General features: G+C 52.1%; 28 protein-coding genes and 3 pseudogenes. 16 read left to right on the top strand and 15 right to left on the bottom strand.

Annotated features, from left to right (window positions below; all coding sequences use genetic code 11):
* Positions 1–106: 106 nt before the first annotated feature.
* Positions 107–2545: a DNA translocase FtsK gene (locus DFR77_RS08125; RefSeq protein WP_003692956.1), complete on the bottom strand. Its 2439-nt coding sequence runs from the start codon at positions 2543–2545 to the stop codon at positions 107–109.
* Between the two features lie 221 nt (positions 2546–2766).
* On the opposite strand from DFR77_RS08125, the gene DFR77_RS08120 reads away from it, so the two are divergent.
* Positions 2767–3978: a uracil-xanthine permease family protein gene (locus tag DFR77_RS08120; protein ID WP_003688961.1), complete on the top strand. Its 1212-nt coding sequence runs from the start codon at positions 2767–2769 to the stop codon at positions 3976–3978.
* Positions 3979–4024: 46 nt separating this feature from the next.
* Here DFR77_RS08120 and DFR77_RS08115 read toward each other — a convergent pair whose 3' ends face one another.
* On the bottom strand, positions 4025–4507 hold the full coding sequence (locus tag DFR77_RS08115; protein WP_003691328.1) for a DUF4189 domain-containing protein: 483 nt from the start codon (positions 4505–4507) through the stop codon (positions 4025–4027).
* Between the two features lie 583 nt (positions 4508–5090).
* On the opposite strand from DFR77_RS08115, the gene pssA reads away from it, so the two are divergent.
* Together pssA and DFR77_RS08100 are read left to right on the top strand one after the other, a co-directional pair.
* Positions 5091–5837 (top strand): CDP-diacylglycerol--serine O-phosphatidyltransferase, encoded by a 747-nt coding sequence (pssA, locus tag DFR77_RS08105; RefSeq protein WP_113852091.1) that lies wholly within the window; start codon positions 5091–5093, stop codon positions 5835–5837.
* Complete coding sequence (locus tag DFR77_RS08100; protein ID WP_003691331.1) at positions 5838–6644, top strand: sulfite exporter TauE/SafE family protein; 807 nt, start codon at positions 5838–5840, stop codon at positions 6642–6644.
* 622 nt (positions 6645–7266) lie between these two features.
* On the opposite strand, the gene rplI is transcribed toward DFR77_RS08100, so the two are convergent.
* From rplI to trxB, 5 genes are all read right to left on the bottom strand, one after another.
* Positions 7267–7719: a 50S ribosomal protein L9 gene (gene rplI, locus DFR77_RS08090; protein ID WP_002232586.1), complete on the bottom strand. Its 453-nt coding sequence runs from the start codon at positions 7717–7719 to the stop codon at positions 7267–7269.
* Positions 7720–7735: 16 nt separating this feature from the next.
* Positions 7736–7966, bottom strand: coding sequence for a 30S ribosomal protein S18 (gene rpsR, locus DFR77_RS08085; protein WP_002213306.1), 231 nt, complete (start codon positions 7964–7966; stop codon positions 7736–7738).
* A gap of 6 nt (positions 7967–7972) precedes the next feature.
* The gene (gene priB, locus DFR77_RS08080; protein WP_003691332.1) at positions 7973–8275 is read right to left on the bottom strand and encodes a primosomal replication protein N; all 303 of its coding nucleotides are present in this window, start codon (positions 8273–8275) and stop codon (positions 7973–7975) included.
* Positions 8276–8644: a 30S ribosomal protein S6 gene (gene rpsF, locus DFR77_RS08075; RefSeq protein WP_003688967.1), complete on the bottom strand. Its 369-nt coding sequence runs from the start codon at positions 8642–8644 to the stop codon at positions 8276–8278.
* A gap of 155 nt (positions 8645–8799) precedes the next feature.
* The gene (trxB, locus tag DFR77_RS08070; protein WP_003688968.1) at positions 8800–9750 is read right to left on the bottom strand and encodes a thioredoxin-disulfide reductase; all 951 of its coding nucleotides are present in this window, start codon (positions 9748–9750) and stop codon (positions 8800–8802) included.
* Positions 9751–9888: 138 nt separating this feature from the next.
* On the opposite strand from trxB, the gene DFR77_RS08065 reads away from it, so the two are divergent.
* From DFR77_RS08065 to cah, 6 genes and pseudogenes are all read left to right on the top strand, one after another.
* Positions 9889–12066, top strand: a complete 2178-nt coding sequence (locus DFR77_RS08065) for a heavy metal translocating P-type ATPase (RefSeq protein WP_010360104.1) — start codon at positions 9889–9891, stop codon at positions 12064–12066.
* A 54-nt stretch (positions 12067–12120) separates the two neighbouring features.
* On the top strand, positions 12121–14007 hold the full coding sequence (gene uvrC, locus DFR77_RS08060) for an excinuclease ABC subunit UvrC (RefSeq protein ID WP_113852090.1): 1887 nt from the start codon (positions 12121–12123) through the stop codon (positions 14005–14007).
* A gap of 116 nt (positions 14008–14123) precedes the next feature.
* Positions 14124–15529, top strand: a pseudogene (locus tag DFR77_RS08055) (tetratricopeptide repeat protein).
* A gap of 121 nt (positions 15530–15650) precedes the next feature.
* The gene (trmB, locus tag DFR77_RS08050) at positions 15651–16367 is read left to right on the top strand and encodes a tRNA (guanosine(46)-N7)-methyltransferase TrmB (protein WP_003697184.1); all 717 of its coding nucleotides are present in this window, start codon (positions 15651–15653) and stop codon (positions 16365–16367) included.
* Positions 16368–16690: 323 nt separating this feature from the next.
* A complete protein-coding gene (locus tag DFR77_RS08040) occupies positions 16691–17038 on the top strand; it encodes a hypothetical protein (RefSeq protein WP_010357745.1) in 348 nt (115 codons plus the stop codon).
* A 408-nt stretch (positions 17039–17446) separates the two neighbouring features.
* Positions 17447–18205: a carbonic anhydrase gene (gene cah / locus DFR77_RS08035; RefSeq protein WP_003688976.1), complete on the top strand. Its 759-nt coding sequence runs from the start codon at positions 17447–17449 to the stop codon at positions 18203–18205.
* A gap of 177 nt (positions 18206–18382) precedes the next feature.
* Here the strand turns inward: cah and uvrB are convergent, their stop codons facing one another.
* From uvrB to DFR77_RS08020, 3 genes are all read right to left on the bottom strand, one after another.
* Positions 18383–20410 (bottom strand): excinuclease ABC subunit UvrB, encoded by a 2028-nt coding sequence (gene uvrB, locus DFR77_RS08030; protein WP_003688978.1) that lies wholly within the window; start codon positions 20408–20410, stop codon positions 18383–18385.
* Between the two features lie 329 nt (positions 20411–20739).
* Complete coding sequence (locus tag DFR77_RS08025) at positions 20740–22215, bottom strand: S41 family peptidase (RefSeq protein WP_003691337.1); 1476 nt, start codon at positions 22213–22215, stop codon at positions 20740–20742.
* A gap of 126 nt (positions 22216–22341) precedes the next feature.
* Positions 22342–24138: a peptidoglycan DD-metalloendopeptidase family protein gene (locus tag DFR77_RS08020; protein WP_113852089.1), complete on the bottom strand. Its 1797-nt coding sequence runs from the start codon at positions 24136–24138 to the stop codon at positions 22342–22344.
* Between the two features lie 326 nt (positions 24139–24464).
* On the opposite strand from DFR77_RS08020, the gene DFR77_RS08010 reads away from it, so the two are divergent.
* Genes DFR77_RS08010 through ruvX form a run of 3 tightly spaced genes read left to right on the top strand, consistent with a single transcriptional unit; the run spans position 24465 to position 26023 of the window.
* Positions 24465–25025 carry a CreA family protein gene (locus DFR77_RS08010; RefSeq protein WP_003692938.1) on the top strand — a complete coding sequence of 187 codons (561 nt, stop codon included), beginning with the start codon at positions 24465–24467 and terminating at the stop codon, positions 25023–25025.
* Between the two features lies 1 nt (position 25026).
* Positions 25027–25575 carry a YqgE/AlgH family protein gene (locus tag DFR77_RS08005; protein ID WP_003688988.1) on the top strand — a complete coding sequence of 183 codons (549 nt, stop codon included), beginning with the start codon at positions 25027–25029 and terminating at the stop codon, positions 25573–25575.
* On the top strand, positions 25568–26023 hold the full coding sequence (ruvX, locus tag DFR77_RS08000; protein ID WP_003688990.1) for a Holliday junction resolvase RuvX: 456 nt from the start codon (positions 25568–25570) through the stop codon (positions 26021–26023). The genes DFR77_RS08005 and ruvX overlap by 8 nt, the downstream gene beginning before the upstream one ends.
* Positions 26024–26032: 9 nt before the next feature.
* Here the strand turns inward: ruvX and DFR77_RS07995 are convergent, their stop codons facing one another.
* The gene (locus DFR77_RS07995) at positions 26033–26689 is read right to left on the bottom strand and encodes a fumarylacetoacetate hydrolase family protein (RefSeq protein WP_003688991.1); all 657 of its coding nucleotides are present in this window, start codon (positions 26687–26689) and stop codon (positions 26033–26035) included.
* 62 nt (positions 26690–26751) lie between these two features.
* Positions 26752–28464, bottom strand: coding sequence for a proline--tRNA ligase (locus DFR77_RS07990; protein ID WP_003688993.1), 1713 nt, complete (start codon positions 28462–28464; stop codon positions 26752–26754).
* Positions 28465–29162: 698 nt separating this feature from the next.
* On the opposite strand from DFR77_RS07990, the gene aceE reads away from it, so the two are divergent.
* The 4 genes from aceE (at position 29163) to lpdA (ending at position 35875) form a co-directional block, all read left to right on the top strand.
* On the top strand, positions 29163–31826 hold the full coding sequence (gene aceE, locus DFR77_RS07980) for a pyruvate dehydrogenase (acetyl-transferring), homodimeric type (protein WP_003691347.1): 2664 nt from the start codon (positions 29163–29165) through the stop codon (positions 31824–31826).
* A gap of 149 nt (positions 31827–31975) precedes the next feature.
* Positions 31976–33538 (top strand): dihydrolipoyllysine-residue acetyltransferase, encoded by a 1563-nt coding sequence (aceF, locus tag DFR77_RS07975; protein WP_003700027.1) that lies wholly within the window; start codon positions 31976–31978, stop codon positions 33536–33538.
* A 100-nt stretch (positions 33539–33638) separates the two neighbouring features.
* Positions 33639–34073, top strand: a complete 435-nt coding sequence (locus tag DFR77_RS07970) for a hypothetical protein (protein ID WP_029670159.1) — start codon at positions 33639–33641, stop codon at positions 34071–34073.
* Between the two features lie 17 nt (positions 34074–34090).
* Entirely contained in the window at positions 34091–35875 is a 1785-nt protein-coding gene (lpdA, locus tag DFR77_RS07965; RefSeq protein WP_003688996.1) for a dihydrolipoyl dehydrogenase, read from the top strand.
* A gap of 423 nt (positions 35876–36298) precedes the next feature.
* Here the strand turns inward: lpdA and DFR77_RS07955 are convergent, their stop codons facing one another.
* From DFR77_RS07955 to DFR77_RS07945, 3 genes and pseudogenes are all read right to left on the bottom strand, one after another.
* Positions 36299–37849 (bottom strand): YdgA family protein, encoded by a 1551-nt coding sequence (locus DFR77_RS07955; RefSeq protein ID WP_017146769.1) that lies wholly within the window; start codon positions 37847–37849, stop codon positions 36299–36301.
* Between the two features lie 124 nt (positions 37850–37973).
* Positions 37974–40218, bottom strand: a pseudogene (locus DFR77_RS07950) (TonB-dependent receptor).
* A 174-nt stretch (positions 40219–40392) separates the two neighbouring features.
* Positions 40393–40469: pseudogene (locus DFR77_RS07945) on the bottom strand (IS1595 family transposase); the annotation flags it as partial.

Below are 40469 nucleotides of genomic sequence, written 5' to 3'. Positions count from 1 at the left end.
AAACCTGTGTTTGGGTTTCGGATGTCGAAGGAAGGGCTTTTTTGCAAAGGCCTCATGCCGTCTGAAACGCCAATTCCGCCGTTCAGACGGCATTTTGCGATACGGGCTATAAATGGTCCTTGTGCGCCAAAATTTTACGGCTGCCGTTGAAGTCGGAGGGAGAAACGATACCCGCATTTTCCAGTGCCTCCATCAGGTTTGCCGCGCGGTTATAGCCGATACGCAACTGCCGCTGCAAAGACGAAATGGAGGTTTTTTTGCTTTCCAAAACATAGGCGACTGCCTGATCGAATAATTCGTCGCTGTCTGCATTCGGATTAACGATATTGGCAGTTTCCAGCGCGGCTTCGCCGCTGAGCAGACCTTCAATATAGTCGGCTGGGGCTTGCGATTTGACGTAGTTGACGACTTGATGCACTTCGCCGTCTGAAACAAACGTGCCTTGCAGGCGGGTCGGTTCGGCACTGCCCGGTTGCAGGAACAGCGAATCGCCATATTTGAGCAGTTCGTCCGCGCCCATTTGGTCGAGGATGGTACGGCTGTCGATTTTGCTTTGCACGGTAAACGCCATACGCGTCGGGATGTTGGCTTTAATCAGACCGGTTACGACATCGACGCTTGGGCGTTGGGTGGCGACAATCATGTGTATGCCGGCGGCGCGCGCTTTTTGGGCGAGGCGGGCGATTTGCTGCTCGACAGCTTTGCGTTCGGTCATCATCAGGTCGGCAAGTTCGTCGATAACGACCACGATCATCGGCAGTTTTTCCAGTGGCTCAGGTTCGTCGAGGTTCAGGCTGAACGGATTGAGCAGCGGCTTGCCTGCCGCTTTGGCTTGTTCGACTTTTTGGTTGAAGCCTTCCAGATTGCGTACACCGGCGTGGGAGAGCAGGCGGTAGCGTTTTTCCATTTCGGCGACGCACCAGTTCAACGCCTGCCCTGCTTCGCGCATATCGGTAACGACGGGACAGAGTAGGTGCGGAATGCCGTCGTAAATGCTCAACTCGAGCATTTTCGGGTCTATCATAATGAAGCGGACTTCTTCGGGCGTAGCTTTGAAAAGCATAGACATAATCATGCCGTTCACGCCGACGGATTTGCCCGAACCGGTCATGCCCGCGACCAAAAGGTGCGGCATTTTCGCCAAGTCGCCGACGACGGGCGTACCGGCGATGTCTTTGCCCAGCGCGACGGTCAGCTTGGATTTGGCTTCGGCAAACACGGGCGAGGACAAGATTTCGCTCAACATCACGTCTTGGCGTTTGTCGTTGGGCAACTCGATGCCCATCGTGTTTTTGCCCGCAATGGTTTCGACGATACGCACGGATTGCAGCGACATAGAGCGTGCCAAATCTTTCGACAGGGCAACAATTTGGCTGCCTTTGACACCTTGCGCGGGTTCGATTTCGTAGCGCGTGATGACAGGGCCGGATGTCGCGGATACGACTTGTACGCCGATGCCGAATTCTGCCAGTTTGGATTCGATTAGTTCGGCAGTGCGCTCCAATTCGGCGGGATTGATGCTGACCGGCTCGCTGTCGGGAATCCGCAATAGGTTCAATGTAGGCTTGTGGTATTCGCCGTTCTGCTGTACTTCATTGTCTTCAAACAGCGAAGGTTGGATTTTAGGCGGCGGCGCAACGGAAACCGCGACGGATTTGCGGTTGCTGCTGCTGCCTTCGGGCAAGGCAACGGGTTTGGCAGTGATGTTTTTGGCTTCTTTCACCATGCGCCGTGTATTTTGGGTATCGACACCGTCTGTTTTGGTATTCGGCCGGCGTTTTCTCAAAGCCATGACCTTGCCGGATAAGGCACTCAGGCGGTTTTGAACCGCCCTGCCCGCACCGTTCAAAAATTCCAGCCATGAAATCTGCACCAGCAGGGACAACGACAACAGCAGAACAACCAGGATAATCAGCAGGCTGCCCGATTTCCCCAACAGCCACGCAAACACTGCGCCGACACGTATGCCGACCATACCGCCTGCTCCGACAGGCAGGGAGTCGGCATATTTTCCGCCCAGCACAAAATACTCCAAGACGGGGCTGAAGACCGTCAGGACAAACAGCGCGGCGGCAGCGATTTTGTGGTTGTATGCCTCGTTTTCCGTCTGTTTTGCGTGCAGACGGAAATTTTTATACAGCACGACGCAGGCAGCCGCTATCCACCACCAGAACGACCAGCCGAAAAGATAATAGCCGACATCGGCAACATACGCGCCGAACAGTCCGCCCCAATTGGCGGCATCTTCCACAACCGGTGAACTGTGCGACCAAGACGGATCGCCCATATCGAAACTGATCAGGGAAATCGCCAAATACAGGGTTGCCGCCAAACCCATCAGCCACAGCGCGTCGGCAATCAGGTTGACGACATGTTCGGGACGCGCCTTTTTGGTTTCGGTTTTCTGCAGCTCTTTGACCGCCTTGAGCCGCTCGGAAACTTTATTGCCCCGCGCGCCGTTGTCGGCTTTCTTGTTGCGTGCGGACGTTGGGGACGGGCTTCCCGCCCTGCCTTTTGCTGTTTTTTTATGGGATTTTTCTGTCATGCCGTATTACCGGAAAATGCCGTCTGAAATAAGGGTTCGGGACGGCTTGCGGATTGAATATGGAAAGTGTCGGATTATACTCCATTTCTCCTGCTTTCATCCTGCAACAGACAGACGTTGCCTTTCAGACGGCATATCTTTGCCCGACGTATGTATTTTTACGCAGCCCCTCGGCAAACCAGTATAATCCGTGCCGTTTGAACCGATTGAAAGAAGATGGTATGAACCAACTGAAACTTGCCGTTTCCGGCGCGCAGATTTTATTTGTGGCATTCGGCGCAATGGTGCTGGTTCCCCTGCTGACCGGTCTGAATCCGGCTCTTGCGCTTTTGGGCGCAGGCTTGGGAACGCTGCTGTTCCAAATCACAACCAAACGCAAAGTACCGATTTTTCTCGGTTCTTCGTTTGCCTTTATCGCGCCGATTATCTACTCCGTCGGCGAATGGGGGCTGCCTTCCACCATGTTCGGGCTGTTTGCCGCCGGCTTTATGTATTTTGTGTTTGCCGCGCTGATCCGTTGGCGCGGACTGGCGGCGGTACACAAACTGCTGCCGCCGGTCGTCACCGGCCCTGTCATCATGGTCATCGGTCTGTCTGTTGCCGTGGCGGCAAGCAGCATGGCAATGGGTCAGGCTGACGGCAAACAGGTCATCGACTATACCGATTCGCTGATTCTTTCCGGCTTTACCTTTGCCGTTACCGCCATCGTATCGGTTTTCGGCAGCAGGATGATGAAGCTGATTCCCATCTTGATCGGTGTCGCTTCGGGTTATGTTTTGGCACTGCTGATGGGACTGGTGGACACGACAAGCATTGCACACGCGCCCTGGTTCGCCGTTCCCCATTTTGAAACGCCTCAGGTCAACTGGCAGGCGGCACTGTTTATGCTGCCCGTTGCCGTCGCCCCCGCCATCGAACACATCGGCGGCATCATGGCAATCGGCAATGTAACGGGAAAAGACTACACAAAAGACCCGGGCTTGGACAAAACCCTTGCGGGCGACGGCTTGGGCGTGTGCGTTGCGGGTCTGATCGGCGGCCCGCCGGTTACAACCTACGGCGAAGTAACGGGTGCGGTGATGATTACCAAAAACAGCAACCCCGTCATCATGACTTGGGCGGCGGTTTTTGCCGTCTGCATGGCGTTTTTCGGCAAATTCAATGCGTTTTTGGCTTCCATTCCGATGCCCGTGATGGGCGGCATTATGCTGCTGCTGTTCGGCACGATTGCTTCTTTAGGCATCAAAACCCTGATTGATGCCAAAGTCGATTTGATGCTGCCGAAAAACCTGGTCATCGTCAGCTCGGTACTGACCACGGGCATCGGCGGTATGACACTCAAATTGGGCAGCTTCAGCTTTGTCGGCGTGGGCTTGTGCGCCGTACTCGCCATTGTGTTGAACAGCCTGCTGCCCGATCCGAAAGAATCCTGACCGTCGATATGGAAATGCCGTCCGAACATCCTTCAGACGGCATTTTTTATTTCAGGTGTTGGATTAAGGAGCGAACAGCCCCGCCGTAATAAGAAGATGACGTGCAATACACTGTTTCCAAGCCGCATTGTCCCTGTGCGCCGTATTTTTTTATGCACTGGTTGAGTGCGACCTGATGAACGCTCGTAAAACGCGGAGAAGTAATCACGACGGCGTTTTCAACGCGCATCGCGCCCAAGGCTTTCGGGTATGCCAGCGAGACACAGGTATTGTTCAGCGACACGACCGACCGGCATCCGGTCGGCTCGTCTTCGGCAATGCCCGCAAGCGTGTCCTGACCTTTGCAAAAGGCTTCCAACTCGGCAAACGCTTCGCTTTTCGCCGAATCTTCTTTTGTGGTTTTAACCTGCAAAACATCGTTTGCATCCTGCGGATTCTGCCAAACGGCGAGATAGCCGTAAGTATCGGCAGCCTGTGCCGCCGCAGTCATCAGGCATAGTGCCGATACTGCCAGTATCTTTTTCATCATGATAAATTCCCGACGATTCCTCCAAATTCTGTTGCATTATAAACAAAAAACAAGATAAGTCCCGCCTTATCGGCCTATCCCTCCCTGCAGATTTCACTGCCGGGTTGTAGCAAACCGGTTTCGGCAGCGCAAATCCTCATATTGCCGCCTTAGCGGCAAGCCGTTGTTTTCAGACGGCATTGCGGGCAACCTTTGCGGCGGGCGAAAAACCTTGTCCTATAATTTATCCCGCTTCAAAATCAGCATACGGTCGGAAATGCAAAAAATATCTTTCAATTTGTTGAAACCTACAAACTCCCTGAAAATAGGGAAATACCGCCCCGGTTTGAACGGCGCGCCGCATATTCCGATGCCTTCCCTCCGATACCTTCCGGCAAGCGCAGAAATGCCCGGCAACAATATCCATCCGGCAAAATCCGAAACAACACACCCGGTGGCAGGCAGAGTCAAACCGCCCCGCAAAGCATCCGCCATCAGAAAAACAAACCGCCTCCGAGGGCTTCATCCTAAAGGGCGTATTGTTCGATAATGGTTTGGGTTATAATCCCCTATCGATTCTCCACGTCCGTGAGACACTTCAGCTATGGAAACCCCGACCAACACCCCGCAACGCTCCCTGCGTCAAAACAGTATCTACCTGCTGCCCAATTCCTTTACCATCGCCGCGCTGTTTTCCGCGTTTTACGCCATTACCCAATCCATGCACGGACGTTATGAAACCGCCGCCATCGCGGTATTCATCTCTATGCTGCTGGACGGTATGGACGGGCGCGTGGCGCGGCTGACCAACAGCCAAAGCGCGTTCGGGGAGCAGCTCGACAGCCTTGCCGACATGGTCAGCTTCGGCGTTGCCCCCGCGCTTATTGCCTACAAATGGCAGCTTTGGCAGTTCGGCAAAATCGGTTATTCCGTCGCCTTCATCTACTGCGCCTGCGCCGCCCTACGCCTCGCGCTGTTCAACACGCTCATCGGCAAGGTGGACAAACGCTGGTTTATCGGCGTACCCAGTCCGACTGCCGCCGCGCTGATTGTCGGGCTGATTTGGGTCAACCACAGCGTCGAAAAATTCCCCGCCGTCCACTGGTGGGCATTAGGCATCACACTGTTTGCCGGCCTGTCGATGATTGTCCAACTCCCTTTTTGGAGTTTTAAAGAAATCAACATCCGCAGACAAGTCCCCTTTGTCGGAATGCTGCTTGCCGTCTTACTGCTGCTTCTGGTCACTTGGGAACCGTCGCTCGTCCTTTTCCTGTTCTTTCTCGGATACAGCCTGTCCGGCTACATTATGGCGGCACGCCGATTTTGGAAAAAATACAGAAAGGCGGATTAAATGTGGCATTGGGACATTATCTTAATCCTGCTTGCCGTAGGCAGTGCGGCAGGTTTTATTGCCGGCCTGTTCGGTGTAGGCGGCGGTACGCTGATTGTCCCTGTCGTTTTATGGGTGCTTGATTTGCAGGGTTTGGCACAACATCCTTACGCGCAACACCTCGCCGTCGGCACATCCTTCGCCGTCATGGTCTTCACCGCCTTTTCCAGTATGTTGGGGCAGCACAAAAAACAGACGGTCGACTGGAAAACCATATTTGCGATGATGCCGGGTATGATATTCGGCGTATTCGCTGGCGCACTCTCCGCAAAATATATCCCCGCGTTCGGGCTTCAAATTTTCTTCATCCTGTTTTTAACCGCCGTCGCATTCAAAACACTGCATACCGGTCGTCAGACGGCATCCCGCCCGCTGCCCGGGCTGCCCGGACTGACTGCGGTTTCCACACTGTTCGGCGCAATGTCGAGCTGGGTCGGCATAGGCGGCGGTTCACTTTCCGTCCCCTTCTTAATCCACTGCGGCTTCCCCGCCCATAAAGCCATCGGCACATCATCCGGCCTTGCCTGGCCGATTGCACTCTCCGGCGCAATATCGTATCTGGTCAACGGTCTGAATATTGCAGGATTGCCCGAAGGGTCGCTGGGCTTCCTTTACCTGCCCGCCGTCGCCGTCCTCAGCGCGGCAACTATTGCCTTTGCCCCGCTCGGTGTCAAAACCGCCCACAAACTTTCTTCTGCCAAACTCAAAGAATCCTTCGGCATTATGTTGCTTTTGATTGCCGGAAAAATGCTGTACAACCTGCTTTAAAAACCTTCTTACCGTTTGCACAAGCAATTAGTCAGGACAAAGCTGCCCTACCTCCCGTTCCGACAAGGGGATAGGCAGTCTGAGCGTGCGCCCGACTTATTGCCTTTCACCACCCAATCGACACCTACCTGCGGATTCCATTGCCTTTTTCCAAACTGCCGATTTCCCTGCCTTCACGCCCGAAGGCATCGGCGCATCGCCTGCCGTGCCGACTCCATGCGATGCGACTGCCTCCCAAACGGTATTTCCGCCATAATGACCGGCATACAAGCCGCAACCTTTGCAATCATATAAGTTATTAAATTTTTTAGAATGTATTTTGACAATCTATTTCAACTATTTACAAGAGAAAAGACAATTATTTTTTCGGTTGGGAAGAGACCTATCCTATTGAATATATTGAAACCAGGTACGCTTATCAACACTATATTAAAACACAGCCAATATTTTTTGGCGCATTTTATGCATCAAATTTCGTTAACAAACCATTTCTGCAAAGACCTCAGGCAAATAAAAAACAACCGTCCCGATTTTTGCAGAATATACGGAAAACAAAACAAATGCCGTCTGAAACCACATTCTGATAATCGGCAGGGTTTCAGACGGCATCTGATAATTTCAATTACTCGGCTGCGGCAATGACGGCAACAGTAATTTTAGCAACGGCATCAGTGTGTAAAGCCACTTCCACTTCGTACTCTCCAACGGCTTTCAGAGGACCGTTCGGCAGACGTACATTTGCTTTCACGGCTTCGATGCCGGCAGCAACGATTGCGGCAGCAATGTCGGCATTGGTAACGGAACCGAACAGGCGGCCGTCCACACCGGCTTTCTGTGCAACGGTAACGGTTTGACCGTCCAGTTTTTCCTGACGGGCTCGGGCATCTGCCAAAATTTCGGCCTGTTTGGCTTCCAATTCGGCGCGGCGTGCTTCAAACTCTTTCATGTTTGCTTCAGTAGCACGTTTTGCCTTACCAGCAGGAATCAAGAAGTTGCGGGCATAACCGTTTTTTACGGTAACGATGTCGCCCAAATTACCCAAACCGCCGATTTTTTCTAACAGAATAATTTGCATGATTTAAACTCCAAAATTATTTGTGTTGGTCGGTATAAGGCAGGAGTGCCAAGAAGCGCGCGCGTTTTACGGCAACAGCCAATTGGCGTTGGTAGAATGCCTTCGTTCCTGTGATGCGGGCAGGAATGATTTTACCGTTTTCAGAGATAAAGTCTTTCAGCAAATCAACTTGTTTGTAATCGACTTCTTGGATTTTTTCAGCCGTGAAACGGCAGAATTTTCTACGTTTGAATGATTGACGAGCCATTGTCGTTTAACCTTTATATTCTTTAATATTTTGTATCCTGAGCATCGGCATCAGGGAACGTCTGCTTTTTTGAGCTAAAAAACCTTCGACGTGAACATATACACCTTGCCGATACTGCCACTCTTCCGCCTGCCTACCCAAAATCCGCGCGGGGATTTCCAATTGGACAAGGCATTGCTGCCCATTTTCCTCCTGCCACGATTCGTGCTTTAAAATAATATCTAAAACAGGGATTCCGGCAGGCGTATATCGAATAGGGAAAGCCTTTTCAATCAGCGCGGCAAGCGAAACAAGATTAGTGAATCCCAATTATTGGGCAGCCGCTTCTTCAGCCGCGCCGACCAACAGGTTCTTAGCCTTTTCGCCGCCCAGCATAGGGGAGGCTTCGGTAACGGCGTGTTTGGTTTTGATGGTCAGATGACGCAATACCGCATCATTGAAACGGAACGCGGTTTCCAACTCCCCAACAACTTCGGGAGTGGTTTCGATGTTCATCAAAACATAATGTGCTTTATGGATTTTGTTAATCGGGTAAGCCAGTTGGCGGCGGCCCCAATCTTCCAAACGGTGAATCTTACCGTTTGCCTCGGTAATCATGGTTTTGTAACGTTCAACCATAGCGGGCACTTGCTCGCTTTGATCAGGATGAACGATAAACACGATCTCGTAATGACGCATGTTATCTCCTTATGGATGGTAAAAACAGCCTTCTGCCATGCGAAAGCAGAAGGCAAGGTTCAAATAGCAGGCATTATATTGGGGTTTGCCGACGGAATCAAGGATTTGGTACGAAAAACTTGCATTCCGCCGAAAATTTCGGTTTCAGACGGCATTCAAATGTTTTGGCTGCCCAGCCAACGTTCCGCGTCCAAAGCCGCCTGACAGCCGGAGGCCGCGCTGGTAATTGCCTGACGGTAGGTATGGTCTTTTACGTCGCCCGCCGCCCATACGCCTTCGATATTGGTTGCACCGACATTGTCCGCCGTGCCGCCTTTTGTTTTCAGGTAGCCGGCTTCGTCCATTTCCAACTGCCCTTTGAAAATATCGGTATTCGGCTTGTGCCCGATGGCGATAAAGATGCCGCTGACGGCAATTTGTTGATCAGAACCGTCGTTGTTTTTTAATAATGCGCCATTTACGCCCCGATCGTCGCCCAGTACTTCTTGCAGGTTGCTTTCCAGCTTGAGGATGATTTTGCCCTCTTCCACGCGTTTCATCAGTTTGTCAATCATGATTTTTTCAGCACGGAACTCGCTGCGGCGGTGAATCAGCGTAACGGTTTTGGCGATATTGGCAAGGTAGAGTGCCTCCTCAACTGCCGTATTGCCGCCGCCGACTACGGCAACATCTTGGTTTTTGTAGAAGAAACCGTCGCAGGTGGCGCAGGCGGAAACGCCTTTCCCTGCAAACGCTTCCTCACTCGGCAAACCAAGGTATTTGGCGGACGCGCCGGTGGCGACAATCAGGGCATCGCAAGTGTACTCGCCCATATCGCCTTTGAGTGCGAACGGGCGTTTTTGCAGATCGACGGCGTTGATTTGGTCAAAAATGATTTCCGTTCCGAAACGTTCGGCGTGGGCGAGAAACCGCGCCATCAATTCCGGCCCTTGCACGCCGTCGGCATCGGCAGGCCAGTTGTCCACTTCAGTCGTTGTCATCAGTTGCCCGCCTTGCGCGATACCTGTAATAATGACGGGGTTTAAATTGGCACGTGCGGCATAGACGGCGGCGGTGTATCCGGCGGGGCCGGAACCCAAAATAATCAGTTTGCGGTGTTGGGACATTGTTTTTCCTTTGCTGTGTCAAGTTTTCGGATTCTACCCGAATTATCGGCGCGTTTGAGAAATTTTGACCATACCGGCGTTCAGACGGCATCCCGCAGCCTTGACTGCCGTCTGAACATCAAAACGGGAATCAAACTTATGCAACAAAAAATCCGTTTCCAAATCGAGGGGATGACCTGTCAGGCATGTGCTTCGCGCATTGAAAAAGTGTTGAACAAAAAAGATTTTGTCGAATCGGCGGGAGTGAACTTTGCCAGTGAGGAAGCGCAGGTTACGTTTGACGGCAGCAAAACCTCGGTTGCCGACATTGCCAAAATCATTGAGAAAACCGGTTACGGCGCGAAGGAAAAAACGGAAGATACATTGCCGCAACCTGAAGCAGAACACCATATCGGCTGGCGGTTGTGGCTTTTGCTGACCATCAATATCCCGTTCCTTATCGGTATGGTAGGGATGATGCTAAAAGGGCTGAATTGGACACGGCACGATTGGATGATTCCGCCTGTATGGCAGTTTGTACTGGCAAGCATAGTGCAACTTTGGCTGGCAATCCCGTTTTACAAAAGCGCGTGGGCAAGCATTAAAGGCGGGCTGGCGAATATGGACGTACTCGTTACCATCGGCACGGTGTCGATTTACCTGTATTCCGTTTATATGCTGTTTTTCAGTTCGCATGCGGCGCACGGTATGGCGCATGTGTATTTTGAAGCGGGCGTGATGGTGATCGGTTTTGTGTCGCTGGGTAAGTTTTTGGAACACCGCACCAAAAAATCCAGCCTGAACAGCTTGGGCTTACTGCTAAAACTCACGCCGACCCAAGTCAACGTGCAACGCAACGGCGAATGGAAACAACTGCCCATCGACCAAGTGCAAATCGGCGACCTTATCCGCACCAACCACGGCGAACGCATCGCTGCCGACGGCATTATCGAAAGCGGCAGCGGTTGGGCGGACGAAAGCCACCTTACCGGCGAATCCAATCCCGAAGAGAAAAAGGCGGGCGGCAAAGTGTTGGCGGGCGCGCTGATGACCGAAGGCAGCGTGGTGTACCGCGCCGCGCAGCTCGGCAGCCAAACCCTGCTCGGCGACATGATGAACGCGCTCTCTGAAGCACAAGGCAGTAAAGCACCGATTGCGCGCGTGGCCGATAAAGCGGCGGCGGTATTTGTGCCAACTGTCGTGGGCATCGCGCTTCTGACTTTTATCGTTACTTGGCTGATTAAGGGCGATTGGACGGTCGCACTGATGCACGCCGTTGCCGTTTTGGTGATTGCCTGCCCGTGCGCGCTCGGTCTGGCGACCCCTGCCGCGATTATGGTCGGCATGGGCAAAGCGGTGAAACACGGCATTTGGTTTAAAGACGCGGCGGCAATGGAGGAAGCAGCCCACGTCGATGCCGTCGTATTGGACAAAACCGGTACGCTGACCGAAGGCAGGCCGCAGGTTGCCGCCGTTTATTACGTTCCCGACAGCGGCTTTGACGAAGACGCTTTGTACCGCATCGCCGCCGCCGTCGAGCAAAACGCCGCCCACCCGCTCGCCCGCGCCATCGTCTCCGCCGCACAAGCGCGCGGTTTGGAGATTCCCGCTGCACAAAATGCGCAAACCGTTGTCGGAGCAGGCATTACCGCCGAAGTGGAAGGCGTGGGTTTGGTGAAATCAGGCAAAGCCGAATTTGCCGAACTGACCTTGCCGAAGTTTTCAGACGGCGTTTGGGAAATCGCCAGTGCGGTTACCGTATCTGTAAACGGCAAACCGATCGGCGCATTCGCACTCTCCGACGCGTTGAAAGCCGATACCGCCGAAGCCATAGGCCGTCTGAAAAAACACAATATTGATGTCTATATTATGAGCGGCGATAACCAAAGTACGGTCGAATACGTCGCCAAACAACTGGGCATCGCACACGCCTTCGGTAATATGAGTCCGTGCGACAAAGCCGCCGAAGTGCAGAAACTCAAAGCCGCCGGCAAAACCGTGGCGATGGTCGGCGACGGCATCAACGACGCGCCCGCGCTTGCCGCCGCCAACGTCAGCTTCGCCATGAAAGGCGGTGCGGACGTTGCCGAACACACCGCCTCCGCCACGCTGATGCAGCATTCGGTCAATCAGCTCGCCGATGCCCTGCTGATATCGCAGGCAACGTTGGAAAACATCAAGCAAAACCTATTTTTCGCCTTCTTCTACAATATATTGGGCATTCCGCTCGCCGCGCTCGGCTTTTTAAATCCCGTCATAGCAGGCGCGGCAATGGCGGCAAGCTCGGTTTCGGTATTGGGCAATGCCCTGCGCCTGAAATGGGTAAAAATCGATTGACCGCATATAACCGCCCGACAGCTTTTCCGAACGGATAAGGCTGCCGCTGCCGATATGCCGTCTGAAGCCGTTTTTCAAATGATTGATATGAATACAGAAAACCGTTCTCCGGAACAATTCGACATCCCGCTCTTCCTCAAAAACCTGCCCAAGCTGCCGGGCGTGTACCGTTTTTTTGACGAAGGCGGCAACGTCTTATACGTCGGCAAAGCGGTCAACCTCAAGCGGCGCGTGTCCGGCTATTTCCAAAAAAACGACCATTCGCCGCGCATCGCGTTGATGGTGAAACAGGTTCGCCACATCGAAACCACCATCACGCGTTCCGAAGCCGAAGCCCTGATTCTCGAAAACAACTTCATCAAAACCTTGTCGCCGAAATACAATATCCTTTTTCGCGACGACAAAAGCTATCCTTATTTGATGCTCAGCGGCCATCAATATCCGCAAATGGCGTATTACCGCGGCATGCTGAAAAATCCCAACCAATACTTCGGCCCGTATCCGAACAGCAACGCCGTGCGCGACAGCATTCAAGTGTTGCAAAAAGTCTTCATGCTGCGTACCTGCGAAGACAGCGTGTTCGAACACCGCGACCGCCCTTGCCTACTGTACCAAATCAAACGCTGCACCGCGCCCTGCGTCGGACACATCAGCGAAGAAGACTACTGCGACAGCGTGCGTCAAGCCGCCACTTTCCTCAACGGCAAAACCGACGAACTGACCCGCACCCTGCAACACAAAATGCAGACCGCCGCCGCGAATCTGCAATTTGAAGAAGCCGCCCGTTATCGCGACCAAATCCAAGCACTCGGCATTATACAGAGCAACCAGTTCATCGACAGCAAAAACCCGAACAACCCCAACGATATCGACCTGCTCGCGCTCGCCGTTTCAGACGGCCTTGTCTGCGTACACTGGGTCAGCATCCGCGGCGGACGGCACGTCGGCGACAAAAGTTTCTTTCCCGACACCAAAAACGACCCCGAACCAAACGGTCAAGATTACGCCGAAGCCTTCGTCGCCCAACACTATCTGGGCAAAAGCAAACCCGACATCATCATCAGCAACTTTCCCGTTCCCGATGCGTTGAAAGAGGCTTTGGAAGGAGAACACGGCAAGCAGATGCAGTTCGTTACCAAAACCATAGGCGAACGCAAAGTTTGGTTGAAAATGGCGGAACAAAACGCACAAATGGCGATTACCCAACGCCACCTGCAACAAAGCAACCAACAACACCGCATCGACGAACTTGCCAAAATCCTCGGCATGAATTCAGACGGAATCAACCGCCTTGAATGTTTCGATATCAGCCACACGCAAGGCGAAGCCACCATCGCCTCCTGCGTCGTGTACGACGAACAAAACATCCAACCCTCGCAATACCGCCGCTACAACATCACCACCGCCAAACCCGGCGACGACTACGCCGCCATGCGCGAAGTGTTGACGCGCCGTTATGGCAAAATACAGGAAGCCGAAGCCAACGGCGAAAGCGTCAAATGGCCGGATGTCGTGTTGATTGACGGCGGTAAAGGGCAAATCGGCGTAGCCGTATCCGTATGGGAAGAACTCGGGCTGCACATCCCTTTAGTCGGTATTGCCAAAGGCCCCGAACGCAAAGCCGGCATGGAAGAACTCATACTGCCTTTTACCGGCGAACTCTTCCGCCTGCCTCCTAATAGCCCGGCCTTGCATTTATTGCAAACCGTACGCGATGAATCACACCGCTTTGCCATCACAGGCCACCGTAAAAAACGCGACAAAGCACGCGTTACCTCGTCTCTCGGCGACATTCCCGGTGTAGGCAGCAAACGCCGCCAAGCCCTGCTTACCCGCTTCGGCGGACTGCGCGGCGTGATTGCCGCCAGCCGCGAGGACTTGGAAAAAGTGGAAGGCATCAGCAAGGCATTGGCGGAAACCATTTATAATCATCTGCATTAGTATGCCGCCAAAGCAAAAACCGCCTGTAAAAATATGATACAGCAGGCCGGCATACCGATATAAACCTAACTTCATGACGAATAACGATGATTCGACAAAACGGAAAACGATCTGATATGAACAATCCCGACTTACCCTATCGGCAGGCCTTGGAACGCCTGTCTCAAAAACAATATTATAACTTTACCGAAGTCCGCCGACTGCTGACAGAAGCGGCCTCGGCAGATCATCCCGCCGCCGCATTCAAGTTGGCAAAACACCTGATGAACGCGGACAGCCCGCACCAAGACCGCGAACAAGGTATGGAAATGCTCCGCATCGCCGCCGAACAGGGGCATCCCTATGCGCGTTACAATTTGGCATATATCCAAGAATTGGAAGGCGCGCCCCCGGAAACCCTGATACCGCTTTACAGGCCTCTGGCAGAAGCAGGCCTGCCCGAAGCGCAAGTCCGCCTGATGTACCTTCTGTACGCGTCCCGACATTTTGAAGAAGCCCTGGAATGGGCAAAACAAGCGCAAAAAACAACAATCCCCACGGGCAATACCTGCTCGCCCAATACTGCCGGCACGGCACGCCGCCGGATTTTGAAACGGCGCACCTGCTCTACCGCAAAGCGGCGGCACAAGGCTTGCCGGAAGCACATTGGCAACTCGGGCTGCAATACCGTTTCGGACAAGGGACGAAAGCCGACACGGCACAGGCCGTCAATCATTTGCGCGCCGCCGCGCAACAAGGATACATTCCCGCCTACACCCCGCTTGCCGAACTCATCCTACCTACGGCTCCCGATGAAGCCGTTTACCGGTTCCAACAGGCGGCACAGGAAAATGACCCCGATGCCCATGCCGCACTGGCCGACATCTACCTGCAAGGCAAGTATCTGGAAAGAAACCACAAACTTGCCCTGCATCATGCCGAAGCAGCCGCCGCCGAACGCCATCCCGAAGGTTTGCGGATACCGGGCGACATCTGCCGCTACGGTTTGGGCATAGCCCTCGATACGGAAAAAGCCCGGCATTATTACCGGCAGGCAGCCGAAGCCGGCAGCCTTACCGCCTATCAGAAACTCATATCCGACAGCGCGTTAAACCATCCCGAGCAATATGACGGCATCAAAGATTCCGCCATTAGGCGGCAAAGGGCAGAACAGCTTTATCAAAAAGCCCAAGCCCTGCATTACGGATTACAATGCGCGCCCGAATACGCAGCCGCGCTCAAACTCTACACAGAAGCAGCAGAACTCGGACACAGCAAAGCCCAAACCAATCTGGGCAGTATGTACTACTTCGGACAGGGCATAGCCGCCGACTACTGCAAAGCCCGCAAATGGTTTGAACAAGCCGCCGCGCAAAAAGACAGTATGGCGTTCTACAACCTCGCCTGCATCCATTACAGCGGACACGGTGCCAGGCCGGACAAAGAAAAAGCCTGCCGCTACCTGCAAGAAGCCATAAACAACGGATACGGGCAAAAAAGCGTCCTGCAAGAACTGCTGCAACAGTGGCAAAATGCCGTCTGAACAGAGTTACACCTACCCTGCCGAAACGAAACAGGTATAATCGCCCCTTTCCCTTCCCGCCGTCCGAACAGGCCTTTCACATTCAGACGGCATCCTGATTGCACAAGCGCACAGAAGCATTATGACAGACACCGCCGAAAACCAAACACCAAACGACCGTCAAGCCGGACACCCCCGCAGCATCCGCAGTTTCGTCCTCCGCCAAAGCCACATGACCGCCGCACAGCAACGCGCCATCGATACCTTATGGGACAGCTTCGGCATCGACTACCAAGCAACACCGGCCGATCTTGATGCCCGTTTCGGAAGCAGCCGACCTAAAATCCTCGAAATAGGCTTCGGTATGGGGATGGCAAGCGCAGAAATCGCCCGCCGCCTGCCCGAAACCGACTTTCTCGCCATCGACGTACACGGCCCCGGCGTAGGCAACCTGCTCAAACTCATCAACGAAAACCATTTGGAAAACATCCGCGTGATGCGGCACGATGCCGTAGAAGTTGTCGAAAATATGCTGCAAGACGGCTCGCTCGACGGCATCCACATATTCTTCCCCGACCCGTGGCACAAAAAACGCCACCACAAACGCCGTCTGATACAAGCCCCCTTCATCGCCAAACTACTGCCCAAACTCAAAACCGGCGGCTATATCCACCTGGCGACAGACTGGGAAGAATATGCACAGCAGATGCTTGAAGTCCTCAGCAGCTTCGACAGCCTGCAAAATACGGCGGCAGACTACGCCCCCACTCCGGACTACCGCCCCGAAACCAAATTCGAAGCGCGCGGCAAACGCCTCGGACACGGCGTTTGGGACTTGGTATTCAAACGGATCGGATAACAGACCGCCGGATAAAAAAATGCCGTCTGAAGCATGTTTGCTTACAGACGGCATTCTTTCAAGATAAAGCAGCGGGCGATGTTTCAATACAAGTTTTGAAACAATGGTTTGAACGGCAAAAACGCATGTATACCGCACGCATCCTTGTAGGTTTTAACCTGCACATCGGTTTTAAAGTTTATTCCGCCCGCAGATAGTGGCACGCGGTTGGCGGAGATGCAGGCTACGGCTTGCTAATTATTCATCGTTACCAAAAGAAGACTTAGGTGTACATTCAGGCATAGTTAACAAAACAACTAAACTTCTATTTACTGGAAAATAAAATGACATATTTAAAAGTAATAGCAATTAGTATAGTTTTATACATTTTATTATTGCAAATTAATCTTAAAATGTTAGAAAAAAGGATTGATTTCTTAGTAGAAAATATAGATAAATATTACCAGCAATATGGATCTTACCCAAATAATTTTGATTTTATATCAACTAAAACTGATTTTACCACTGAATCATATTGTGATTTTTGGGATAAAAATATTGCAGGATATGGTAATTGTTACTTCGTAAAGAATGATAAAGACTATACTATTTTAGTCATGGGTTTCTCATCGAAAATACTATTTTCATCTCACAATAAAATAAAAGAATTCAATTCAAATAAATATGATTAAATACAACAAGCAAGCCGTAGCCCGCATAAAATCTTTAGTTTTCCGTAGATCGGATTCTCGAATCCGACATTTTGGTAATTGCTGCAATGGATTGCAACGATGGAAATGTTAAAGGCTTTGTCGGATACAAGTATCCGAGCTACGCTTGCTGGTGATATTTGAATCGGATTCAAATATCTTTGTTGCGGCTATTAATATTTTTCCGGATAAAGGTAGCCATGCCTCATGGTTATCCAAATAAAGCAGGACTTATAGAAAAATAAATTCACTTTAATTTCATTGCTCTAATGGTTTTCAGACCGGGAAGTTTGACTTAAGCACTTAATATAGATATCATTTAATAAAAAATAAAATATTTACATACACACTGCAACCTTTTTTCTACTCCTTAATAGAAAGGATCTTACAATGCCTCGTTTCCCCCGCACTTTACCCCGCCTGACCGCTGTCCTGCTGTTGGCCTGTACCGCTTTCTCCGCCGCCGCACACGGCAATCACACCCATTGGGGCTATACCGGACACGACTCTCCCGAAAGCTGGGGCAATCTGTCAGAAGAATTCCGTTTGTGCTCCACCGGCAAAAACCAATCTCCGGTAAACATTACCGAAACCGTTTCCGGCAAACTGCCCGCCATCAAAGTCAATTACAAACCGAGTATGGTTGACGTGGAAAACAACGGCCACACCATTCAGGTCAATTATCCCGAAGGCGGCAATACCCTGACCGTGAACGGCCGCACCTATACCCTGAAACAGTTCCACTTCCACGTGCCGAGCGAAAACCAAATCAAAGGCCGCACTTTCCCGATGGAAGCTCACTTCGTCCACTTAGACGAAAACAAACAGCCTTTAGTATTAGCCGTGCTGTATGAAGCCGGCAAAACCAACGGCCGCCTGTCTTCCATCTGGAACGTCATGCCGATGACCGCAGGAAAAGTGAAACTCAACCAACCGTTCGACGCATCCACCCTACTGCCGAAACGGTTGAAATACTACCGCTTTGCCGGTTCGCTGACCACGCCGCCGTGCACAGAGGGCGTATCATGGTTGGTGTTGAAAACTTATGACCACATCGACCAAGCGCAAGCGGAAAAATTCACCCGCGCCGTCGGTTCGGAAAACAACCGCCCCGTACAGCCTCTGAATGCACGTGTAGTTATTGAATAAGTAGTAAAGTTGTAAACGGAAAAGGCCGTCTGAAAATTCAGACGGCCTTGTTGTTTATGTATAGCTAGGATGTGTGATGCAAGCTGCGTACATGATTTCAAGGATTCCTGATAACACAATGAGCGCGCGCCAGTGGCGCACACGCTATGTATTCAGGCTGCGATTACTATTTCAAAATCACTCCGCCCCAAACAACAAATTCTCTTTAATATTCCTAATCCTATCCCTCAACACAGCAGCTTCTTCAAACTGTAAATCCCTAGCCGCCTGCTGCATGGCTTTTTCCAGTTTGGCGATTTCTTTAATCGCGTCTTCTTCGTTGTGGATTTCGCCGACTTTGACCTTGTTTTTGCCTTGTCTACGGCCTTTGCCACTGTCTTCTTCGTGGTACACGCCGTCGATGATGTCTTTGACCTGTTTTTTAATCTGCTGCGGCACGATACCGTGTTCTTCGTTGAATTTAATCTGTTTTTCGCGGCGGCGTTCGGTTTCGTCGACGGCGGCTTTCATGGAGTCGGTAATTTTGTCGGCGTACAGGATGGCGACGCCGTTCACGTTGCGCGCGGCGCGGCCTATGGTTTGAATCAGGCTGCGGTGGGAGCGCAGGAAGCCTTCTTTGTCGGCATCGAGGATGGCGACGAGGGACACTTCGGGGATGTCGAGGCCTTCGCGCAACAGGTTGATGCCAACGAGTACGTCAAACAGGCCGAGCCGCAAATCTCTAATGATTTCAACGCGCTCGACGGTGTCGATGTCGCTGTGCAGGTAGCGCACTTTGATGCCGAGTTCGCTGTAATAGTCGGTGAGTTGCTCCGCCATGCGTTTGGTGAGGGTGGTAACGAGCACACGTTCGCCTTTTTGAATACGGTCGTTGATTTCGCTCATTAAATCGTCGACTTGGGTGGCGACGGGGCGGATGATGATTTGGGGGTCGACCAGCCCTGTGGGGCGGACGACTTGTTCGACGACTTGTCCGGCGTGTTCTTCTTCGTATTTCGCGGGGGTGGCGGAAACGAAGACGGTTTGCGGCATGACTTTTTCAAATTCGTGGAATTTGAGCGGGCGGTTGTCGCGGGCGGAAGGCAGGCGGAAGCCGTAGTCCACGAGGTTTTGCTTGCGCGATGCGTCGCCTTTGTACATGCCGCCGATTTGGGTAACGGTAACGTGGCTTTCGTCGATGAACATGATGGCGTTGTCGGGCAGGTAGTCCATCAGCGTGGGCGGCGGTTCGCCTTCTTTTTTACCGGAGAAGTGGCGGGAGTAGTTTTCAATGCCTTTGCAGAAGCCCATTTCGTAGAGCATTTCGAGGTCGAAACGGGTGCGCTGTTCGATGCGTTGTTGCTCGACGGGGCGTTGTTCGCGAGCGAAAAATTCGATGCGTTCGCGCAATTCTTCTTTGATGGATTCGCAGGCGCGCAATACGGTGTCGCGCGGGGTAACGTAGTGGCTGGACGGGAAGACGGTGTAGCGTCCGACACGCTGGTGCAGGCTGCCTGAAAGCGGGTCGAACATATCGAGGCGGTCGATTTCGTCATCAAACAGGCTGATACGCAAGGCGTTTTCGGAGCTTTCGGCGGGGTACACGTCAATCACGTCGCCGCGCACGCGGAAGCTGCCGCGTTTGAAGTCCAAATCGCCGCGTTCGTACTGCATGGAAACGAGCGTGGCGATGATGTCGCGCTGCTCGATGGTGTCGCCTTCTTTTACGGACAGCACCATTTGTTGATACTCGGTCGGGTCGCCGATACCGTAAATGGCGGACACGGTGGCGACGATAATCACGTCGTCGCGCGTCATCAGGTTTTTGGTGGCGGAAAGGCGCATCTGCTCGATGTGTTCGTTGATCGCGCTGTCTTTTTCGATGAACAAATCGCGGCTGGGCACATAGGCTTCGGGCTGGTAATAGTCGTAATACGACACGAAATATTCCACTGCGTTTTCGGGGAAAAACTCGCGCATTTCGGCATAAAGCTGGGCGGCAAGGGTTTTGTTGTGCGCCATAATGATGGCGGGTCTGCCGCTTTGCGCGATGACGTTCGCCATCGTGTAGGTTTTGCCCGAACCGGTTACGCCGAGCAGGGTTTGGTAGGCAAGGCCGTCTGAAAGCCCTTCGAGCAGGCCCGCAATGGCGGTGGGCTGGTCGCCTGCGGGCGGGAAGGGTTGGTGGAGTTTGAAGGGGGAATTTGGGTATCGGATGACTTCCATAATCTTGCCTGTGATACGTTTGCGGACAAAGCGTGTAGTAGGGATGGGTCAGAAACGTCTTTCAGACGGTATAAGGCGGTGAAATCCTGAATGTATGCCGTCTGAAACCCAATCGCTACCCAAGTATAGTAGATTAAATTTAAACCGGTCCGGCGTTACCTCGCCTTGCCGTACTATTTGTACTGTCTGCGGCTTCGTCGCCTTGTCCTGATTTTTGTTAATCCACTATAAATGCCGCACGGTTCAAATTCCGGTAAAAAATCGCTCATAACCTGTCCTTTCAAACATAATATGCCGTCTGAAACCCTTTCAGACGGCATCGTCAAAACCTACTTCTTATCTTTTTTATCTTTATTTGAAACCGGCTTTTTCGCCGCCAGCCCCAAAGACTTCTGCCACTGCTCGGGCGACTTGACCAAATCCAAAGCCTTACGCAACTGATCGTCTTTCGCAGGGTTCGGAATCCGCCTTGAAGACAAATCCTCGTCCTTTTTCTTTTTACCTTTTTCTTTTGCAGCGGGCTTATCCGCATCTTTTTCAAGCGGTACGGCAAGGGTTTCACTGTTCACATCCTCGCCGCCCAAGGGATTGCCGATGTGTCCGACCAGGTCCGCCTCGCGGCTTTCAAAAGTACGTTCCTTATCTTTTACTTCGACATCGGGAACAATCCCCTGTGCCTGAATGGAACGGTCGTTCGGCGTGTAATACAGGGCGGTCGTCAACTTGACCGCGCTGCCGTTGGACAAAGGAATCAAAGTCTGAACCGAACCTTTACCGAAGCTCTGCGTACCGACGATGACCGCGCGTTTGTGGTCCTGCAATGCGCCGGCGACAATCTCCGACGCGGAAGCCGAACCGGAATTGACCAATACCGCCATCGGAATCGTTTTCAACTCGGCAGGAATACCCGCCAAAGGATCGCCGCCCATACCGTACACATAATCCTCGGGAACGGCTTTCAGTACCATGCCGTCTTTGCCGTCGCGTCCCTTGGTGCTGACGACGACCGCTTCAGACGGCAGAAACGCCGCCGACACGCCGACCGCGCCGGTCAAAAGCCCGCCGGGGTCGTCGCGCAAATCCAACACCAGCCCCTTGAGCGGTTTTCCTTTATTTTCCTTTACCAGCTCTTTTGCGGCGGTATTGACGCTTTCGACCGTCCGCTCTTGGAACTGCGACACGCGGATATAGCCGTAATCGGGTTCGATCAGGTGATGGCGGACGCTTTTCACTTTAATAATGGCACGGGTCAGGTTGACGACTATCGGCTTGTCGGCATTTTTGCGCGACAGCGTCAAAGTAATCTTCGTACCCGGCTTGCCCCGCATTTTTTTCACCGCTTCGCTGACCGTCATACCGCGCGTCGAAACATTATCGATTTTCACAATGAAATCGCCGCTTTTCACCTCCGCCCGTTCGGCAGGCGTGTCCTCAATCGGCGAAACCACTTTGACAAAACCGTCTTCCTGCCCGATTTCCATCCCCAAGCCGCCAAATTCGCCGCTGGTGGACTCCTTTATCTCGGCATAACCTTTTTTATCCATATATTCGGAATGCGGATCCAAACCGGCCACCATACCCTTCATCGCACCTTCAAACAAATCGGCATCGGGTTTGTCATGATAGTAGTTTGCCTTAATCTGACCGTAAACCTCCGCCATCGTACGGATGGATTGCACCGGCAGGACTTCGTTATCCCGCCCGTCCTTCTCGGCGGCAAAACCCTGCACCGCCAGACTTACGGCCACGCCGCTGATTGCACCCAAAGTATAAAGTGCGATTTTCTTAAAAACAGGTTTCGACATTCTTCTTTAACTTTCTCTCTTGATTTCCAAAAACCGGAAAACACAGGTACGGCAAACGGCAAACTTCACGGAACAGCGCACCATATCGGCACGATTTGCATAAAGCCTGCCGTTTCGGCAATCCGATCAACGTATCCAGCCCGAAGGGTTCAACACCTGACCTTGATAACGTATTTGCAGGTAAAGCCCCTCTTCCCCGTCCGGCAGCGACCCGCTCGTGCCGATTTTGCTTCCTGCCGCGACCGTATAACCCTTGCCGGCGGAAATTTCGCTCAAACCGGCATAGATGCTGATGTAGTTCTCGCCGTGATCGATCACGACCACTTTGCCGTAGCCGTCCAACTCGTCCGCATAGCTTACCGTTCCCGGCGCAATGCTTTCAACCGTTGCAGGCGCAGTGGAATAGAACACGCCTTTCCAAACATCGCCGCCGCTCCGGTTCTGCCCGAAAAGCCCGGTCGGCACACCGTCAACCGGTTTTTTCAAACGTCCCTGCATGCGGCTGAAACCGTCGGCACTGCCGATACCCATAACCGAAGGCGCTTGGATGTTCCTGTCTTCGGCGGTCAGGTTGGACATTTCCGCACGTCGCGCTTCAGCCTTCTGCTGCGCCGCTTCTTTTCTGGCTTTTTCGGCTGCCGCCAGTCTGGCTTCAGCCAATTTTCTTTTTGCTTCCGCATCCTGAATGCGGTGTTCGGCCTTTTTCTTCTCCAAATTGCTCAAGAGCTTGTTCAGCTGCTGCTCGTTCCCTTTCTGTTCCAGCAGTTTTCGGGCATCTTTGGAGATTTTGGCATTCTGTCTGCGGCTTTCCGTCTGTTCCGCCGCATCGGTTACACCCTGTTTTTTCAGCAGGGATTGCACGTTTGCCTGAATTTTCTTCAAACGGGCAAGCTCATTGTTGATTTTCTGCTCTTGTACCGCCAAAGCCTTCTGCTGTTTTTCCAAATCCTTGACAACTTCCCGATTGGAGGCGTTTACGTAACGCGTATAACGCAAAAAGCGGTTTTTCTGACCCGGTTCGGCGTTTTTCAGGAACAGGGCAACCGCATTCGGCTGGCTGTTTTTATAGTTCCCCGATACGAAACGGGAAATCTGCGCTTTCGTAGCGGCGATTTCCGTTTTCAAACGGTTCAGCTCGGTATTGAGTTTTTGGAACTTGTCCCAAGCCTCGCGCTGTTTGCGGTTGACGGAAGCAAGGTTGCCGCGCGCCTGACGGATACGCTCTTGGCGGATACGTTCTTGGCGGATACGCTCTTCCTGAAGCTGTTTGAGGGAATTGCTGACATGAAGCAGCATTCCTTCGCTTTGTTTGAGCAGGGCTTTTTTGTTTTCGACATCATTGGTGGCAGCGGCAACGGCGGCTTTCAATTCGTCGGAATCGGTTTTGGCATTTTTCTCTTCCCTGTATTTTTTGTCCTGTTTCACTGCTTTGCCGTTCTTGTCGGAACGGGCTTTTTTATTTGCAGAAACAGTGTCTTTTTCCGCCTTGCCGCCCTTGCGCGGATTGCCCTGTCCTTTTGCCCCTTTTTTGCCTTGTTTGTTTTCAGGCTGTGTTTTTGCGTTTTTTTCTTTGGATCCGGACACGAGCTTGCCATGTGCCTTTTTGTGTTCCGCCTTCGATTCCTTATCCCCTTCGCGTCCTTTGCGCGCAGACTGCCTGGATGTCGCCTCCTTCTCTGCTTCTTTGCGGTTTTTGGCGGTTTTTTTGAACTCTTTTGCCGCCTCTTTGCCGCCTGTTTTTTTATCTTTCACTGCGGCATTTTTGCCTTTTTCTTTTTTGCCTTCCGCCGCTTCGGGCTGTTCTTTTTTGTTCTTCGCCTGTTTTTTCACTTCGACGGAACGGTTGTGTGCCGCGTCGCCGGCGGCAACGGCGGGGGCGGAAAAGACAAGCATCAGGGCAAGCAGGAGGGGTTTGTATTGCATGGTTCGGCTTTCAGAAAAAATCGGATAATGCTGAAGGCCGCGCGAAAGCGGCCGGATGTTCGGATTATACTGTCAGTTATGCCGTCTGAAAATGCCGTTTGCCCAATCTTGCACCTTCTTTGCGCGGATACTTGCAATCGGCTCAAACAGCCTTATATTGTGCGGCATATTTTCAATGCTGCAACGGATATTGTGTTCCGACACACAGGGTAGCACATGTAAGCTGCGTACCGTATGTTGCCCGATTTGGGAGCGTGCGCCCCTCCAAACAAAGCAAACCCTGCCGCCTTCCGGAAAACGGGGATTCAACCGATAAGGAAATTTTGATGAACAGACTGCTACTGCTGTCTGCCGCCGTCCTGCCGACTGCCTGCGGCAGCGGCGAAACCGATAAAATCGGACGGGCAAGTACCGTTTTCAACATGTTGGGCAAAAACGACCGTATCGAAGTGGAAGGATTCGACGATCCCGACGTTCAAGGGGTTGCCTGTTATATTTCGTATGCAAAAAAAGGCGGCTTGAAGGAAATGGTCAATTTGGAAGAGGACGCGTCCGACGCATCGGTTTCGTGCGTTCAGACGGCATCTTCGATTTCTTTTGACGAAACCGCCGTGCGCAAACCGAAAGAAGTTTTCAAGCGCGGCGCGAGCTTCGCGTTCAAGAGCCGGCAGATTGTCCGTTATTACGACCCCAAGCGCAAAGCCTTCGCCTATTTGGTTTACAGCGATAAAATCGTCCAAGGATCGCCGAAAAATTCCTTAAGCGCGGTTTCCTGTTTCGGCAGCGGCATACCGCAAACCGACGGGGTGCAAGCCGATACTTCCGGCAAACTGCTTGCCGGCGCCTGCATTATTTCCAACCCGATAAAAAATCCCGACAAACGCTGATATGAACCTGTCCAACCACTTTCTCGTCGCCATGCCCGATATGGAAGACGCGTTTTTTTCACAATCGGTCGTCTATATCTGCAAACACGATGAAGACGGCGCACTCGGTATCGCCATCAACAAACCCTCTCCGATTACGATGGACATGATTTTTTCCGCCACCGGCAAAAACATCCCCATGCGGATGCAGCACGACAGCGTGATGATGGGCGGGCCGGTGCAGGTCGAGCGCGGTTACGTCGTCCACACCCCGATCGGCAACTGGCAAAGCAGCATCGGCGTTTCAGACGGCATCGCGCTGACCTCTTCCCGCGATGTGCTTGAAAACATTTCACGCGAAGGCGCGGTTGACAAAGCCTTGATCAGCATAGGCTATTCGAGCTGGAGCAAAGGGCAGCTCGAACGCGAACTTGCCGACAATGCGTGGCTGACCGTTCCCGCCGACGAACACATCCTGTTCGACATCCCCTACGAACACCGTTACGCCGCCGCATTCGCCAAACTCGGCATCGACCCGCTCGCCCTGTTTTCGGGAGCCGGCCATGCATAAAATTCCAAAAGGAACGGCACTGGCATTCGACTTCGGCGAAGCGCGCATCGGCGTGGCGCAGGGCGATGCGGAATTGGGGCTGTCCCATCCGCTGGCCACCGTTACCGGCGGCAGCAACGATGAAAAATTCGCGGCAATCGCCAAGCTGGTTCAAGAATGGCAGCCGCGTTATTTTGTCGTCGGACTGCCCGTGCATGCCGACGGCACGGAACATGAAATGACGCACCTGTCGCGCAAGTTTGGACGCAGGCTGAACGGCAGGTTCAATCTCCCCGTCTATTGGGTTGACGAACGGCTGTCGTCCGTCTATGCCGAAAGCCTGCTTTCGGAAGCACAGGTCTTGGGCAAAAAACGCAAATCGGTGCTCGACCAAGTGGCGGCGCAAGCCATCCTGCACGGTTTTCTCGAGGGCGGCCCGGCGGAATGTTTCAACGGGCGTGAAGGTTAAGCGGCGCGGTTAACACCCTATCGTGAAAGAGGCGCACACCAAGCCGTCCAGCTCCAATGCCAAATTGTCCCCCGCACCGATTGCGCCCACGCCGGAGGGCGTTCCGGTAAACACCAAATCCCCTTTCCCCAAACCGTAATCCGCCGCCAGTTTGTGTAAAATTTCCCGAATCGGGTAAATCATCAAACCAGTCTCCCCGCGCTGTTTCAATACGCCGTTTTGTTTTAATGAAAACAACACCTTATCTTGATTGCCGATTCTGTCTGCCGCCGCAAAATCCGACACGCACGCAGAATGCCTGAACCCTTTTGCCTTCAGCCAGGGCAGCCCCTGCGCCTTCAGACGGCATTGGATGTCCCGCGCGGTCAAATCCAAACCCACGCCGTACCCCGCCACGCATCCCAAAATATCTTCACCCTCGCCCGTGCCGTCTGAATCCCGGCCAATCAGCAACACTAGTTCGCACTCAAACTGCACATCCCTACTGAACTCGGGCAGCAAGATTGTACCGCCGCTGTTCAAAATGCTGCCTGACGGCTTCATAAACACCACAGGTTCTGAAGGTATTTCGTTTTTTAACTCTTCGACATGTGCGGCATAGTTCCTGCCGATACAGAAAATATTGCCGACCTCGACTGCTTCTCCTTCTAAAAATACTGAAGCCACTTCACTTTCCCCCAAAATAAAAATGCCGTCTGAAATTATTTTCAGACGGCATTTGACCAGACTTACGCATTTAATGAAGCTGTTACACGCGCAACAATTTCTCCGATTGCAACTGCCTGCGCTTCGTTGTCGCGGCGTTCGGCGTATTCGACATTGCCTTCTTTCAAGGCGCGGTCGCCGATGACGATGCGGTGCGGGATACCGAGAAGCTCGGAATCGTTCAGCAATACGCCTGCGCGTTCGTCGCGGTCGTCCAGCAGCACATCCGCGCCTGCCGCCAGCAATTCGGCATAGATTCTGTCGGCGGCTTCACGCACAGTGTCGGATTTTTTGTAGTTCATCGGCACGATGACGACTTCAAACGGCGCCATCGCTTTGGTCCAAATGATGCCTTTTTCGTCGTTATTCTGCTCGATGGCGGCGGCAACGACGCGGGTGATGCCGATGCCGTAGCAGCCCATTTCCATGATTTGCGATTTGCCGTTATTGTCGAGGAAGCTGACGTTCATAGCTTGGGTATATTTGCCGCGCAACTGGAAGACATGTCCGACTTCGATGCCGCGCGCCAGTTTCAGACGGCCTTGCCCGTCGGGGCTTTCGTCGCCTTCGACCACATTACGCAAATCGACGAATTCAGGCTCGGCGGCATCGCGGCCGAAGTTGAAGCCGGTATAGTGGTAGTCGTCTTCGTTTGCGCCGATAACCCAGTCCGCGCCTTTTTCGGTAGCGAAATCGGCATAGACTTTGCCTGTGAAGCCGACGGGGCCGAGCGAACCGCCGTTTGCGCCGAATTGTTCAACAATCGCGGCAGGGCTTGCCATAGTCAGTGGCGATTTTACGCCCGCCAGTTTTTCTGCCTTGATGTCGTTAAACTCATGGTCGCCACGCAACAGCAGTAGGACGAGTTCGCCTTCGTTTTCGCCTTCAACCACGATGGATTTGAGGGTTTGTTCAACCGGAATATTCAGGAATTCAACCAAAGACTCAATGGTTTTGACGTTTGGTGTATGTACTTTGGTCAACACAGCCTGAGCGGCGGCACGTTCACCTTTAAGCGGCAAGGTCGGTGCCAACTCGATATTGGCGGCGTAATCGGAAGTGTCGCTGTATGCAATCACATCTTCGCCGCTTTCCGCCAACACTTGAAACTCGTGCGAACCCGTACCGCCGATGCTGCCGGTGTCTGCGGCGACGGGGCGGAACGCCAAACCCAGACGGGTAAAGATGCGGCAGTAAGCGTCATACATGGCATCATAGGTCGCCTGAAGCGAGGCGTAGTCGGCGTGGAAGGAATAAGCATCTTTCATCACAAATTCGCGCGCGCGCATCACGCCGAAACGCGGGCGCACTTCGTCGCGGAATTTGGTTTGGATGTGGTAAAAATTTTTCGGCAGTTGTTTGTAGCTGTTGATTTCTTTGCGCACGATGTCGGCGATGACTTCCTCGCAGGTCGGGCCCATGCAGAAATCGCGTTCGTGGCGGTCTTTCAGGCGCAGCAGTTCTTTACCGTAAAACTCCCAGCGGCCGGATTCCTGCCACAGTTCGGCAGGCTGCACCACCGGCATCAGCAGCTCCACGCTGCCCGCGCGCGCCATTTCCTCGCGCACGACGTTTTCGACTTTGCGTAACACGCGCAGCCCCATCGGCATCCAAGTATAAAGACCGGACGCGTTGGCTTTAATCAGACCGGCGCGAATCATCAGCTTGTGGCTGGCAAACGCGGCTTCGGCAGGGGCTTCTTTTAAAGTAGAGATAAAGAATTGGCTGGCTTTCATAAAAATATTTTTCCAAACAGGCAGATTCAAAAGTAAATCGGGTGCAGATTGTAACGCGAAAAAAGCAGGTTTTGCACCAACCTCCAAAATTCACCCCCTGCCCCAAACGCGGGACAAACTCCATAACAGACGGCAAAAACATGACCAGAAACATCATATTGAACATAATTACATGATTTTTATAGATTTAAATTTGCCTAATTTTTAATCAAAATAAGCGTACATTTGTTGCGTAAGACTTTTTTAACACAAGCCGTGGCTTATCAACACGGTTGTCCACAAAGCTTGTGTATAGATTTTCTGCAATAGGAAAATTGCCGACAGAGACATAACGATTCGATATCCCACAATTCCGAAAAAATATAACCAAAATTAAACAGAATGTTTTCGCAATCAAAAAGACCTGTCCTTACCAAACGCCAACTTCAGTATAAAACCTGCTTTTAAAAGCATGGTTATTTGCCAGCAGACCCGATTGCTGATAGGATTTCGTGCGGAGCAGACCGAACATTTTTTTTTTCAAGTTTTCCCTTGCTTCCAAGACTTTTATAATTTTTTGAAAACATTAAACTTAAATTATTTTGTTTCGGTTTGATTTAGAAATTTTCGTTTTTGCTTATTATTTTTCACAAACGAAAATAAAGGGGTTGGCTACACCCTCCCTTCCGATTAAACACTCAACATAAAGGATAGATACTATGTCCACCCAATTACACGATGTTGACCCTATCGAAACCCAAGAGTGGCTGGACGCGTTAAGCTCCGTCCTCGAATATGAAGGCGGCGAACGCGCGCAATACCTCTTGGAAAACCTGCTCAAATACTGCCGCGACAAAGGCGTACGTATGCCCCACGGCACGACCACCCCGTATTTGAATACCGTTTCGGTTGAAAACGAAAAAGGCATTCCGGGCGACCAAAACATCGAACACCGCATTCGCGCATTCGTACGCTGGAACGCCGCCGCCATCGTATTGCGCGCCGGCAAGAAAGATTTGGAACTGGGTGGGCACATCGCATCTTTCCAATCTGCCGCCACCATGTACGAAGTCGGTTTCAACCACTTCTGGAAAGCCAAAGGTGAAGGTGAAGAAGGCGATTTGGTCTTCTTCCAAGGTCACGTTGCCCCGGGCATCTATGCACGCGCATTCGTCGAAGGCCGTCTGACCGAAGACCAGCTGAACAACTTCCGCCAAGAAGTGGACGGACACGGTCTGCCTTCCTATCCACACCCCCACCTCTTGCCCGACTTCTGGCAGTTCCCGACCGTATCCATGGGCTTGGGCCCCATCATGGCGATTTATCAGGCGCGTTTCCTGAAATACTTGGAATCACGCGGCTTGGCAAAAACCAAAGGCCGTAAAGTATGGTGTTTCTGCGGCGACGGCGAAATGGACGAACCCGAATCCCAAGGTGCAATCGCGCTGGCTGCACGCGAAGGCTTGGACAACCTGATTTTCGTCATCAACTGCAACCTGCAACGCTTGGACGGTCCGGTGCGCGGCAACGGCAAAATCATCCAAGAATTGGAAGGCAACTTTGCCGGTGCCGGCTGGAATGTCGTCAAAGTCATTTGGGGCCGCCGTTGGGACCGCCTCTTGGCGAAAGACAAAGACGGTATCCTGCGCCAACGTATGGAAGAATGTTTGGACGGCGACTACCAAACTTACAAATCCAAAGACGGCGCGTATGTGCGCGAACACTTCTTCAATACGCCCGAACTGAAAGCATTGGTTGCCGATATGACCGATGAGCAACTCTGGGCATTGAACCGCGGCGGCCACGATCCTCAAAAAGTGTACAACGCCTACGACCGCGCAGCGAACCATGCCGACGGCAAACCTACCGTTATCTTGGCGAAAACCATTAAAGGTTACGGTATGGGCGCATCCGGCGAAGGTCAGAACGTTGCCCACCAAGCCAAAAAAATGGACAAAGCGTCCCTGAAACAATTCCGCGACCGCTTTGACATTCCGGTTACCGACGAACAAATCGAAAGCGGCGATCTGCCTTACCTGACTTTTGCCCCCGATACGGAAGAATACAAATACCTGCACGCACGCCGCGATGCTTTGGGCGGCTACCTGCCGCAACGCAAACCGACGCAGGAAGTATTGGAAGTGCCCGAGCTGTCGGCATTCGACGCACAACTCAAATCCAGCGGTGAACGCGAGTTCTCGACCACTATGGCATTCGTCCGCATCCTGTCCACTTTGCTGAAAGACAAAAAAATCGGCAAACGCGTCGTACCTATCGTTCCCGACGAAAGCCGTACTTTCGGCATGGAAGGTATGTTCCGCCAATACGGTATTTGGAATCCGAAAGGTCAGCAATATACCCCTCAAGACAAAGACCAACTGATGTTCTATAAAGAATCCGTTGACGGTCAAATCTTGCAAGAAGGTATTAACGAACCGGGCGCGATGGCCGACTGGATTGCGGCTGCGACCAGCTACGCCAACAGCGACTTCGCGATGATTCCGTTCTACATTTACTACTCCATGTTCGGTTTCCAACGTATCGGCGACTTGGCTTGGGCGGCGGGCGATATGCACGCGCGCGGCTTCCTGCTGGGCGGTACTGCCGGCCGTACGACGCTGAACGGCGAAGGTCTGCAACACGAAGACGGCCACAGCCACATCCAGGCCGACCTGATTCCGAACTGCGTATCTTATGACCCGACCTTCCAATACGAAGTGGCCGTCATCGTACAAGACGGTCTGCGCCGTATGTATGCCAATAATGAAGACGTGTTCTACTACATCACCCTGATGAACGAGAACTACACCCATCCCGATATGCCGGAAGGTGCGGAACAAGACATCCTCAAAGGTATGTACCTGCTGAAAGCCGGCGGCAAAGGCGACAAGAAAGTCCAATTGATGGGTTCCGGTACGATTCTGCAAGAAGTGATTGCCGGTGCCGAGCTGCTGAAAGCCGACTTCGGCGTGGAAGCGGACATCTGGTCTTGCCCGTCCTTCAACCTGCTGCACCGCGACGCCATCGAAACCGAACGCTTCAACCGCCTGCATCCGCTGGAAGCTGAAAAAGTGCCTTTCGTTACTTCCCAACTGCAAGGTCATGACGGTCCGGTTATCGCCGCTACCGACTATATCCGCAGCTATGCCGACCGTATCCGCGCGTACATCCCGAACGACTACCATGTCTTGGGCACTGACGGTTTCGGCCGTTCCGACAGCCGCGCCAACCTGCGCCGCTTCTTTGAAGTGGACCGCTACAACGTTGCCGTGGCAGCATTGGCCGCATTGGCGGAACAAGGCAAAGTCAGCAAAGAAACCGTTCAACAAGCCATTGAGAAATACGGCATCAAAGCCGATTCAGCCCCTAGCTGGAAACGCTGATTGATGTTTCAGACGGCCTGTTTGCCCCATTCCGACATCAGGCCGTCTGAAAACCGAATGCCCGAATGGTTTGAACAGACAAACCGTACCGATGCCGCCTGAAGCAGCTTTCAGACGGCATCCAACTGAAAAAGATTAAAGGAACTCAAATGAGTATCGTAGAAATCAAAGTCCCCGATATCGGCGGTCACGAAAACGTCGACATCATCGCCGTAGAAGTTAAAGCGGGCGACACCATCGCCGTTGACGACACCCTGATTACACTGGAAACCGACAAAGCCACGATGGATGTGCCTGCCGATGCGGCCGGTGTCGTGAAAGAAGTAAAAGTCAAAGTCGGCGACAAAATCTCCGAAGGCGGCGTAATTTTGACCGTTGAAACCGGTGCCGCCGCTGCCGAAGCCGCCCCGGCTGCTGCCGCCGAAGCACAACCTGCACCCGCTGCCGCAGGCGGTGCAACCGTTCAAGTAGCCGTTCCCGATATCGGCGGCCATACCGATGTAGATGTAATCGCCGTTGAAATCAAAGTTGGCGACACCGTTGCCGAAGACGACACGCTGATTACTTTGGAAACCGATAAAGCGACAATGGACGTACCTTGTACCGCTGCCGGTGTCGTTAAAGCCGTATTCTTAAAAGTCGGCGACAAAGTGTCCGAAGGCTCTGCCATTATCGAAGTGGAAACCGCCGGCTCTGCCGCAGCAGCTCCTGCGCCTGCCGCTCAAGCTGCCGCACCCGCCGCCGTGCCTACATCTGCCTCGCCTGCCGCTGCCAAAATCGATGAAGCCGCTTTCGCCAAAGCACACGCCGGTCCTTCCGCACGCAAACTGGCGCGCGAATTGGGCGTGGATTTGGGCCAAGTCAAAGGTAGCGGCTTGAAAGGCCGTATCATGGGAGACGACATCAAAGCCTTTGTGAAATCCGTAATGCAGGGCGGCGCGGCAAAACCTGCCGCAGCCGGCGCATCTTTGGGCGGCGGTCTGGACTTGCTGCCGTGGCCTAAAGTGGACTTCTCCAAATTCGGCAATGTCGAAGTTAAAGAATTGTCCCGCATTAAGAAAATCTCCGGTCAAAACCTGTCCCGCAACTGGGTGGTGATTCCTCACGTTACCGTACACGAAGAAGCGGATATGACCGAACTGGAAGAATTCCGCAAACAGCTGAACAAAGAATGGGAACGCGAAGGCGTGAAACTGTCCCCGTTGGCGTTCATCATCAAAGCCTCCGTTTCCGCGCTGAAAGCCTTCCCCGAATTCAACGCTTCTTTGGACGGCGACAACCTGGTGCTGAAAAACTACTTCAACATCGGTTTCGCAGCCGATACGCCGAACGGCTTGGTTGTTCCCGTCATCAAAGACGTGGATCAAAAAGGCTTGAAACAAATCAGCCAAGAATTGACCGAATTGTCCAAAAAAGCCCGCGAAGGCAAGCTCAAACCGCAAGAAATGCAAGGCGCGTGCTTTACCATTTCCAGCTTGGGCGGCATCGGCGGCACAGGTTTCACGCCGATTGTGAACGCTCCCGAAGTCGCTATCTTGGGCGTGTGCAAATCCCAAATCAAACCGGTTTGGAACGGCAAAGAGTTTGCCCCGCGCCTGATGTGCCCGTTGAGCCTGTCCTTCGACCACCGCGTCATCGACGGTGCCGCCGGTATGCGCTTCACCGTATTCCTGGCGAACCTGTTGAAAGACTTCCGCCGCATTACCTTATAAAATAAAACATCCCTCTCAAGCAGTCTGATAATGTTTGGATTGCTTGAGATTGATGAGTGATGGTGTTAAATTCAAACTTTAAATTAATAACTTATGGGAAATTTCTTATTTATATAGAGGCATTAGTTGCCAACAAGATGAGCAAAATAATGGACAGTTAAAACCTAAAGGTAATAAAGCTGAAGTTGCAATTCGTTATGATGGTAAGTTTAAATATGATGGTAAAGCTACACATGGTCCAAGTGTGAAGAATGCAGTTTACGCCCATCAAATTGAAACAGATCTATATGACGGATGTTATATATCTACGACAACAGACAAGGAAATTGCCAAGAAATTTGCAACAAGCTCCGGCATCGAAAATGGCTATATATATGTTTTAAATAGAGATTTGTTTGGTCAATATTCTATTTTTGAATATGAGGTTGAACATCCAGAAAACCCAGATGAGAAGGAAGTAACAATCAGAGCTGAAGATTGTGGCTGTATTCCTGAAGAAGTGATTATTGCTAAAGAGTTGATAGAAATTAACTAAGTTGAAAGGTCAATATAATGGCTTTAGTTGAATTGAAAGTGCCCGACATTGGCGGACACGAAAATGTAGATATTATCGCGGTTGAAGTGAACGTTGGCGACACCATCGCCGTTGACGACACCCTGATTACCTTGGAAACCGACAAAGCGACGATGGACGTGCCTGCCGAAGTTGCGGGCGTGATCAAAGAAGTGAAAGTCAAAGTCGGCGACAAAATCTCCGAAGGCGGTTTGATTGTCGTCGTCGAAGCCGAAGGTGCGGCTGCCGCCCCTAAAGCCGAAGCGGCTGCCGCCCCGGCGCAAGAAGCACCCAAAGCTGCCGCTCCTGCTCCGCAAGCCGCGCAATTCGGCGGTGCTGCCGATGCCGAGTACGACGTGGTCGTATTGGGCGGCGGTCCCGGCGGTTACTCCGCTGCATTTGCCGCTGCCGATGAAGGCTTGAAAGTCGCCATCGTCGAGCGTTACAAAACTTTGGGCGGCGTTTGCCTGAACGTCGGCTGTATCCCTTCCAAAGCCTTGTTGCACAATGCCGCCGTTATCGACGAAGTGCGCCACTTGGCTGCCAACGGTATCAAATACCCCGAACCGGAACTCGACATCGATATGCTTCGCGCCTACAAAGACGGCGTGGTTTCCCGCCTCACGGGTGGTTTGGCAGGTATGGCGAAAAGCCGTAAAGTGGACGTTATCCAAGGCGACGGGCAATTCTTGGATCCTCACCACTTGGAAGTGTCGCTGACTGCCGGCGACGCGTACGAACAGGCAGCCCCTACCGGCGAGAAAAAAATCGTTGCCTTCAAAAACTGTATCATTGCAGCAGGCAGCCGCGTAACCAAACTGCCTTTCATTCCTGAAGATCCGCGCATCATCGATTCCAGCGGCGCACTGGCACTGAAAGAAGTACCGGGCAAACTGCTGATTATCGGCGGCGGCATTATCGGCCTCGAGATGGGTACGGTTTACAGCACGCTGGGTTCTCGCCTGGATGTGGTTGAAATGATGGACGGCCTGATGCAAGGCGCAGACCGCGACTTGGTTAAAGTATGGCAAAAACAAAACGAATACCGTTTTGACAACATTATGGTCAACACCAAAACCGTTGCAGTCGAGCCGAAAGAAGACGGCGTTTACGTTACCTTTGAAGGTGCAAATGCACCTAAAGAGCCGCAACGTTACGATGCCGTACTGGTCGCGGCAGGCCGTGCGCCTAACGGCAAACTCATCAGCGCAGAAAAAGCCGGTGTTGCCGTTACCGATCGTGGCTTCATCGAAGTTGACAAACAAATGCGCACCAACGTACCGCACATCTACGCTATCGGCGATATCGTCGGTCAACCGATGTTGGCACACAAAGCCGTTCACGAAGGCCACGTTGCCGCTGAAAACTGTGCCGGCCACAAAGCCTACTTCGACGCACGCGTTATTCCCGGCGTTGCCTACACTTCCCCCGAAGTGGCATGGGTCGGTGAAACCGAATTGTCTGCCAAAGCATCAGGCCGCAAAATCACCAAAGCCAACTTCCCATGGGCGGCTTCCGGTCGTGCGATTGCCAACGGTTGCGACAACGGCTTTACCAAGCTGATTTTCGATGCCGAAACCGGCCGCATCATCGGCGGCGGCATTGTCGGTCCGAACGGTGGCGACATGATCGGCGAAGTCTGCCTTGCCATCGAAATGGGCTGCGACGCGGCAGACATCGGCAAAACCATCCACCCGCACCCGACCTTGGGCGAATCCATCGGTATGGCTGCGGAAGTGGCTTTGGGTGTATGTACCGACCTGCCTCCTCAAAAGAAAAAATAAACCTGATGCTCTAAGCAGCCGATAAGGTTTATCCGAACAAATGCCGTCTGAACCCTTCAGGCGGCATTTTTATTTGGCTGTGTTTTAACCATCTGTCAATTTTAACTGGTTGCAAGGGAAAAGACGATTATTTTCCAGTTAGGCAGACACCTACACTATTGAATACCTTGAAGCTAAGCATGCCTATCAATACTATATTAAAATACAGCCTTTTATTTTTCCTCCATGCTTTCCAATAACAGATTTCAACTGGATTTCAATAGTTCCCCTATCCCGTCCGAATTCCATATCTAAACATTGGAAGCGTGTCCTGATATCGGATTAGAGACAATCAATTGTTTTTGAAACATGAAAATCCATCCTATTTCGAGACCGACAAAAATGCCGTCTGAACATTTCAGACGGCATTTGGCATAAACGGCATTAATGCGGCTGGCCGGAAACCATATCTCCCTCGTCAAAATCAGGATCGGGTTCATTTTGCAGCGTTTTCCCGTTTAACTTCAGGGCGTTGTTTTTAAGGGAAATGACCGTATCAATCTGATTACCGTCTAAAGTAAGATATTTTTCCCTTGCCATACTTTGGACCGTACTGTCCACCATCAGGCGCAATGTTTCATTAATATCGGCAATGCTTGCTCTGGCTTCCGCCTCATCTTCGGCATTTACACTGAAAATATTTCCAGCCTGACTTACCGCCAAATCTTCCAACATTTTTTGAGGAATACTCATTCTGATGTTTGCCTCGGTTTTCTTTAACATCAGTCCCAATTGGTTCAAATCTTCCTTCTTCATGCCTTTAAACATGATTTTTCCGCCCACATCAATTTTTCCCTGAGGCAGGGTGAAACGGAAAATTTTGATATTTAGTACCGGGTCATGGGTAAATAATCCGGAAGCATCGCCTTTGACTGCCGCAATCAAATCATTGCGGATTTGTTCCTCAGTCATTTTTTTGGCAGAAATTTGTGCAAACTTGCGTTTCAATACGGTTAAGGCAGAAGCATCGAGGTGTTCGGCAGCGATATGGATGTCCAGCGGGCCGTATTTTTCATCGCCGTACACCAACGTATCGAAACGGAACCGCCCTTCGCTGTCGATAAACGCGCCCGATTCCCCGGTCTTGGTTGAAAAAGCCAGCTTGCCGACTTCGATTTTGGAAGGTGCGATGCTGCCGTTGGGATTGATAAACGCGCCGATCTGCAAATCGGTAACGAGGTTGACCAGTTCGTTCAATTTGACGTTGTAATCGACACCCTCTTTCCATTCGAGCGAAAATTTTTCCAAAGTCAGATTGCTGCTGCCCAAAGCAAGCGGATTGATGCCGTCTGAAGTTTCCGAATCGAAATGCGCTTTTTCAAACGCGGCATCGCCTTTGTCTGCCAGCTTGATTTTGAACAAGGGCGCATCATAGCTGTTGCGGTAGCTTTTGAAACCTTTTTGATAAACCGTTTCCCCCGTCAGGCCTTCCCAGTGCAGCCTGATGCCCGACAGTTCTTCATAATCGAAAGCGGGAACACTGACTTCCATTTTACCGCTGCCGTTGAAATAAACGGTATTGGCAAGGGAAACCGGAACTTGTTTCCCAAAAAAGCGTTCCAAAACTTTTTCCGTTTCAGGCTCGTATTTGAACTCGGTTTCAATGTGCGCCTGCGTGCCGAATCCGCCGGCGAAAGGGCCGTGCGTGATATGGTTTACCAGCGTAACCGGCTGTTCCAACACTATTTTCAAGTTATCCGGCAGGTATTTCTGCGCATTATGCAGCAACTCGGGTTTCAGACGGATGACCGTCGTTTCCGTAGAGGTAAACCAGCCTCGATCATACTGGTGCGATTCGACGGTCAAAAAGCCCGTTTTCTGCAATATTTTTTGCTGCTGCGTCAGACTTTCTTCTGCTTTGACACCCAAATAATAAGGTGTACCCAAAGCAACGCCGAGCAATACTGCCGCAACTGAAATCAAAGGTTTTTTCATCACTTCAAACAAGCAGGTTTCAAAGGTACTAGAATAGCATTATTTAAGCATATCCCGCCATATTTCTTTAAAAGAAATGCCGTCTGAAACCTGTTCGGACGGCATTTTCGGAAACGGAGGCAGCTTAGAAATCCAATTCCGCCTTCAGCCAGTAAGTACGCGGCAGACCGACGACGGCGAAACTACGGTCAAATTGTCCGCGCTGTACCTGCCAGTAGTTTTTGTTGAACAGGTTTTCTACCGAGCTGCTGACGGTCAGGGTGTTTTTGCCCAGCTTGGTTTTGTAGCGCGCGCCTACGTCAACCAAGGTATAGGACGGGAAGGCGTATTGTTTTTGCGTGTCTTGATAAGACTTGCCGAAATACGAAACATTGCCGTTCAAGCTCAAACCTTTGGCAAACGGTGTATCCCGTTCAACGCCTGTTTTGACAATCACGCGCGGGTTGGCGACTTGTACGCCGTTAACCAGCATATCGCGCGCATTCGGATAATTCTTCACGGACGATTGCAGATACATCACGCCGAAAGTCGGGCGCAGGGTTTTGTTCAACAGGTTGGCATAGGCATTGAACTCAATACCGCGATTGCGTTCCATACCTTGCTCGTCGCCGGCTGCGCCTCCTGCTGCTTTATATGCTGCAAAATCAGTACCTTTTTTGGTATTGCCGCGCCAGTAGCCCGGGCGTTTGATTTGGAACGCGTTCAACGTGGTTACAAAATCGCCCCAGTTTTTACGCACGCCGATTTCAAACTGGCGGCTGACGCGCGGCTTCGCCATTGTCGTTTCGCCGGAATCATCGGTTTTGATATCGGCACGCTCCAAGTCTTCCATATAGTTGCCGCACACGACCAAATCAGGTTGCGGCACCCACGCCGCCATCAGCATCGGGCTGAAACGTTTGGCATCGCCGCTCTGTGATTTCTTCTTATCAGTGTATTCAACCGCTTGGAAACGTCCGCCCAAAGTCAGGGGGTATTTGTTATCAACGAAGCCCAAAGTATCGGACAAAGCCAAGCTGTTGACTTTGATATTGGCATCTAAGTTGGCCGAGTTCGCCCAAGAATTGGGATAGTCGGCTTTGAACGATGCCAATTGATTCGCAATATTTTCGTTTGCCTTCACTTCTATCTTGCTGTTGCCGTTCCCGCTGCCGTTTATGGTTTTCCGCTGGCGGATAACGCGGTCGAAAGCCGTACTCCAGTTATGCGTGACCGGGCCGGTTTCAAATTCGCCGCGTGCGGTCAGGTTCATACTCAAAGTACGGAAATATTGGTCGGTCAGGCGCGCCGTGCCGGTGTGGTATTGGTTGGCAGCCATGCAGGTTTTGGTTTGGCTGCTCGCACCGCTTGTACCGCAAACGGTTGGGGAAATCAGCGTACCGTAATAACGCGCTTTGTTGTAGCCGATACCGCCGGTAATTTAGGTATTGTCAAACGCATCCCATTCAAACGTCAGCATATTGGTTTCGCCGACGGTATTTTGCCAGTTCCAAGAAGGCAGCAGGTTGATTTTGCCGTCGGGCGCGTCGAACAAGCGTCCGCCGGCGTTTTGGATATCCTTCATACGCGCGCGGCCGCCGTTGATTTTGCGTTTCGCGTAGATGGAGTCGAACGTCACGCGCAGTTTTTCGCCGCGATAATCGGCATTTAAGGCAAATTCTTTGTTGTCTTCTCTGTAACCGTGGCGCGGGGTGTCGCCGTGGCGCAGTTTGCCGTTGGCACGCACGCCGAATGCTTTGTTTTCGCCGAAGCGTTGCCCTAAGTCGAACGTACCTTGGGCGCGGTTGTTGCCGAACCGGGCCAAACCGATTTTGCGGTTGCCTTCGTCGGCGGCTTTTTTGGTTTCGATGTTGACGGAACCGGATACCGCGCCTTCAGGGTATGCCGTTTACGGCGGTGGACGCGCCTTTAATCAGTTGTGCGAAGCCGACTTGCACGCTCGCCGTGCCTTGCGTGCCATACATTCCTGCCAAGCCGTTTACGCTGAATTGGCGCGCATCAAGCTGATAACCACGGAAATACAGACCGGTCAGCGTGTTGCTTTCGCCGCCAAACTCTCAAACGGAAGCGTCTTTTTTGGCTACGGCATCCACTAAAGTACGCGCCTCGGTATTGTTGAAGGCTTGTTCGTCGTAGTTGACGACGGTAATCGGCGCGGTAAACGCGTTGGCTTTACCCAATACGCCCAAATTTACGCGGTCGCGCAAGTCGCCATCGCTGGCGATGGAGTAAGAATGCGCGGCTTTGACGCGCTTGGCATCGGCGCGGACATGAACCTGTCCGAGTTCGCCATGCTGCGGAGTATTGTCGGCGGCAGATGAAAACGCGCTCAAAATCAACAGCGGCATTAAGGCAAGTTTTTTGTTCATGAAAACGCTCTCTTTTTTAAGTATTGGGGAATTAAAGATAAAACAAACAAACTTATCGGATATTTCGGGCGGCAATTATATTTGATAATCACAACTATTACCGAAAAACTTAATCAGGCGGAGCTATCCGACTGTTAAATATTGGTTTATTTTTGTGGCTGTACTAGATTATCCCTAAATTCCACACCGATCCCGCAGGATTTTTAGCTGCCGGGACGGTGTGCCGAAGTTAAGTCGAAATTCGCATTCCC

The sequence above is a fragment of the Neisseria gonorrhoeae genome, assembly GCF_003315235.1.
Classification (GTDB): domain Bacteria; phylum Pseudomonadota; class Gammaproteobacteria; order Burkholderiales; family Neisseriaceae; genus Neisseria; species Neisseria gonorrhoeae.
This window is presented reverse-complemented; position numbering and strand designations above follow the sequence as displayed.

Coding starts and splice junctions, on each gene's coding strand:
- lpdA (WP_003688996.1), top strand. CDS start 34,091: ATGGCTTTAGTTGAATTGAAAGTGCCCGACATTGGCGGACACGAAAAT.
- cah (WP_003688976.1), top strand. CDS start 17,447: ATGCCTCGTTTCCCCCGCACTTTACCCCGCCTGACCGCTGTCCTGCTG.
- DFR77_RS08025 (WP_003691337.1), bottom strand. CDS start 22,215: ATGTCGAAACCTGTTTTTAAGAAAATCGCACTTTATACTTTGGGTGCA.
- ruvX (WP_003688990.1), top strand. CDS start 25,568: ATGCATAAAATTCCAAAAGGAACGGCACTGGCATTCGACTTCGGCGAA.
- aceF (WP_003700027.1), top strand. CDS start 31,976: ATGAGTATCGTAGAAATCAAAGTCCCCGATATCGGCGGTCACGAAAAC.
- aceE (WP_003691347.1), top strand. CDS start 29,163: ATGTCCACCCAATTACACGATGTTGACCCTATCGAAACCCAAGAGTGG.
- pssA (WP_113852091.1), top strand. CDS start 5,091: ATGGAAACCCCGACCAACACCCCGCAACGCTCCCTGCGTCAAAACAGT.
- rpsR (WP_002213306.1), bottom strand. CDS start 7,966: ATGGCTCGTCAATCATTCAAACGTAGAAAATTCTGCCGTTTCACGGCT.
- DFR77_RS08020 (WP_113852089.1), bottom strand. CDS start 24,138: ATGCAATACAAACCCCTCCTGCTTGCCCTGATGCTTGTCTTTTCCGCC.
- DFR77_RS08120 (WP_003688961.1), top strand. CDS start 2,767: ATGAACCAACTGAAACTTGCCGTTTCCGGCGCGCAGATTTTATTTGTG.
- DFR77_RS07990 (WP_003688993.1), bottom strand. CDS start 28,464: ATGAAAGCCAGCCAATTCTTTATCTCTACTTTAAAAGAAGCCCCTGCC.
- DFR77_RS08005 (WP_003688988.1), top strand. CDS start 25,027: ATGAACCTGTCCAACCACTTTCTCGTCGCCATGCCCGATATGGAAGAC.
- rplI (WP_002232586.1), bottom strand. CDS start 7,719: ATGCAAATTATTCTGTTAGAAAAAATCGGCGGTTTGGGTAATTTGGGC.
- trxB (WP_003688968.1), bottom strand. CDS start 9,750: ATGTCCCAACACCGCAAACTGATTATTTTGGGTTCCGGCCCCGCCGGA.
- rpsF (WP_003688967.1), bottom strand. CDS start 8,644: ATGCGTCATTACGAGATCGTGTTTATCGTTCATCCTGATCAAAGCGAG.
- DFR77_RS08010 (WP_003692938.1), top strand. CDS start 24,465: ATGAACAGACTGCTACTGCTGTCTGCCGCCGTCCTGCCGACTGCCTGC.
- DFR77_RS07955 (WP_017146769.1), bottom strand. CDS start 37,849: ATGAAAAAACCTTTGATTTCAGTTGCGGCAGTATTGCTCGGCGTTGCT.
- trmB (WP_003697184.1), top strand. CDS start 15,651: ATGACAGACACCGCCGAAAACCAAACACCAAACGACCGTCAAGCCGGA.
- DFR77_RS08125 (WP_003692956.1), bottom strand. CDS start 2,545: ATGACAGAAAAATCCCATAAAAAAACAGCAAAAGGCAGGGCGGGAAGC.
- DFR77_RS08100 (WP_003691331.1), top strand. CDS start 5,838: ATGTGGCATTGGGACATTATCTTAATCCTGCTTGCCGTAGGCAGTGCG.
- DFR77_RS08115 (WP_003691328.1), bottom strand. CDS start 4,507: ATGATGAAAAAGATACTGGCAGTATCGGCACTATGCCTGATGACTGCG.
- DFR77_RS08040 (WP_010357745.1), top strand. CDS start 16,691: ATGACATATTTAAAAGTAATAGCAATTAGTATAGTTTTATACATTTTA.
- uvrB (WP_003688978.1), bottom strand. CDS start 20,410: ATGGAAGTCATCCGATACCCAAATTCCCCCTTCAAACTCCACCAACCC.
- uvrC (WP_113852090.1), top strand. CDS start 12,121: ATGCCGTCTGAAGCCGTTTTTCAAATGATTGATATGAATACAGAAAAC.
- DFR77_RS08065 (WP_010360104.1), top strand. CDS start 9,889: ATGCAACAAAAAATCCGTTTCCAAATCGAGGGGATGACCTGTCAGGCA.